The 57,553-nt window shown below is 71.9% G+C and carries 44 protein-coding genes (2 of these 44 only partly in view); 18 read left to right on the top strand and 26 right to left on the bottom strand.

The features are described 5' to 3' along the window. The 4 genes from CAP_RS06440 to CAP_RS06425 all read right to left on the bottom strand — a co-directional run. Positions 1 to 129, bottom strand: partial view of a vWA domain-containing protein gene (locus CAP_RS06440; protein WP_044237298.1) — the 5' portion only. Its footprint begins 3,048 nt before the window's first position; the window shows 129 of its 3,177 coding nt (coding positions 1-129); it begins with the start codon at positions 127 to 129; its stop codon lies off the left edge, out of view. Between the two features lie 264 nt (positions 130 to 393). Next, entirely contained in the window at positions 394 to 2,916 is a 2,523-nt protein-coding gene (locus CAP_RS06435; protein WP_044237295.1) for a cyclic nucleotide-binding domain-containing protein, read from the bottom strand. After that, positions 2,916 to 6,251 carry a serine/threonine-protein kinase gene (locus tag CAP_RS06430; protein WP_044237292.1) on the bottom strand — a complete coding sequence of 1,112 codons (3,336 nt, stop codon included), beginning with the start codon at positions 6,249 to 6,251 and terminating at the stop codon, positions 2,916 to 2,918. The genes CAP_RS06435 and CAP_RS06430 overlap by 1 nt, the downstream gene beginning before the upstream one ends. Beyond that, positions 6,248 to 7,627, bottom strand: coding sequence for a serine/threonine protein kinase (locus tag CAP_RS06425; RefSeq protein ID WP_044237289.1), 1,380 nt, complete (start codon positions 7,625 to 7,627; stop codon positions 6,248 to 6,250). The genes CAP_RS06430 and CAP_RS06425 overlap by 4 nt, the downstream gene beginning before the upstream one ends. A gap of 154 nt (positions 7,628 to 7,781) precedes the next feature. On the opposite strand from CAP_RS06425, the gene CAP_RS06420 reads away from it, so the two are divergent. Beyond that, the gene (locus tag CAP_RS06420; RefSeq protein WP_044237286.1) at positions 7,782 to 7,976 is read left to right on the top strand and encodes a hypothetical protein; all 195 of its coding nucleotides are present in this window, start codon (positions 7,782 to 7,784) and stop codon (positions 7,974 to 7,976) included. Between the two features lie 3 nt (positions 7,977 to 7,979). On the opposite strand, the gene CAP_RS06415 is transcribed toward CAP_RS06420, so the two are convergent. Beyond that, positions 7,980 to 9,251 carry a S41 family peptidase gene (locus CAP_RS06415; protein ID WP_197041036.1) on the bottom strand — a complete coding sequence of 424 codons (1,272 nt, stop codon included), beginning with the start codon at positions 9,249 to 9,251 and terminating at the stop codon, positions 7,980 to 7,982. A gap of 333 nt (positions 9,252 to 9,584) precedes the next feature. After that, positions 9,585 to 11,009, bottom strand: coding sequence for a DUF6688 family protein (locus CAP_RS06410; RefSeq protein WP_044237284.1), 1,425 nt, complete (start codon positions 11,007 to 11,009; stop codon positions 9,585 to 9,587). 139 nt (positions 11,010 to 11,148) lie between these two features. Between CAP_RS06410 and CAP_RS06405 the strand changes: the two genes are divergently transcribed. After that, a complete protein-coding gene (locus CAP_RS06405) occupies positions 11,149 to 12,009 on the top strand; it encodes an NAD-dependent protein deacetylase (protein WP_044237418.1) in 861 nt (286 codons plus the stop codon). 281 nt (positions 12,010 to 12,290) lie between these two features. Beyond that, positions 12,291 to 13,913, top strand: coding sequence for a serine hydrolase (locus tag CAP_RS06400; RefSeq protein ID WP_044237281.1), 1,623 nt, complete (start codon positions 12,291 to 12,293; stop codon positions 13,911 to 13,913). 9 nt (positions 13,914 to 13,922) lie between these two features. Here CAP_RS06400 and CAP_RS43855 read toward each other — a convergent pair whose 3' ends face one another. The 3 genes from CAP_RS43855 to CAP_RS06385 all read right to left on the bottom strand — a co-directional run bounded on the left by CAP_RS43855 (position 13,923) and on the right by CAP_RS06385 (position 19,061). Continuing rightward, on the bottom strand, positions 13,923 to 15,677 hold the full coding sequence (locus CAP_RS43855) for a sigma 54-interacting transcriptional regulator (protein ID WP_052374320.1): 1,755 nt from the start codon (positions 15,675 to 15,677) through the stop codon (positions 13,923 to 13,925). A 131-nt stretch (positions 15,678 to 15,808) separates the two neighbouring features. Next, complete coding sequence (locus CAP_RS06390) at positions 15,809 to 17,692, bottom strand: protein kinase domain-containing protein (protein WP_197041035.1); 1,884 nt, start codon at positions 17,690 to 17,692, stop codon at positions 15,809 to 15,811. A 934-nt stretch (positions 17,693 to 18,626) separates the two neighbouring features. Continuing rightward, on the bottom strand, positions 18,627 to 19,061 hold the full coding sequence (locus tag CAP_RS06385) for a hypothetical protein (RefSeq protein WP_044237279.1): 435 nt from the start codon (positions 19,059 to 19,061) through the stop codon (positions 18,627 to 18,629). 203 nt (positions 19,062 to 19,264) lie between these two features. Here CAP_RS06385 and CAP_RS43850 point away from each other — a divergent pair, with 203 nt between their 5' ends. Continuing rightward, positions 19,265 to 22,252 carry a protein kinase domain-containing protein gene (locus CAP_RS43850; RefSeq protein WP_052374316.1) on the top strand — a complete coding sequence of 996 codons (2,988 nt, stop codon included), beginning with the start codon at positions 19,265 to 19,267 and terminating at the stop codon, positions 22,250 to 22,252. A gap of 39 nt (positions 22,253 to 22,291) precedes the next feature. Here the strand turns inward: CAP_RS43850 and CAP_RS06375 are convergent, their stop codons facing one another. The 4 genes from CAP_RS06375 to CAP_RS06360 are packed head-to-tail and all read right to left on the bottom strand — an operon-like array spanning position 22,292 to position 25,722. After that, positions 22,292 to 22,771: a hypothetical protein gene (locus tag CAP_RS06375; RefSeq protein WP_044237277.1), complete on the bottom strand. Its 480-nt coding sequence runs from the start codon at positions 22,769 to 22,771 to the stop codon at positions 22,292 to 22,294. Positions 22,772 to 22,822: 51 nt separating this feature from the next. Continuing rightward, positions 22,823 to 23,977, bottom strand: a complete 1,155-nt coding sequence (locus CAP_RS06370) for a hypothetical protein (RefSeq protein WP_044237275.1) — start codon at positions 23,975 to 23,977, stop codon at positions 22,823 to 22,825. A 25-nt stretch (positions 23,978 to 24,002) separates the two neighbouring features. After that, on the bottom strand, positions 24,003 to 25,067 hold the full coding sequence (locus CAP_RS06365; RefSeq protein ID WP_156040542.1) for a DUF2167 domain-containing protein: 1,065 nt from the start codon (positions 25,065 to 25,067) through the stop codon (positions 24,003 to 24,005). A gap of 31 nt (positions 25,068 to 25,098) precedes the next feature. Further along, the gene (locus CAP_RS06360; RefSeq protein WP_231511164.1) at positions 25,099 to 25,722 is read right to left on the bottom strand and encodes a hypothetical protein; all 624 of its coding nucleotides are present in this window, start codon (positions 25,720 to 25,722) and stop codon (positions 25,099 to 25,101) included. 168 nt (positions 25,723 to 25,890) lie between these two features. Here CAP_RS06360 and CAP_RS06355 point away from each other — a divergent pair, with 168 nt between their 5' ends. The 4 genes from CAP_RS06355 to CAP_RS06340 all read left to right on the top strand — a co-directional run bounded on the left by CAP_RS06355 (position 25,891) and on the right by CAP_RS06340 (position 31,394). Beyond that, a complete protein-coding gene (locus tag CAP_RS06355; RefSeq protein WP_156040541.1) occupies positions 25,891 to 26,673 on the top strand; it encodes a hypothetical protein in 783 nt (260 codons plus the stop codon). Between the two features lie 179 nt (positions 26,674 to 26,852). Further along, on the top strand, positions 26,853 to 29,036 hold the full coding sequence (locus tag CAP_RS06350; protein ID WP_156040540.1) for an alpha-amylase family glycosyl hydrolase: 2,184 nt from the start codon (positions 26,853 to 26,855) through the stop codon (positions 29,034 to 29,036). Continuing rightward, positions 29,033 to 31,090, top strand: a complete 2,058-nt coding sequence (locus CAP_RS43845; RefSeq protein ID WP_052374313.1) for an alpha-amylase family glycosyl hydrolase — start codon at positions 29,033 to 29,035, stop codon at positions 31,088 to 31,090. Before CAP_RS06350 ends, CAP_RS43845 begins: the two co-directional genes overlap by 4 nt. 100 nt (positions 31,091 to 31,190) lie before the next feature. Next, complete coding sequence (locus CAP_RS06340; RefSeq protein WP_044237263.1) at positions 31,191 to 31,394, top strand: cold-shock protein; 204 nt, start codon at positions 31,191 to 31,193, stop codon at positions 31,392 to 31,394. Positions 31,395 to 31,400: 6 nt separating this feature from the next. On the opposite strand, the gene CAP_RS06335 is transcribed toward CAP_RS06340, so the two are convergent. Beyond that, entirely contained in the window at positions 31,401 to 34,730 is a 3,330-nt protein-coding gene (locus tag CAP_RS06335) for a UvrD-helicase domain-containing protein (RefSeq protein ID WP_044237261.1), read from the bottom strand. Positions 34,731 to 35,158: 428 nt separating this feature from the next. On the opposite strand from CAP_RS06335, the gene CAP_RS06330 reads away from it, so the two are divergent. The 3 genes from CAP_RS06330 to CAP_RS06320 all read left to right on the top strand — a co-directional run bounded on the left by CAP_RS06330 (position 35,159) and on the right by CAP_RS06320 (position 38,383). Then, the gene (locus CAP_RS06330) at positions 35,159 to 37,279 is read left to right on the top strand and encodes an outer membrane protein assembly factor BamB family protein (RefSeq protein ID WP_044237259.1); all 2,121 of its coding nucleotides are present in this window, start codon (positions 35,159 to 35,161) and stop codon (positions 37,277 to 37,279) included. Between the two features lie 167 nt (positions 37,280 to 37,446). Further along, complete coding sequence (locus CAP_RS06325) at positions 37,447 to 37,971, top strand: hypothetical protein (RefSeq protein ID WP_044237257.1); 525 nt, start codon at positions 37,447 to 37,449, stop codon at positions 37,969 to 37,971. After that, positions 37,961 to 38,383, top strand: a complete 423-nt coding sequence (locus CAP_RS06320; protein WP_044237255.1) for a DoxX family protein — start codon at positions 37,961 to 37,963, stop codon at positions 38,381 to 38,383. The genes CAP_RS06325 and CAP_RS06320 overlap by 11 nt, the downstream gene beginning before the upstream one ends. On the opposite strand, the gene CAP_RS06315 is transcribed toward CAP_RS06320, so the two are convergent. The 4 genes from CAP_RS06315 to CAP_RS06295 form a co-directional block, all read right to left on the bottom strand. After that, positions 38,373 to 39,308, bottom strand: a complete 936-nt coding sequence (locus CAP_RS06315) for an FG-GAP-like repeat-containing protein (RefSeq protein WP_197041034.1) — start codon at positions 39,306 to 39,308, stop codon at positions 38,373 to 38,375. The two genes, CAP_RS06320 and CAP_RS06315, sit on opposite strands and share 11 nt — an antisense overlap. A 226-nt stretch (positions 39,309 to 39,534) precedes the next feature. Further along, a complete protein-coding gene (locus CAP_RS53355; protein WP_231511163.1) occupies positions 39,535 to 40,422 on the bottom strand; it encodes an STAS domain-containing protein in 888 nt (295 codons plus the stop codon). 360 nt (positions 40,423 to 40,782) lie between these two features. Then, the gene (locus CAP_RS06305) at positions 40,783 to 41,565 is read right to left on the bottom strand and encodes a class I SAM-dependent methyltransferase (protein ID WP_044237253.1); all 783 of its coding nucleotides are present in this window, start codon (positions 41,563 to 41,565) and stop codon (positions 40,783 to 40,785) included. Between the two features lie 239 nt (positions 41,566 to 41,804). Beyond that, positions 41,805 to 42,125 (bottom strand): hypothetical protein, encoded by a 321-nt coding sequence (locus CAP_RS06295; protein WP_044237248.1) that lies wholly within the window; start codon positions 42,123 to 42,125, stop codon positions 41,805 to 41,807. Between the two features lie 273 nt (positions 42,126 to 42,398). Here CAP_RS06295 and CAP_RS06290 point away from each other — a divergent pair, with 273 nt between their 5' ends. Next, the gene (locus CAP_RS06290; RefSeq protein ID WP_052374305.1) at positions 42,399 to 43,352 is read left to right on the top strand and encodes an STAS domain-containing protein; all 954 of its coding nucleotides are present in this window, start codon (positions 42,399 to 42,401) and stop codon (positions 43,350 to 43,352) included. Here the strand turns inward: CAP_RS06290 and CAP_RS06285 are convergent, their stop codons facing one another. Continuing rightward, positions 43,353 to 44,645: an RCC1 domain-containing protein gene (locus tag CAP_RS06285; protein ID WP_197041033.1), complete on the bottom strand. Its 1,293-nt coding sequence runs from the start codon at positions 44,643 to 44,645 to the stop codon at positions 43,353 to 43,355. It lies immediately after the preceding gene. After that, positions 44,642 to 44,950: a hypothetical protein gene (locus CAP_RS54870; protein ID WP_044237246.1), complete on the bottom strand. Its 309-nt coding sequence runs from the start codon at positions 44,948 to 44,950 to the stop codon at positions 44,642 to 44,644. Before CAP_RS54870 ends, CAP_RS06285 begins: the two co-directional genes overlap by 4 nt. Positions 44,951 to 45,312: 362 nt before the next feature. Here CAP_RS54870 and CAP_RS53345 point away from each other — a divergent pair, with 362 nt between their 5' ends. Further along, a complete protein-coding gene (locus tag CAP_RS53345; protein WP_052374300.1) occupies positions 45,313 to 46,278 on the top strand; it encodes a PAS domain-containing protein in 966 nt (321 codons plus the stop codon). A gap of 24 nt (positions 46,279 to 46,302) precedes the next feature. Here CAP_RS53345 and CAP_RS43835 read toward each other — a convergent pair whose 3' ends face one another. Continuing rightward, positions 46,303 to 46,722, bottom strand: a complete 420-nt coding sequence (locus tag CAP_RS43835) for a hypothetical protein (protein ID WP_052374298.1) — start codon at positions 46,720 to 46,722, stop codon at positions 46,303 to 46,305. Positions 46,723 to 46,858: 136 nt separating this feature from the next. On the opposite strand from CAP_RS43835, the gene CAP_RS06265 reads away from it, so the two are divergent. Then, on the top strand, positions 46,859 to 47,803 hold the full coding sequence (locus CAP_RS06265; RefSeq protein WP_197041032.1) for a hypothetical protein: 945 nt from the start codon (positions 46,859 to 46,861) through the stop codon (positions 47,801 to 47,803). 3 nt (positions 47,804 to 47,806) lie between these two features. Here the strand turns inward: CAP_RS06265 and CAP_RS06260 are convergent, their stop codons facing one another. Continuing rightward, a complete protein-coding gene (locus tag CAP_RS06260) occupies positions 47,807 to 48,226 on the bottom strand; it encodes a hypothetical protein (protein WP_052374297.1) in 420 nt (139 codons plus the stop codon). 322 nt (positions 48,227 to 48,548) lie between these two features. Between CAP_RS06260 and CAP_RS43830 the strand changes: the two genes are divergently transcribed. Then, on the top strand, positions 48,549 to 50,015 hold the full coding sequence (locus CAP_RS43830; protein WP_197041031.1) for a hypothetical protein: 1,467 nt from the start codon (positions 48,549 to 48,551) through the stop codon (positions 50,013 to 50,015). Positions 50,016 to 50,033: 18 nt separating this feature from the next. On the opposite strand, the gene CAP_RS06245 is transcribed toward CAP_RS43830, so the two are convergent. Beyond that, positions 50,034 to 50,996, bottom strand: a complete 963-nt coding sequence (locus tag CAP_RS06245; RefSeq protein ID WP_052374292.1) for a hypothetical protein — start codon at positions 50,994 to 50,996, stop codon at positions 50,034 to 50,036. 223 nt (positions 50,997 to 51,219) lie between these two features. Continuing rightward, entirely contained in the window at positions 51,220 to 52,902 is a 1,683-nt protein-coding gene (locus CAP_RS06240; protein ID WP_156040536.1) for a metallophosphoesterase, read from the bottom strand. 248 nt (positions 52,903 to 53,150) lie between these two features. Here CAP_RS06240 and CAP_RS06235 point away from each other — a divergent pair, with 248 nt between their 5' ends. Beyond that, positions 53,151 to 53,543, top strand: a complete 393-nt coding sequence (locus tag CAP_RS06235) for a hypothetical protein (protein WP_044237232.1) — start codon at positions 53,151 to 53,153, stop codon at positions 53,541 to 53,543. A 94-nt stretch (positions 53,544 to 53,637) separates the two neighbouring features. On the opposite strand, the gene CAP_RS06230 is transcribed toward CAP_RS06235, so the two are convergent. Next, positions 53,638 to 54,060, bottom strand: coding sequence for a hypothetical protein (locus CAP_RS06230; RefSeq protein ID WP_231511161.1), 423 nt, complete (start codon positions 54,058 to 54,060; stop codon positions 53,638 to 53,640). A gap of 504 nt (positions 54,061 to 54,564) precedes the next feature. Then, positions 54,565 to 55,545, bottom strand: a complete 981-nt coding sequence (locus CAP_RS06225; protein WP_044237229.1) for a dioxygenase family protein — start codon at positions 55,543 to 55,545, stop codon at positions 54,565 to 54,567. A 549-nt stretch (positions 55,546 to 56,094) separates the two neighbouring features. On the opposite strand from CAP_RS06225, the gene CAP_RS06220 reads away from it, so the two are divergent. Both CAP_RS06220 and CAP_RS06215 read left to right on the top strand, forming a co-directional pair. Beyond that, positions 56,095 to 57,156 carry a M35 family metalloendopeptidase gene (locus CAP_RS06220; RefSeq protein ID WP_231511159.1) on the top strand — a complete coding sequence of 354 codons (1,062 nt, stop codon included), beginning with the start codon at positions 56,095 to 56,097 and terminating at the stop codon, positions 57,154 to 57,156. 146 nt (positions 57,157 to 57,302) lie between these two features. Beyond that, positions 57,303 to 57,553, top strand: the 5' end (the start) of a protein-coding gene (locus CAP_RS06215; protein ID WP_156040535.1) for a protease. Its footprint extends 400 nt past the window's final position; 251 of the gene's 651 nt are visible here — the first part of the coding sequence; the start codon lies at positions 57,303 to 57,305; the stop codon falls past the right edge of the window.

Genomic DNA, 57,553 nt, shown 5'->3' with positions numbered 1-57,553 from the left:
GCTGCACGCGCCACCGAGCACGATCCCGCCGACCGTGATCGCCACCATCGTGAAGACGTTCCGGAGCCAGCCCGGAGCCGAGCCCTCCCGGGAGCGCGTGCCCGTCCAACTGGTCGAGTGACCGCTCATGTTCTTTCTGACCTCCCGCAAGGCTTCTCGCGAAAAAGTGTACCGTCGCGCTGAATGCAAAGTCCAGGCCCCACGGCCGGACCAGGCCCTGCAGCGACGTCATGTGGCGGCCGCGGCGCATGGCATCTCTCGCCTCCCTGCCAGACGCGCGCCCAGACGTGCGCCTGTTTCCAGTGTTGGTCAGCAGGAAGTTGCGCGCTCTGCAACCGTTGCATAGCCGCTCCGCCACGTTTCCCGGTACGACCTGCGCGCACCCACGCAGCCTCAGCGGCCCGCGCGGCCTGCGGTCGCCGCGTGGAGCACGAGCAGCGCGAGCGCCACGCCGAACGTCACGATGTGCAGCGGCAAGCCCGCGCGCAGGAGCCGCGACAACCACCGCTGCGCCGGCAGCGCGCGCAGCTCCACCACGATGCGGATCAGCGTGGCGAGCCCCCCGAGCCGCTCGGCGCCGCGACCTTCCAGCAGCGCGTCGATGCGCCCTCGCAGCGCGCGCTCCTCCGCGCGCAGGCTCCTGCCGGAGACCACCAGCGCGAGCGGCCCGAGCGCGCTCTGCGCGTAGGGGAGGAGAACCTTCTCCACCACCTTCTTCACCAGATCGCTCTTGCCGCTCAGCTCCCGGTACAGCCGATCGAGCAGCTCTCGCCGCGCGCCGTCGAGATCCTCGGGCAGCGCCGCGGTCCGCTCGAGGCGCGACAGCCGCCTCGGAATCACCCGGTACGCCACGGCGGTGAGACCCCCCGCGAGCGCGCTCACCCAGAACAGGAGGAGCAGCGCTGCGCCCAGCGTCGCCCGTCCCGATCGCGGCCATGGCGCGTGCGCGATCACCAGCCCTGCCGTGACCAGCCCCAGGCAGAGGTGCACCGCGAGCTGTGGCCGCACCCGGCTCTTCGTCGCCGTCCGCGCAGCCGTTCTCTCCGCACCTCGCTCCGCACCTCGCTCCGCACCTCGCCGCGCGAAGAGCCGCACGCCTCGTTTCGGCACCGCGTAAACCAGCAGCAGCCCGAACCCCACCGCCGCGAGCACTCCCGCCCCCCATCCAACCCCGTACGCCGGCCTCCACAGCCCTCGCCCGTGCATCACCACCGCCGCGATCGCCATCCCCGCCGCCGCGAGAGCGCTTCCTCCGAGCGCCGCCGCAGACGACACCCCGCCCTGATGTGCCGCCACCGCTGCCGTCGTCGCTCCCGCCCCGTCCCCCAGCGCGTTCCCCAGCGCGTCCCGAGGCCCTCCGAGCAACACGCGCACCTCGGCAATCTCCTCCGCCGGGTTCACCCGCGCGATCGCGCTCACCGGGCACGCCTGCACGCACGCAGGCCCCTCGCGACCGCTGCACAGATCGCACTTCACTGCCACCTCGGCGCTCCGCCCCGGGGTCACCGTCCCTGCGCTCCGCCCCGCCTCTGCAACCGCCCCCGCGCCGTGTGCCCCCGTCCCCGCGCCGTGTGCCCAAGGCAGCGTCATCAGGCGCAGCCCCACCCGCGCCGCCTCCTCTCGCCGCGGCGCCATCTGGATGTTGTCCCACGGGCACGCCTTCGCGCACGCCCCGCACCCCGTGCACAGCTCTTCCCGGATGAACACCTCGCCCGCGGGATCCTTGCCGATCGCCCCCGTCGGGCACTCCAGCATGCAGGACGGGTTCTCGCAGTGCTGGCACGAGCTCGGCAGCAGCAAGCTCCGCCGCGCCACCTCATGGCGTGCCTCCTGCGCCCCGTCGTGACGCGCCTCCTGCGCCCCATCGCCGCGCTCCTCCCGCGCCACCACCTTGTCTCCGCGGCGCGTGATCCGCGCGACCCCATCGTGGGTTTCCGCGCAAGCCCACGCGCAGTGCCCGCAGCGCACGCACGTATCCAGGTCGATCACGAGCAGCGACCGCGCCACCTGCAGCCGGTACAGATCCCGGAACAGGTGCGCGGTGTGGTGCTGCGCGCTCCCCCCGACCACCTCCCGCTGCGCTGACTGCTGCGCGCGCGCCCGCGCCTGCAGCCGCTCCAGCAGCTCCGGCCGCCGCCCTGTGAGCGCCCGGAAGGCCCGCGCCGGCACCGAGAGCAGCGTCGACGCCCCGCTCGCCACCGCGCCCGTCTCCCGGGGCACCCCGTCCGAGAGCTCCTCGTGACCGAAGAAATCTCCCCGCGTCAGGTACGCGCGCACGTGCAGCCGATCGCCTTCCTCCGTCTGGAGCTGGATCATCCCGTCCGCCACCAGGTACAGCGCGTCGGCCGGATCTCCCTCCCGGTACACCGCCTGCCCCCGCGCCACCTGCCGGTACGTCACCGCGTCGAGCAGCGCGTCCAGATCCTCCGGCCCGAGGTCCCGGGTGAACGACAGCGTCCCCAGCAGGTCCCGCGTCGCGCTCCGGCGCATCGTCCGCTCGATCTTCTCCGCGAACTCCGCCTTCCCCGAGCGCCCAGCCGCCCGCCGGAAGATGGGCACCGGGATCTCCGCGACCCTCCCGGCCTCCACCACCACGGCCGTCGCCCGCCGCGCCGACCCCACCGTCGCCTCCTCGCCGAACGCGCTCCCCGCGTCCGCCTCGCGCAGCTCCGAGGCGTGCTCGTCCCCCCGCCGCACGGCGCGCAGGCTCACCCGCCCGGATGCCACCACGAAGAACGACTCGCCCCCGTCTCCGGCCTGGTACAGCACCTCGCCTTCCCCGACGGACCGCAGCTTCCCGGCCTCCGCGATCTCCCGCAGCGCCCGCGCATCCAGCCCGTGCAGCACCGGCGCCCCGAGCACCGCCTGCGGCCACGCGCCCCCGCTCCCTGCCTGCGCCTCGGTGCTCGCCCCCATCAGCGGATCTCCGCCTCCGCGCGTTCGAGCTCCACGATCTCCAGCCGCCCGAGCATCTCCCGCGTCACCAGCGGCCCGCCTGGCCGGAGCCCGCGCCGCGCCTGCTCCTGCTCGTAGTCCGCGAACCCCCGGATCAGGAACGGCGGAAACGCCCGGAAGAGCAGCCGCGCCTCCACCCGGAACGGCCCCGACCTTCCCCCGGTCGGCAGCGTGTACGTGTACCGCAGCGGCACCCCTGGCGGCGCCGAGCGCGTATCGATGATCGCGTCCGGCGCCTTCGGCTCTCCCCGGCTCGCGTCGAGCGCGCCCACCGGGAAGTAGGTCTCGAAGAGCGCGTTCATCCCCGTGAGGTTCGACCGGCACTCCCCCGTGTCCAGATCGTAGTCCCCGTCCGCGTAGCGGTCTGCCCGGTGCGTCCCCTGACCCGGCCCCGGCGTGCACGACCCGTCCGGTGCGACGACGCCGATGCACCGCACGCAGCGCAGGAACCCGTTCTGGAAGTTGATCAGCCCCCGACCCCGAAACGATGTCCCCCCCTCGATGGTCGGCGGGCTCCACTCCGGCACGTCTGGCCCATCGCGCACATCGGCTCCGAACAGCCCCTCGGGCCTCCCTTGCGCATCCACCCGATCGGGCCGCGTCCCCACCCGCAGGAACTCCTTGTCGTGCAGATCCTCGTCGGCCCGATCCACCCGCCCCACCTCGTAGACCACCCGCCCGCCGCCATCGCGCACCACGAGGTGCACCCAGGTCTCCCGCTCCTGGCTGAACCCCGCAGGGACCCGGTGCCCCGCCCCCACGTTCTCGATCGTCACCGGGATCTCCAGCCGTCCCCGCTCCGCCCGCCCCTCGACCCCGAGCCGGAACGTGTGCCGCAGCAGCAGATCCCGCCGCCCCCGCACCCCTACCGGCATCCCGTGTGCGTCCACGCCCTCTTCCTCGACCAGCGCCTCCAGGAACTCCTCTCCGAGCGGCAGATCGACGCCCGAGAAGTAGTGGTTCGTCACCTCCTTCAGCGCCGACGACCCGTCCGCGACCCGCCCCTTCGCGTAGATCCCGGGCGCCCGCGCCTCGAACCGCGTGCCCGGCGGACACCCCTCGGGCGCGGCTCCTGCCTTTGCCGCGCTCCCATCCGGCACGCACACCCCCGGGAACGTGCTCATGTGGCATCCCTGGCAGCTCGCCGGCTCCCGCCCCGCCCGCTCCTCCTGCCGTGACCACGCCACCCACTCCGAGTAGGCGTTGCGCAGCCGCTTGAAGTGCTCCCCCCGCTGCGCCCCCACCGTGTCGCTCCCGAACAGCCGCACGTCGTGGCAAGACCCACAGAACTCGCTGGAGCGCAGGTACGCCTTCGCGCTCGCCGATGGCCTCCGGTGCACCACCGGATCGTCCACGTCCACGCCCTTTCCGGGCGCCCCACCCGACGTGTCGCGCGCTTCGCGTGCGCCGGGAGCGCCGAGCGTTCCCGCCGGGAGCAGCAGCGTGTCCTCCCGCATCGAGAACCCGCTGTTCGCGATCCCGAACAGCCCCCGCCCATCCTCCGGACGGCTCGGGAACACCGCCCCCGTCACGAACGACGTCCAGCTCGGGTTCCCCTGGTATCCCCCGCTCCCCCGCGGCCCCACCGGCCCGTGCACCTCGTGGCAGAACCCGCACGAGATCCCCTCGAGCCCCCGCGGCCCCACCAGATCCCGCACCGGCAGCCGTCCCCGCGCGTCACCGCCTGCCCGTCCATCCCACGCGGGCATCGCCCCCTCCAGCGTCTCCGCCGGGCTGTGGCAGTTCACGCACCAGTGCTCGCCCCCCGTCCCCGCCTTCACCAGCCCGCTCCGGCGATCCCTGCACGCCCGCGACGGGTCGGCGCGCCGCAGGAACCCTGGCCCGTTGGGGCAGTCCGCGTCCCGCCCGTTCTGCTCCTCGATCAGGATCTCCAGCGCGTTGAACAGCGGGCTCTTCACCGCGTGCGCCATCACCGACCGCCGCCACTCCGCGGCCTGGCGCCCGTGGCACGCTGCGCAGTCCTGCGCCAGCGTCTCTCCGGATCCCAGCGGCCGCTCCGCCAGCACCGTCGCCACCGGCCTCGTCGGCGCCGGTGCCGCCCCCTCGATCAGCGCGAGCGCCCCGATCCCCACCACTGCCCCCACCGCGAGCGGCACCGCCCGCCGCAGCACCTGCTGCGATCGGCCTCCCTCCGTGACGCGCCGCGCGCGGGCGTCTCCCGCTTCTGCACCTCGCCCCGCGCGCGCCGCGCCGTCGCGTGCCTGCCGCGCGCTGCCAGTGTCCCCTCGTTCTTCCCGCGCGCTGCCAGTGTCCCCTCGTTCTTCCCGCGCGCCGCCAGCGCTCTCGCGGGTCGCCCGCGCCCCCCGCGCCGCCTGCACCACCTGCGCCCCGCGCGTCTCGCCAGCGCTGCGCCCGACCGCGCTCCCGCGCTCTCCGCGCTCTCCACGCTCCCGGCGCTCCCCGCGCGCGTCTCCCTCTCCCTCACCACGCACGAACCCCTGCAGCGCCTCCACGATCTCCTGCGCGCGCTGCGGCCTCCTCTCCGCGTCCGGATCCAGCAGCCGCAGCACCCGGCTCTGCAACCCTGGCGGAAGCGCCTCTGCCACGACCTCCGGGAACGGCGGCGGCTCGCGGTGCGCTGCCTCGCCCATCGCGTGCCTGAGCCCTGCCCCCGAGAACGGGTGCTCCCCCGCGAGCAGGTGGTAGAGCAAGAGCCCCAGCGCGTAACGGTTCGCCGCGCTGTCCCACAGCGCGCCATCCGCCTGCTCCGGCGGCGTCCACAGCGGTGACAGCCCCTCCGTACCCCGCGCTGCGCCCCCGGGCACCCCCACCATCCCCTCGACCAGCGCCGTCGCATGCAGCCACGCCGCCTGCTCCGGCGCCCGCTCGGGGGATTGCATCCTTTCGCGGACCTGCCCCGGCGCCTCTCTCTGGCTCCCCAGCAGCACCGCCTGCGGCGTGAGCGGTCCCGGGAACAGGCTCGCCTTCTCGCAGAACGCCAGCACCCGCGCCAGCGACAGCCCCACCGCGAGGGCCTCTTCCCACGCCCATGGCCCCCGCCGCTCGCGCAGGCGCGCCGCGAGCGACGCTCCCCCGAGCATCCGCCGCAGCCACACCCCCTCGGCGTCGACCCCGCCTTCCACGAAGCCGCCGATCCCCGCCTCTCCTAGCGTGAGCAGCCGCCGCGCCAGCCCCTCCTCCGTGGCCGCGAGCCGCCAGATCTCCCCGTCCTCCGAGCGCCACCGCGAGGCCCTGCCGAGCGCCTCCGGCACCTTGCCCTCCGGCACCCAGGCCGGATCCGGTGCGCGCCGCGGCAGGTCCCCGGCGCCGCTCACGGCCCTCTCCCGGCGCCTGTCGTCCCGGTCACCGTCGCCGTCGCCGAGGGCAGCGGCCCTGTCGGCGGCTCGTTCGAGCGCATCACGTACGCGCCCCCGCCCGCCAGCGCCGAGAGCGCCACGATGATCCCCACCGCGAACGCCGTCGACACCTCGCGCGGCCTGTCCACCTTGTCGAGCAAGGCGATGGTGTCCGCGCGCGGGGCGGGCGTCTTCCCCGGAGGCGCCGACATCTCGCGCGTCTCTCGCCCCCGCCCGCGTCCTCCCTCGGCCGCCGAGCCACGGTCCTCGCCATCGTCGCGCAGCGTCGCCCCGGCCCCGGAGCGCGCCTTCGCAGAGGCCTCCCCGCCCTCGCCGCGCGCGCCGCTGCCCGAGTCCCGCGCGGTGCTTTCCCCATCGCCCACGACCGTCTCGCCCGCGCCGCTGCCGCTACCCGCCCGCGCCGCGCTGCCGGCACCGCTCCCACTGCCCGCGCCGCTGCTCCTGCCTGCCCCGCTCCCTGAGGCCCCCGAGGTGCGCGCCCCTGGCGTGGGCAACGTCGACCGACCACCCCGCGCGGGTGACGCAGGCTGGAACGGTTCGAGCCTCTCGACCACGTCCTCGGCCATGTACGGCCGGTCCTCCGGCGCCTTCTCCAGGAGCTGGTAGAGGAGCTGCTCGACCCCGCGCGGCAGCCCCGTCCGCACCTCGTCCCCGAGCGGCGGCGCCTCGGCGGTGCACTGCAGGTTGAGGAGCTGGCGCGGCGACGCCGACTGGAAGGGCGGCGCCCCCGCGAGCATCTCGTAGAGCACGAGCCCCAGGCAGTAGAGATCGGCCCGGTGATCGATGCTGCGCGCGTCGATCTGCTCGGGGCTCATGTACTGCAGCGTGCCCACGCTCTGGGTGTTCGTCTGGTGCAGCGCCTCGATGACCTTGGCGATGCCGAAGTCCATCACCTTCACCGAGCCATCCTGGAGGATCATGATGTTCTCGGGCTTGAGGTCCCGGTGGATGACCGGGGGCTCCTGCCCGTGCGCTGCCGCGAGCGCCGCCGCCACCGCCGAGGCGATGCGCACCGCCTCGGTCCAGGGCAGCCTGCCGTCGGCCCCCAGGAGGTCGCGCAGGGTCCGGCCATCGAGGTACTCCAGGACCATCACCAGCTCGCCGTTCACCTCGATGCTGGCCAGGCTGCGGACCACGTTGGGGTGCTCGAGATGCGCCAGGATCTGCATCTCGTTGAGGAACAGGCGCCGCCCCTGCTCGCTCCGGGCCAGCTCCGGCCGGAGGACCTTCAGGGCCACCCGGCGGCGGGAGAGGCGCTCCTCCCCCTCGTAGACCTTGCCCATGCCCCCCTCGCCGATGAGCCTGCGAACGAGGTACTCGCCAATCTGATCCATGCGCCTCTCCTCCCCGGGGGTCGGGGACGGTCTACATACGTACGACCTGCCCCCAGGGCTTACACCCTTGACGATCCAGGCTACTCCCGATCCCGATCGGCCGGGTCGCAGATGGTAGGTGGACGTCCCCCACCCGGTCGGGCAGGCTACCCCCATGAGCCACAAGACACGCACCGAAGTGCTCGAAGACTCCCAGCGCAAGGGCGTGGTCGCTGGAGCTGCCGCGGCCGCCACCGTGGTCGCCGGGTTCGCCGTGAGCCTCCCCGCCGCCGCCGTCCTCGCCGTGCCCACCGCCATCTTCGGCTACCGCTGGTGGAAGCATCGCGCCGAGAACGGCATCCGGTTCTGAGGCTCAGGGGCTGGCGAGGGCCTGCAGGCGCTCTTCCAGCTCACCCCGTCGCTCGGGCGACGACTCCCTGGCGAGCAGCTTCTTGAGGGCCTCCACCTGCGCGACGCGCAGCGCATCGTCGGCCGCGACGGCGATGTCCGGCTTGACCCCGGTCCCTTCCCAGTTCGTCTTGCTGACCGGGTTGATGGGGCGACCCGTCGGCACGAAGGCGAGGAGGTGCTCGCTGAGCCGGACCCTCTCGCCCGGATTCGCCGCGCCTCCGGTCGTCTCGCCCACCAGCGTCGCCCGCTTCAGTTGCTGGAGATCGTAGGCGAACTCCTCCGCCGCCGAGTAACTCTGCCGGCTGGTGAGCACGTACACGTCCCGGTTCAGGTAACGCCGGCCCGTCACGCCAGCGCTGGTCCAGTACTGGCGCGTCTCGTTCTTCGTCCGGTCGTAGATGTCGTTGAGGTGCACCGGCTCCGCGAAGAAGTAGCTGCACAGCGCCGCCACCGTGTCCGGGTCCCCGCCGCGGTTGCCCCGGATGTCGAGGATCAGGGCCTCCGTCTCGGCGACCAGCTCCATCGCCGCGGCGACGGCCTGCGCGCCGCGCCCCGGGAAGGCGAAGCTGCGCACCGCGATGTACCCGATGTTGCCCGGCAACCGCTCCACCCGCTCGAACCCGCCGTTGAGGTGCTTTCCCTCCTCCTCGTGGCGCGCGCGCTCCGCCGCCGTCGGCTCGCCTCGATGCTCGTCCTCCCGGGTGCCCTCGGCCCGGTAGACGACGCGAAAATGCCCGTCGTGCAGCACCTCGTCGACGTGCGCCGTCACCGCATCCGCGAAGGCGTGCCCCGTGTCGAGCGTGTCGTAGGCGTGACCCGCGCGTCGGGTGCGCAGCGCCGTGGCGACCTTCTGCGCGCGGTCGGGGAAGACGTACTTCTCCTTCAGCACCGCGCTCAGACGTTCGAGCGCCTTCCCGCGCTCCTCGGTGGTGATCGGTCCATCCGGTGGCCTGCGCCGCGGAGCCTCCGTGGGCGCTTCTCTCTTCACCTGCGGCTCCATCACGGGGGGCGCGTTCGCAGCCGCTTCCTCCACCTGCGCCCGCGGCATCGGACCGCGCGGATCCAGCGCGCGCTGCAGTGCCATGAAGGACGACACGTTCTCCGGAGGCTCCTGCGTGCCTGCGTGGCAGGCAGAGAGGACACCGAGAGAGAACAGCACGACTGCGTGGCAAGCTCGCTTCATCACCTTGTTCCTCACCCCTCGGCCCGAGCCGTAGCCCGTTCTTCGAGCCATGGCTCCACCGTGACGGTTTCAACCATCGTCCTCGGTAGTTGCCGCAGCCTCGGGATGTGACTGACGCACCGCCTTCACACCCTACCTCCGAAGCGTGGTCGTTGCACCACAACCGATCCCCGGACGGACCCGAATCCCGAGCGCCGGCTTCGCACCGCGGTGTGCTCATTACGCAGGTCGAATCGTCACCGTGGTCTTCTGGCGACAGCCCTCGTTCTCGCGCGAATGCAGCATGAAATCGCCGCCCCTGCTGGAGAGCGAACGAGAGGCCCTGGAGGCATTCCGGGATGAAATCGATCGGCGCATTGCAAGCAGGCCCTGATGCGGTAGCGGCTACCGGTACATCCGGTCGATCCGCGCCTCGGGCGCGTCCGGATCGAGCAGCAAGAGCGCCACGTAGAAGCACCACTCCGCGGGCTTCATCGCCAGGTACACCAGATCCGACGCCCAGCGGGGCCGGAGGTAGCGGCTCACCGGCAGCCCCACCCGGTCGTACACCCGGCGCGCCAGCCGCCCGAAGCGTGGCCAGCGGGTGTGCAGCAGGTCCTCGAAGGCGTTCGCCACCGCGAGCTGGCGGTTGACGAGGATTGGCTTGCCCCCGCGCCGCCCCACCCGCAGCGGCTGCACCAGCCAGGTGTGTCCGCGCGCCGCCACCGTGCACAGATAGTGGCAGTCCTGCGGGATGATCTCGAGCGGCACCTGCGACAGCGTGTACTTGCAGGTGCGGGTGAAGACTCTGAGCGCCCCATCCGCGCGGCCGAGCCACGCCGCGTGCACCACCGCGTAGATGCCGAGCAGCACCGGTGAGGACAGGAGCGCCTTCGCGAAGAGCGGCCAGTGAACCTCGGGGACCACCGGCAAGAGTTCCTGGTCGGGGGCCTCCCGGAACACCGACTCCGGTGCGCGCCGGAGCACCCGCATCTTCGCTTCTCCACCGCGCCGGAGGAGACGCTGGATCCCCTCGGCCGCGTAGAGGATCACCGTGAGCACGGGCGCGAGCGTGGGCAGGAACAGGGGAGGGAACATCACCCCGAACAGCGCCCAGTGCCCGAACTGCACGGCCAGGAGCGTCTGCATCACCATCCCCACGAGGAGCATCGCGTGCACCAGGACCTCCCCGGCGCCGTGCAGCGCCGCGGGCCGCCGCCGCGACACGGCATAGGCGAGCACGACGAGGAGGTGCAGCCCGAGCAGGCTCCACACCTCGGGCTCTGCGAGGGGGCGGAACGCCTCCGTCTCCGCGTCGCACGTGGTGACCACGCAGCTCGCGTTGGCGGTGTGGTTGTAGACGAGCCCCCACGCCGGCAGGATGCCGAGCACCAGCACCTCCGCCGCGATCGGCAGCATCCGCCGCCCTCTGCGCCGGATGTCGCGGTAGAGCCACACCACGACGGCGAGCACCCCGAATGGCGCGGCCCACATCAGTGCCTGGAACAGCGTGAAGCGCCCCAGCAGGCCGTTCGCCGCCGCGTACATGGCGAGCACCAGGGGCGAGACGTACCCCATCACCAGGAGCAGGGCGAGGGCCGCATCCACGAGGCAGTTGTGCTGCGACCCCTTCGGTGTCTCGTCCTGCGTGCGGTCCGGGAGCGGCTCGCTGGGGCTTTCGACCTCGCTGCGTTCGACGGGCTCGCTGGGGCTTTCGACCTCGCTGCGGCTTTCGGGCTCGCTGCTGCGCTCAACCTCGCTGCGGCTTTCGGGCTCGCTGCTGGCGGTGCCCGGTTCCTGCGATCCGTCGTTCGGTTCCTTCGGTTCCATGCGGCCTCTTGAGCTGACGGACCGAGCATAGACACCGGGCGGGCATCCAGGCGTGGCCATTTGGAGGATGTTTCGAGGAGGCACGCATGGATGCATGGGCCGACCCCGTGGTTAAACTCTGGGCGTGCCGCCCGAAGCCATGACCTCCGCCACGGCCACCGTCGACGATCTCATCCGCCTGCTCGCCAACCGCCGCGTCGTCGCGCTGACGGGCGCCGGGTGCAGCACCGACTCGGGCATCCCCGATTACCGCGGTCCCACCTCGGCCCAGCGGGTCCGCGCGCCCATCCAGTACCAGGACTTCGTGCGCAACGCCGCGATGCGCAGCCGCTACTGGGCCCGCAGCTTCGCCGGCTGGCCGCGCTTCTCCTCGGCCGCGCCGAACCCCACCCACCACGCCTTCGGCGCCCTGGAGCGCGCGGGGCTCCTCGACGGGCTGATCACCCAGAATGTCGACCGCCTGCACCACCGCGCCGGCAACCAGAAGGTCATCGAGCTGCACGGCGCCCTCGCCGAGGTGCGCTGCCTCGACTGCGGCTGCCTGGAGTCCCGCGACGCCCTGCAGGCGCGGCTCCTCGACCTGAACCCCGGGTGGTCGCCCGCGTCCTTCGAGGAGCGCCCCGATGGCGACGCCGAGCTCGTTGCCGCTGCCATCGAGAGCTTCGTGGTGCCCACCTGCGTCGCCTGTGGCGGCGTCCTCAAGCCCCACGTCGTGTTCTTCGGCGAGAACGTCCCGCGTCCCACCGTCGACGCGGCGTTCAGGTGGGTCGACGCCGCCGACGTGCTGCTCGTGGCGGGCTCGTCACTGACGGTGTTCTCCGGGTTCCGCTTCGTGCGCCGCGCCGCCGAGCGAGGCATCCCCGTCGCCATCGTCAACCTCGGCCCCACCCGCGGCGACCCGCTCGCGCACCTCCGCCTCGACGCGCGCCTCGGCGAGGTGCTCCCCGCCCTGGTCACGGCGCTCACCTCGGGCGATGGCGGCGGCCTCGGTCGCGCCTGAAGGGCCCCAGGTCCATCCGCAAGCGAACCGTGGTCGAGGCGCGCTCTCGTGTCCCCCGGGGGGGAGACACGATCTGTCTCCCGGGAGACAGCGCTGTCCGGAGGGGCATGAGGAAACAGGCCGAGAACCGCGCCGTTCGCGCTGGCATGCGCGATGCGATGGGCCCCGGCGCGGCCGCCTCCGCGATGCGTGGCGACCCGGCCCGCACCGGCGCCCCCTGAGGGCGCCCTTTCTCCCGGCGCCCCCTGTGAGGGCACCTCTTCTTCACACGAGGATCGACCATGAACCGCACTTCGATCGAGAGCCACTCTTCCCACCGCGCCCTGGCCGCAGCCAGCGCGGCCGCCGTCTGCCTCCTCGCCGCGTCGCCAGGCCGCGCGGAGAGCCCGGTCATTCACCACAACGACGCGGCCATGGCCTCGCTGCTCGAGGACGCGCGCATCAACTTCCCGGAGATCCCTGGCATCGCCGCGGCGGTGATCGTCGACAACCACGTCTACCTCGCCGCGCGCGGCGTCCGGAACCAGTTCAACCAGACCCCCATCCAGGAGACGGACGCCTTCCAGGTCGGCTCGGTGTCCAAGGCGCTGACCGGCGCCCTGCTCGCGAAGGAGGTCGACCTCGGCAACCTCTCCTGGAGCACGACGCTCTTCGCCTCGCTGCCGGACATCTTCATCGGCGTGCCGTGGAGCCCCTACCTCAACGTGACCGCGGCCCAGCTCACGGCGCACACGAGCGGCACGCCGTACGACACCGGGGCCCACACGAGCGGCGCCTCCGGAGCCGCCAACGACTATGCTTCAGTGTCGAGCTACATCGGTCGTCGCCTCAACTACTCCCGCGACGCGATCATGGACACCCCGCTCTTTCCCGCCGGGACCGGGGTCAGCTACGACGGCAGCCACATCCTCGCCGTCGCGATGATGGAGCGGGCGACGGGCATCCAGTACGAGGGCCTGATGCAGGCGCTGCTCTTCACGCCCCTCGGCATGACCCACGCCAAGTGGACGCCCGACGCCTCGCAGCATAGCTGGAGCGGGGTGGGCATGGCCATCCCGCAGTCACCATCGAGCTCGCAGCTCCGCAACCCCGTGGGCGGCATCTCCGCCTCCATCGAGGACGTCGCGCGCTTCGCCCACATGACCCTGTGGCGCCCGGAGGACGCGACGCACTTCTACTCGGCGAGCGCGCGGGACGCGCTCCGCACAGCGGTGAAGGGGAGCAACTTCAGCCCCGGCTTCGCCGTCAACGTGAACAACAGGGCAGGTGGGCTCGAGCTCTGGCACAACGGCTCGAACGGGTACAACTGGTCCATGGTCGCCGTCTGGCCGAACCGCAGGATGGCCATCGTGGTGCTCACCAACTACGCCCTCGACTACAACGCGGAAGGGGCAGGGTGGGTGTACGACCAGATCGCGGACTACGCCGCCCTCACCTGGCCCAGCGTGATTGCGGCGACGTTCCCCAGCGCCGGCGCGCCCACCTACCAGGCCACGCAGGCGACTGCGGTGGACGGGAACGGGAACGGTGCCGTCTACGGCGCGGGCTACGAGGCGAGGAAGGCCTTCGACGGCAACTACAACACCCGCTGGGCGGCGCCAGCAGGGGTCACCGACGCGACGCTCACCGTCACCTTGCCCGCCGCGAGCACGGTGTCGCGCGCGGTGATCAACGAGGCAGGTCCGTTCGCCAAGGCGGGCACCTCCGCGCAGGAGTTCCGGGTCCAGCACTTCGACCTGTTCGTGTCCAACGGCAGCTCGACCGTCCTCGCGGCGTCCGGTGACCATATCGGCCCCAACCTCCAGATTCCGCTCAACCACACCCACCACGGCATCACGTCGGCGTCGCTCCACATGCAGAGCACCGACGGCCCGACCATCACCGAGCTGCATCTCCTCCCCTGAACCCGCCCCTCATCCGGGAGGAGCCCCCAGCTTGCCCTCCCGCAGCGCCGCGACCACCTCCAGCACCGCGTCGGCGCCCCCCTTCCATTCCTCTGCGAGCGACCGTTCGAGCTGCTTCTCGGTCGCCCCCTCCTCGATGCGCGCGCGCAGGTTCGACACGAACGCCGCGATCCGGGCGCGGACCTTCTCCTCGAGGGCGCGCGCGTCGCCTCCTGCGAGCAGCGCCGCAGCGCCGTCGATGTTCCACGCGGCGATCCGCAGCGCCCGGCAGATGAGCTGCCGGAAGTGCAGATCCGCGCGCTGCCGGTTGCCGTGGTACGCCGGATCGCGGCCGCACGCCGTGGGGCTGAAGCGGTGCTTGCGCAGGAGCGCGAGGCGCGCCCGCTCCTCCTGCGTCAGCGCGTCGGGCGCATCAGGCGCGTCATGCGCGTCACGCGCGTTGCGCGCGCCGGACGTCGCGGCCTCGTCGCCATGGCCCTTGAGCGCGGGAGGCAGCTCGACGTAGCGCCCGCGGCCCTCGAGCACCGCGCGGAGCAGCAGCGCGTCCAGCTCACGCACATGGGTCGTATAATGGCGCTGCACGAACGCTTCCATCAGAACGGGCGAGATGCGCGGCGCCGCGCGCGGATCGCCGTCGGGGAAGAACCGCTCGGCGATCGCCGGATCGACCGTCGCGTGCCGCCTGAGGAGCTGCGTCACCAGGAGGGGGATGTCCTCGCGCCGGGCGTTGAGGCTGGGCAGCGTGATGCGGATCTTCAGCCGCGCGAGCACGTCAGGCTTGATGTCGCGCTCGGGGCGGTTCGAGGCGGCGATGACGCGCAGATCGGAGCGGCGCATCGTCGACTCGCCGAGGCGCTGGTACTCGCCCTCATCGAGGACCCGCAGCAGGTGCGCCTGGAGGCCCTGCGGCAGCTCGGCGAACTCGTCGAGGAACAGCGTCGAGCCGTGCGCCTCGCCCACCAGACCAGGGCGCTCGGGCATGCCAGCGTTCGGATAGTTGCGCAGGTTGCCGAAAAGCTCGGCGTCGGCCAGCCCCTCCGGGATGGTGGCTGCGTTGCGCGAGACAAGGGGGCGACGGCCCCGCGCCGACCGCGCGTGGAGAGCGCGGGCCACGAGTTCCTTGCCGGAGCCGCTCTCGCCCAGGATGAGCACATGCGCGCGGTGACGCGCCACCGCCGCGATGCGGTGGCGCAGCTCCCACAGGATCGGGCTCTCGCCGACCATGCCGGAGGCGTCCGCCTCGCCGAAGGGGTGGAGCGGCGCGTCGTTCTCCTCGGTCGGCGTCAGCGGCAGCGTCAGCGCGGGGGGAATGGGCACCCGATGAACGCAGAGCAGGAGCAGCTCGTTGCGCAGCGCGACGACCTCCCCCGGGGCGACCGCGGCGTAGGTCACCTCGCGCCCGCCGTACACCAGCGGGCACGAGCCCACGTTCTCGATCGCGAGCCCGCCGCCCGCGATCGACCCCAGGCGGAGCTGCGCCCGGGAGATCCGCGGACACACGAGCGGCCCTGTCGGCACGAGCGCGCCAGGGCGCTGACGCACGGGGAGGACGCGCCGCTCCGCGTCCCCGGTCCGCGTGTCGCCTCGCCCGAAGGTCCACGGACCGGGATCGCCCGCCGCGATCAGCAGCGCCTCGCCGATCCGGTCAGGTTCGTGCCGTGACCACAGGATGGCCAGCCCATCCATCTCTGTCCCGGCGCGGGACGCTCCAGGATCCGACAGGCTCGTGGGCGGCAGGGTGGAGTGATCGAGGGGAGCGACCATCGTAAGTGCAGGGGCTGAAGGCCTGATTTCATCCCTGGTCGTCGCGCAACGATCTGCGCAGAAACCAGGGGTAGCGACCATCGGGAGCGTAGGGGCCGAGAGGCCCCTGATCCAGGGTACGCAGTACGTACCTAGGGGCGGAGTTCGACCTCGTAGAGGCTCGGGCCTTCGGTGCTCTCGAGCTCGAGCCACACGGTCTGGATGCCGTGGTAGCGCTTGTCGAGCTGGACTTCCCGCCGCGGACCGATGCCCTCGCCGGAGGCGACGGGCCATTCGTTCCTACCGTCGGAGACCCACAGCTCCCAGTGGTGCACGCGGAACTCGAGGTCCTCCCAGAAGAGCTGCACCGTCACATCGGAGATCTCCCGCTTCGGCAGCGGACCGCGCTCGAAGAGCACAGCGGCCGACAGCGTGCTCGGTGTGCCCAGCGAGATGGCGAGCGTCGCGCTGGTCACCCCGTAGGGCGCGGCCCAGAACGTCACGGGATCGCCATCGAATGCTGCTGCGGTGGGGAAGTCCTCGGCGTACCGGCAGTCGTCGGCCGCGATCTCTGCGCATGTCGCCCGCACGGCCGCGATGGGCAGCGCGGATCGGAAGGCCACCGCCGCGCTCGCGGCAGCGGCGGACTCGGCGCGGCCACTCGGGGCTGGCGCCGAGGGGGCCTCCATCGCTGGCGCGGAGGGGTGACCTGCCGCGAACTTCGCTTGCACCGTGGCACCGCCCACCGCGGCCGCGACCACGGCGGCGACCATCAGCGCGCGCCCCCCGCGCGCCCCGCGCGCCCCGACCGAGCGCCGCGGCGTCACCAACGGCGTGCCCCCGGCCGGCGCGCTTGCAGCCTCCCTCGCGACGGCAGGCAGCGCGGCGTTGACGCGCTCCTGCCGGGGCGCGTCGGCCCATGACGGCTCGGCGGAGGGGGCGGTCTCTCGCCCGGTGTCGGCGGAGTCCGCCATGCCATCGAAGGTCGAGGGAGAGGGATCGGCGGTGCCTTCCGCGCCCTCGCTGTCCTCGCTGTCCTCGCTGTCCTCGCTGTCCTCGCCCACCGCGCCCGCGCCTTCCGCGTCTGCGCTTTCGACGCGCGGTGCATCGCGCCTCGAAGGCGCTGGGGTGGCGAGGATGCGCGCGATGCGCTGCGCGGAGGTGCGCGCATGCTCCGGCGCCACCTCGGCCAGCGCCGCGGCGAGCGCTGCCACGTCGGCGTAGCGGTCCGCGGGATCGGGCTGCAAGCAACGCTGCACGATCGCCTCGAGCGCGGGCGGCGCCTCGGGGAGCGCCTCCCGGAGGGGCGGCGCCCCGCGCAGGATGAGCTCGTGGATCTCGAGGATGGACCTCGCCGGGAAGGGTGGCGCCCCGGTGAGCAGCGCGTACAGCGTCGCGCCGAGGGCCCAGAGATCGGCGCGCGCATCGATCGCACGGGCCGCGCGCATCTGCTCAGGGGCCATGTACAGAGGTGACCCTACCACCGCGTCCGATCCGGTGAGGTGCAGGTCCGCGCCATCGGCCGCCCCGGTGAAATGCGTGGAGATGCCGAAGTCGATGACCTTCACCAGGGGCGAGCCGTCGGCGCGGCGCACGAGGACCAGGTTGCCGGGCTTGATGTCGCGGTGCACGAGGCCGAGCCAGTGCGCCTCGGCGAGCGCCTCCGCGGCCTGCAGGACGTACTCGACGGCGGCGGCGATCGGCAGCGGCCCGTCCCTGGCGAGCGCTGCGCCGAGGTCCTGGCCGTCGAGGTACTCCATGACCAGGTAGGGCTCGCCGGTCGCGAGCGCGCCGACGTCGAAGACCCGGGCCACGTGCTCGCTGCGGATCCGCATCGCGGCGCGCCCCTCGCGCACGAGGCGCGCCGCCACGTCGCTGCGCAGGATCATCCGCGCGACGGGGAACTTGATGGCGACGCGCTCACCGAGGTGGAGGTGCCTCGCCGCGACGACCACGCCCATGCCGCCGCGCCCGAGGACGCGTTCGATGCGGTACTTGCCGGAGACAATGTTTCCGACGTGAGCTACCGCGTCCATCATCCCCTGGTATAGCCCGGAGCGTCGTTGAAGTGACGCGAAGAGAAGACCTTCCCAGCAGACCGCGCCACGCAGGCCTGACCCTCCCGCGAACCACCTCACTTCCCCGCGAACCCGGGCATTCCGGGCGCGTTTTGCGTGGTCTTTGTGCCGACGACCGGTCTTCCTGGGTCAGGTCACGGTGGTCTTTGTGCCGACGGCCGGTCTTCCTGGGTCAGGTCACGGTGGTCTTTGTGCCGACGACCGGTCTTCCTGGGTCAGGTCACCGTCGCCTGCCACCCGACGACCGGTCGTCGCGGGTGGGACACGCCCGTCGGCGCCGGGACGACCGGAGAACGCGTGGGGCGACACCCAGGGGCAGGGCCCCGAGAGGGCGGCACGCGGCGCGGCGCACAGACGCAGGGGGTCTGGGCGGTGGTCAGGAGGGCAGAGATGGGGGAGAGAGGGCAGGGGGCGCGGGGTGGAGGTGCCCGGCGCTCCCTCGAACGGCGAGGATTTCGGCAGGAAGCGTGCGCAGGAAGGGGAGGGCTACTGGCCGGCCCGCCGCGCGGTGGCGGCGGTGGGGAGCCTCAGCCCTGGCCTTCCTGCTCCTCGGTCAACTCGACGCCAGGCCCCAGGAAAACGACAGCCAACGTCACGCCCATGAACTTCCAAAGCTGGTTGACGCGCTTGCGCATAGGGAGCCTCCAGGTGTCGAGTACGAACATTCAATGTGACATCTCTGTGTCAGCACCGCAAGCGTTTGTGTCGGTTGTGTGGCAGGGGTTGACCGGGGATGTTGCCGTCCTCACGCAGTGCGCAAGAGCGCACGTGGTGCTCAAGAGAGCGCGTCATGCAGGACGGGGGGCATGAGCTTCCGAGGTGGCGCTGCTGCTGCCGGTCGGTGACCCGCACCCGCCGCTCCGGGAGCGGGCGAGGTCCGTGGCTGCGGGGGTTACGCGGCCTGCTCGGCCCCGTAACGGATGACGATCTGGCTGTAGCCGCCGAGGGGATCGTGCTCCGAGCGGATGGAGCCCCAGGCGTAGGCGTAGGGCGGGGGGCCGAGGAGCGCGTCGAGCCAGGTGTCGTGGTCGGCTTTGCGGGCGTTCTCCTCCTGGTGGGACCAGTCGTCCCACGACATCTTGGAGACGGCGCCGACCTGGTACAGCTCGACGGCGACAAGCCAGCCCTGATGGAAGCGGAGGGTGACGCGGAAGCTGCGCCCGAACAGGTTGAGGCGATCGAGGCGGTAGGCGCTCCAGCCGGGGCTCAGGGTGAGGGCCTTGGCCCGGGCCGCGAGATGCGAGCGGAGGAAGGTGCCCTCGGCCGTCCTGGCGCCGACGCGGAGATGGGGGGCGAGATCAATCTCGCCACTGTCCGCGTGGATCATGTGGGCCATTGAACCATGCAGGGCGGACGACGACAACGCCCAGGAACCCGCGCCCATCCCGACACAGGGGCTTTGTGCCCCTCGGCGCGTGACCCTCGGGAGCCACCCGGCGACACCGCGCTCTGTTCTTCGTCCACCGAAGACCGCCCTCGTCCCACCGAAGACCGGGACGAACCAGGGGGGCACCGTACTAGACTGGCGCCGTGACGCTCTCCCCGGGCACGATGATCGATCGGTACGTCGTCGAGGACGTGATCGGGAAAGGTGCGACCGGGTGCGTGTACCGCGCCCGCGATACGCGGCTCGGACGGCGGGTGGCGCTGAAGGTGCTGTCGGCGGAGCTGAGCCAGAGCGCGCAGGGGGCGGAGGCGGCGGCGCGGTTGCGGCGAGAGGCGTACGCGATCGCGGCGTTCGAGCACCCCAACGCGGTGCAGGTGTTCGACACGGGCGAGGCGCAAGCGGGGCCCTACATCGCCATGGAGCTGGTCGTGGGGCGCACGCTGAAGGCGTGGCTCGGGGCGCCCGAGGTGTCCACGCCGCTCAAGCTGCGCTGGCTGGCGGACGCGGCGCGCGCGCTGGGGGCCGCGCACCGGGCGGGGATCGTCCACCGCGACGTGAAGCCCGACAACATCCTGGTGCGGCACGACGGGGTGGTGAAGGTGCTCGACTTCGGGATCGCCCAGGCCCGGGGCGACGGGCAAGCGCTGCGCCGGCTCACGGTGGAGGGGCGCATCGTGGGCACGCCGGCGTACATGTCGCCCGAGCAGCTCTTCGACAAGCCGCTCGACGGGCGGAGCGACCAGTTCTCCTGGGGGATCACCGCGTACGAGCTGCTCACCGGCGCGCTGCCGTGGGTGGCCGTGAAGAGCGTGCCGGATCTGATGGTGCAGATCGTCAGCCAGGAGATCCGCGACATCCCCGAGCGCCAGGGGGACCTGCCCGCGCCGGTGAAGCAAGCCTTGCTGCGCACGCTGCGCAAGACACCCACGGAGCGGTTCGCGTCGATGGAGGACCTGGTCCAGGTGCTGGACCCGTACACGGCGCAGGCCGCGCCCACCGCATCCGCCGCGCCCGCCGCGCCCTTGCCCCCGCCCGCTGGAGGAGCACGGATACCCTCGACGCCCCCTGGCGCGCCTGCGCGATCGGCGGGGTCCACGCCGCCCATGTCGCCAGCGCCGCGAGCGCCGTCAGCGCCGTCAGCGCCGTCAGCGCCGGCCGCGTCGCCAGCACCGGCCGCGTCGCCAGCACCGGCCGCGTCACCAGCACCGGCCGCGTCGCCAGCGCTCGGTAGAGGAGCAGGACGAGGCGGTGGGCGCGAGGGGCCATCCCCCGCGTTCACCGCGCCGCTGCCAGCCGGGTATCCGCCAGCGCCCGCAGGGTACGCGGCGGGGTCTTCCCGGCAGTCGGCATCGTCACCACCGCCGGCGGCGGTCTTGTCGGAGGCGTCTCCCGCCGAGAAGCGCTCGCTGCGCAGGCTGGCGATCGGGTTCGGGTTCGGCGCGATCGTGACCGTGGCGGCGGCGATCCTGGTGATCAGCAAGCTTGAGGGGCGCGCGGAGGGCCCCGGTCCCTCGGCGTCCGCGTCAGTGTCGGCGTCGACGTCCTCGTCGGCCTCGGCGCCGACGCAGCCCACGGCGATCACCGCGCTGCCGCGCCCGACCTCGGGGCGGCAGGAGGCGATCACCGCGTTCATGGCCGGCCTGCAGGCGATGCGCGACGGGGCGGGCGCCGAGGCGACGGCGCGGTTCGAGGACGCGGTGGGCAAGGACCCGGACCTCGCCGTGGCCCACCTGCGCCTCGCCTTCTCGAAGCTCGGCCCGCGGCCGCGGGCCGAGGAGGCGCGGGTGCATTACCGCCGCGCGTCCGAGCAGCGCGCCTCGCTCGACGGGCGCGATCAGGCGCTGCTCGACGCCATCGCGCCGCTCCTCCTGGCCGAGCCTGCGGACTTCGCGGAGGCGTCGCGGCGGCTCGGGGCGGCGTCGGCGCGGTATCCGGGCGACGCGGAGATCGCGTTCTACGAGGCGATGACCCAGGTGGACCTGGAGGCCGCGATCGCGGTGCTCGATCGCGCGCTCGGGCTCGATCCTCACTTCGCGCTGGCGCTGTGGATGAAGGCGCAGCGCCTGGCCTATCTCGGCAAGCTCCCGGCCGCGCAGTCGGCCCTCGGGCGCTGCCTGGAGATCTCGCCGCGCGCGAACGAGTGCCGCGAGCTGCGGGTGTGGATGGATCAGGAGCAGGGGACGTGCCGCCGGGTGGCGGACGACGCGCGGGCGATGGCGGCGTCGAGCCCGGAGAGCGCGGGGCCGTGGGGCTACCTGGCTGGCGCGCTCGCTGCGACGGGGGGAACGAAGGAGGCCGTGGAGGAGGCGCTCCGCAAGCGCCGCGACAGGCTGCCCGAGGCCGAGGCGCACGAAACGGAGATGTGGGACAGCGCGCGGATGGCGGTGCTCGGTGGCGACTTCCAGGCGGCGGAGCAGTCGGCGCAGGCGCTGATGGCGCTGGTCGAGCCGAAGACGCAGGCGGAGGTGCACGCGCGGCCGGCGCGGCTGCTCGTGGAGATCTACCTGGAGACGAACCGGCCCCGGGAGGCGGCGGAGGTGGCCGACCGCTACCTGAAGCGGCGCGACGCCTGGCAGTCCGACAGCCGCGCCGAGGACTTCGCGATGGCCAAGGATCCCACGACGTTCCTCTTGCGGGCGCTCCTGCGCGGGGGCCGGATCTCGCCGGCGGAGTTCGAGGACCGGCGGGGGGCGTGGCTGCGCACGTGGGAGGCGCGGGTCGCGCCTGCCGCGCGCAATTACCTGTGGCTCCACCATTACGCGGCGGTGGTGGAGACGGCGGGGGACGCCCAGGCGGCGCTGCTCTCGCTGTCGCGGTTCTCGCCGGTGCCGAGCTTCCATCCGTTCACGCTCGCCGACGCATGGGTGGGCGCGACGTACCTGCTCGGCGGGCAGCCCGAGGAGGCGATGCCTGCCCTGCAACGGGCGACGCGCTCCTGCCTCGCGGTGGAGCATCCGGTGGCCCACACCCGCGCGCACCTGCACCTCGGGCTCGCGCTGGAGGCGCAGGGCGACATCGACGCGGCGTGCGAGGCCTTCGTCGCGGTGCGCAGGCGCTGGGGTCAGGCCGTCCCGCGCTCGGCGTCCGCGACGACCGCCGAGGCGAAGCTCAAGGCGCTGCGCTGTCGCTGAAGGCGCTGCGCTGTCGCTGCAGGCGCTGCGCGCGCTGGCTCAGGCGCTCTGCTTCTCGCCGAGCCGTTTCGCGGCGATGGCGCCTGCGCTGACGGCGAGCAACGCCACGATCACGAGCGCGCCCGTGCGCAGGGGGCTGGACGGGTCTGCCTCGGGCACGACCACCGTGGCGTCTCGGGGCTCCGCGGCGACGGCTCCCGGAGCGTCCATCACGGGGGCAGCCGTCGAGGCGGCGGGGATGGCGGCAGGAGCCGAGGCGGAAGCGGGCGTGGCGATGGGAGCCGCGGCGGAAGAAGAGGGGAGCGCCTCGGGCGTCGCCGAGGGAGCGGCGCTGCCGGCCGGGTGCGCCTTCGCCATCTCCTTCAGCCAGTCCGGCGTGGCGATGACGATGGGCTTCTGGTCGGGGCTGAGCTTGCCGGGAGCGAGGTCGGCGCGCGCGGCGCCGGCGCCGATCGCGGTGACGAGGAGGGCGGCGGCCACGGAGGGAGGGAGCCGCGCGGCGGGGCGAGACAGTGGCATCGCTCGATGGGAGCGGACGCTGCGCAGACCGTCAAGCTGCGGCTGCCTCGCTCACGCCCTGACCAGGGGGATGCCGCCGCAGTCCTCGCAGGTGGCGGCGCCCGCGCCGTAGCAGGCGTGGCAGCGCGGGCAGCAGCGCTCGTCATCGATCTCGCCCGAGGGCGGGGGCACGGCGGCGAGCGCGTCGGGGTCAAGGCCGAGGGCGCGCACCAGCGTGTCGAGGTGGCGGCCGAGGGCCTGTCGGTAGGCGGCCTCCACGGCCTGAGCCTCGGGATCGTCGCCAGGGCACGCGGGGCGGAGGGGCCAGCGGGCGTCGCGCAGCAGGTGGGCGACGAAGGGGGTGAGGTCGTCGCGGGGGACGAGGGCGGCGGCGGCCGCGAGGGGGTGCACGCCGGTCAGCGCCACGCGCGCGAGCGCGTCGACGGCGCGCATCGCGCTCACGGGGAGGAGGGCGAGCATGAAGGCGCTCGACCAGCGGCCGAGGCGGCTCTCGGGGGCCACGCGAGGATAGGCGCGGAGCCAGAGCGCGGTGATGGCGAAGGTGCCGAGGTAAAGGGCGAGGAGCACCGGGAGCCAGGCGCGCTCGGGGCCGAAGTGCACGAAGAGGGCCGGGGCGACGACGAGCGCGACGAGGGCGAGGGCGAGGCCGGCGCCGCGGAGCCACGCCGTCTCGCGGTAGAACGAGGTGACGCGGGCGCGGGCGGCGTCGAGGTCGAGCTGGGCGGCGAGGTGGGCGTCGATGGCGGCGGCGCGGGCGTCCTCCGGGAGCTTGCGGAGCTGGTCGAGGAAAGCGGCCACCTGCGCCGCGAGGGCGGGGGTGGCGGCCTGCACGAGCAGCTCGCCGTCGAGGCGCACCTCGTTCCCGAGAACGGTGACCCGGGTGATGGCGTCGAAGCGCCGGAAGAGGCCCGTGTGCGGGGGGCGCTCGGCAGGCTCCAGGCACTCGGCCACGGCGCCCAGCACGCCTTGCGGGGCGAGGGAGACGGGCCACTGGGGCACGAGGAAGGTCGCAGCCGAGGGGAGGAGGGGGACGCCGAGCACGGCGCCGCCGCGGGCGTTGCCGAGGGTGCGGTGGGGGAGCGCCACGTGGGCGCGGGTCCGCGCGCCACGCGCGACAAGCGCGACCGCACCGCGGGGGACCCACGCCACGGCCTCCAGCACGATGAGCACGAGCAGGGTGAGGTAGAGCGCCTGGCCGTCGGTCATGAGCCGTCAGGGTGCCGTCGACCGATCAGCCGTCCTTCTTGCGGCCGAAGAGCTTGGCGCCGGCGGCGGCGAGGCCGGCCACGACGATGGCCCCGAGCTTGACCACGCCCTTGCCGAGCTTGCCGAGGATGCCGGTCTTGGCGGCGACCGCGAGCGCGCCGCCGGTCATGAGGCCGACGAGGCCCACCTCGGCGATCTTGTCGCCCGGCTTGAACTCCGCGTAGCGCTCGCCGTCGCTGAAGGAGAAGCCGCCGAGCAGCTTGCGGGCCGCGGGGAGGGCCTCGCCGTACTGCTCGGGCGACACGAGCAGGTTCACCTCCATCACCCCGCGCCTGCCGAGGACGCGGATGTTGTGGTTGATGGTCTCACTTCCGCTGGTGTCGTCCTTGCCCTTGGTGGCCCACTCCAGGTTGTTGGTGGAGGTCTCGTAGCGCGGCGGCGCGGCCCAGCCGACGAGGCTCACCGTGCCCCAGCCGCGCGCGCGGCGGGCGGTGTTGCTGTGGTCGTTGCCCTCGCGCAGGGAGGTGAGGATGGCGTCGGCGTCGATGTCGCTCTGGTCCTCGTCCTTCACGTAGCCGATGTCCGAGAACTCGAAGATCATCGACCACGAGAAGTCGGGCGCGGAGACCATGCCGAGTTCGCTGCCGTTCGTGGGGTTCTGGTTGAGCTCCAGGAAGCGCTTGGTGCCCGCGGCGTCGGCGAAGACGAGGCCCTCCGGGACCACGACGTGCCCGACGTTGCCGAGGACGCCATCGAGGGGGCCCTGCTTCCAGTCGATGGCGAGGAGCTGGCGCACCGCTTCGGGGACCTGCGCATCCTCGCCGGGCATGGCCGGATCGATCGCGGTGGGCGCGGCGGTGGTGTCGGGCGCGGCGGTGGTGTCGGGCGCGGGCTTCGCGGTGGGCCTGGCAGGTCCGACGGGCAGGCTCGCGGGCTTGGTGGTGGACCGGGCCGGGTTCTGCGGCGGGACCTGGATCTGCGGCTGCGGGATCGCGATGTCCGCGCGGGCTGCGGGCCCTGTGAGCGCAACGGCGGGGAGGGCGGCGGCGAGCAGCAAGGCAAGGCGCGGAGCGCGGCGGAGAAGCGGCATGACGCCATCGAAACCGAGGCCCAGGGCCGGGTCAAGGGCGCGCGGATTCGAGGAGCGCTTGCAGGGCCGAGCGGGTCGACTGCACGGTCTCGTCAGGGCCGGTGACCTTGAAGAACCAGTTGCCGCGATCGCCGGTGCGGACGGCGGCGCCGAGCAGGCGGTAGCCCTTCTTGACCATCTCCACGGCGGCCTTCTTCTTCGGTCCCATGGGAGGTCCGAGCGCCACCTTGTAGGTGCCCGTGACCTCGACCATGTCGACCTGCATGCCGCGCACGGTGAACGTGGAGCGCCTGGCGGTGGAGGCGACGTCGCCATCGAACTGGTCGAGCCACGCCTTGAAATTCTTCTCCACGTCGCCCTGGCTGCCCGTGCCGTGGAAGAGGGCGAGCACCTCGACGTCCTCCTTGTCGTTCGCTGCGCGCGGGACCTTGTAGGAGGCCTTCTGGGGGCCGCCTCGGGGGGCATCGACCACGGTCCAGCCCGCGGGGACGTCCCACTGGAGCGGCGGCACCGCGGGGGCGCTCGCGGCCGACGCTGTCGGGCCTGCCTCCGGCTCCGCAGGGGTGCTGCGCGAGCAGGCCGGGAGCAAGGCGAGGAGGGCGGCGGCGGCGGCGGCAGCGGCGAGGGGAGCGGAAAGGGTACGCAGAGGGGGCAAGGAGATCATCGTGCGGCGCGGAGGCTACCACGTGGGGCGGCGGTGAGCGTGCACCCGGCCAGGAGTCCCTGGGTGTCGGCCGCCATGGCGCCGCCAGGCGCGAGCGCGCGAGATCCCGCGCAAATCCCGGGGTTCTGGGCTGGCACGAAGATCGTACGGGGCGGGGCCATGGCAACGACGAATGGACACGGCGAGACGAGCAGCGCGAATGGCGCAGGCAGCGTGAACGGCACGAGCAGTGCGAATGGCGCAGGCAGCGCGACCCGGCCCGACACGCTGACGGCGGAGCAGGAGGCGCAGCTCCTCGGGGAACTCGAACGGATCAGGAGCTACGAGGAAGCGCGCGGGTGCCTCAAGGTCCGGCTGCACCCGAGCAGCACCCTGAAGCGGCAGGACGCGGCGCAGCTCGTGATGCGCGAGGTGGCGGACGGGATCGCGGGGCTCCTGGTCTGCGATCTCGGGTTCGTGAACATCTCGGTGCCGGCGCAGATCGCGAACGAGTGGCAGCGGCCCGCGGAGGAGCTGTGGGCCGTGGCCACGGAGAACGTGAAGGCCGAGGGGAGGCTCGACGAGGTGCTCGGCCTGGAGGTGGGAGTGCCGCTGGATCTGCTGGCCTCGTCGAGCCACTTCGCGGCGAGCCACCTGCTCTTCTTCGAGGAGTACATGCCGCGCGAGGCGGGATATGGCGCGCTCCTCGCGGTGCCGCAGCGTCACCTCCTGGTGAGGCACGTCATCCGCGATCGCGAGGTGCTCACGGCAGCGCACCTGATGGCGTGCGTGATCGACGACTGGGCAGGCAAGGAGGCGGGGGAGATCTCGCGCGATCTCTACTGGTGGAAGGACGGCCACCTGACGCGGCTGCCCCTGAAACGGGCCGGGAGCGGGCTCATCCTGGCAGCGAACGAGGTCTTCTCCCGTGAGGTGCTCGCGCGCGTGCTCGGCGGTGATTGAGGGCGCGCGCCGCGGGATTGAAGCACATGCCGCGGCGCGTCGTGGGCGGCCGAAACCCCCGCGCGGCGATGACGAATGGTCGACGTCGCGGGGGGGTTGGTTTACGGTACTGGCATCCTTCACGAAGACTCGGCACGCCATCTCCGGCCTGATTCCGGGGTTTTCTCAGCATGACCGTCGTGCCCTTCCGTCGTCTCCGGTCCGCCCTCGCCGCGCTCGCCGCGCTCGCTGCGGCGTCCGGGCTTTCCTGCAACGACGAGGGGCACCCCACGCGGGACTGCGCGACGGTGGTCTGGGCGCGGTTGGAGGGCGGTGGTGGCGGCGGCGCGCTGTTCGTGGAGGGGAGCTGGGATGGCTGGGCGAAGCCAGGGATGCCGCTCACGAGCCACGGGGACGGCTGGTACATCGCCGCGCTGTCCTTGCCGCCCGGCGAGTACGGCTACCAGGTGGTCGAGGGCGGGGAGGCGCGGAACGACCGCTACAACCCGCTGACCACCTTCCGGGTGGGGGCCGACGGCGAGGACGAGGAGGTCTCGCTGGCGCGCGCGCCCGATTGCTCCGTGCCCGAGGTGCGGGTCGACGCGGTGGAGGTGAGCGGGGGCGAGGTGACCGTGCGGGGGACCTTCCTCGGCGTGCCGGAGGGGCCGCGGCTGGACCCGGCGCGGCTCGTGGGCGTCTTGCCGAGCGGGGAGCCGCTGACGGTGGCGGAGGTGAACGCTGCGGAGGGGACGTTCGCGCTGCGCGCGACGGGGCTGCGCCGGGGCAAGCACACCATCACCGTGGAGGCGGCGGACACCGAGGCGAAGGCGGCGGCGTCGGTGAAGGCGGTGGGGTGGGTCGAGCCGGCGAGCGCCTCGTGGGACGAGGGGCTGCTCTACCAGATCGTGACCGACAGGTTCCGCGGGGATGGAGGCGCGCCGCTCGGGGCGCCCACCACGCCCGGGGCACGCGCGGGCGGGACGCTCGACGGGATCCGGGCGGAGATCGAGAAGGGGACCTTCGAGGCGCTCGGCGTCACCGGGCTGTGGATCTCGCCGGTGTACACGAACCCCATCGAGGTGCGCTCCGGCAACGACGGGCGGCTCTACGAGGGCTACCACCAGTACTGGCCCCAGGAGCCGCGCTCGGTGGAGCCGCGGATCGGCGGGGAAGAGGCGCTGCGCGCGCTCATCGACGCGGCGCACCGGCGGGGGATCCGGGTGCTGTTCGATCTGGTGCCGAACCACGTGTACGAGTCGAGCGAGCGTTACGTGGAGAACCGCAACCGGGGGTGGTTCAACGAGGGCCCGAGCGCCTGCGTATGCGGGACGCCCGGCTGCGGCTGGGGGCAGTTCATCCAGACCTGCTGGTTCACGCCGTACCTGGCCGACATCCGCTGGCAGAACCCGGACGCGATGCAGATGGCGGTGGACGACGCGCTGTTCTGGATGGACAGCTTCGACGCCGACGGGGTGCGCATCGACGCGGTGCCGATGATGCCGAGAGCCACCACGCGGCGGATCACGGCGGCGCTCCGGGCCCACGCCGAGCCGCGGCAAGCGCTGTTCTCGGTCGGGGAGATCTTCACGGGGCCGGGGCTCGGGGCCATCAACGAGATCCGCTACTTCCTCGGGCCCAACGGGCTCGACGGGGCCTTCGATTTCCCGCTGATGTGGGCGATCCGCGACGCGATCGGCAACGGCCACGGCAGCTTCGAGACCGTGGAGAAGACGATCGTGGAGACGGGCGCGGCGCTCGCCGGATCGGGGGCGGTGCTCGGGCGGATGATCAACAACCACGACGTGTCGCGGTTCATCTCCGACGCGGTGGGGGAGGGCTGGAACGACGCCTGGACGGCGCCGCCGCCCCAGCCGGAGGACGCCGAGGCCTACCAGCGGACGCGCATGGCCCTCGCGCTGGTGCTCACCCTGCCGGGGCTGCCGGTGCTGTACTACGGCGACGAGGTGGCGCTGGCAGGCGCGGGTGATCCGGACAACCGGCGGGTGATGCCGGATCCGGGCGCGCTGTCGGCCGAGCAGGAGGCCACGCGGGCGCTGACGCAGCGGCTCGGGAGGCTGCGGCGCTGCTCGGCGGCGCTGCGCCGGGGCGAGCGCCAGCTCCTCGTGGCGGGGAGGGAGCTCTACGCCTTCCGGCGGGATGCGGGCGACGATGACCCGGTGCTCGCGCTCTTCTCGACGGCCGACGCGCCCGTCGATCTCCCGCTGCCGGTCGGATCTCTGCCGGGCGGGACCTACGTGGACGTCGTGAGCGGCGACCGCGTGGAGCTTGCTCCCGGGACCCCGCTCGCGATGGGCCCGCTCAGTGTCCGCATCCTCGTGCCCCAGGACAGCCCCTGCCTCGAAGCCTCCGGAGACCTGCCATGAGAACCTCGCTTTCCCCGCTCACCGCGCTCGCCCTCGTGGGCGGCTTGCTCGGGATGTCCCTCGCCGCCGCATGCAACGACGACACGCTGCTGGATCGCTACCCGCCGGGCACGGGCGCCTTCGATCCGGGGACGATCCCGCCCGGGTCCGGGAGCGGCTCGGGCTACGGGGCGGGGGGGCCGGGCACGGGTGCCGGGGAGCCAGGGACGGGCGGGGGAGGCGGGATCATCGATCCGGGGCCGCCGCAGTGCGACGACGAGTTCAAGCGCTGCACGCACGAGTTCACCTACCAGGGGACGGGGAACGAGACGAGCGTGGAGGTGCGCGGCAGCTACACGCCGGGCGGCTGGGACGTGGGCGTGCCGATGACCAACCAGGGCGGCGTGTGGACCGCGACGGTCACCGTGCCGTACGAGCAGCAGGTCCAGTACAAGCTGGTCATCGATGGCTCGAACTGGATCGCCGATCCGGACAACCCGGAGCAGGTGAGCGATGGCTTCGGCGGGTACAACTCGCTGCTTTTGCCGGTCACGTGCGACCCGTGGACCTGCCAGGAGCTGCCGGGGACCTTCAACTGGCGCGACGCGGTCCTCTACTTCGTGTTCGTGGATCGCTTCCTCGACGGCAACCCGGCGAACAACGGCTCGAACCCCTCGAACGTGCAGGACGCGGCGCGGTATCAGGGCGGCGACTGGGCGGGCGTGCGGCAGAAGATCGCCGACGGATACTTCACGGAGCTCGGAGTGAACGTCCTCTGGCTGACCGTGCCCATGGACAACACGGAGCTGGCCGGGCAGGGCAACAGCGAGCCTTACTTCTACACCGCCTACCACGGCTACTGGCCCAAGGACCTGACCAAGACCGAGGAGCGCTTCGGGACGTTGCAGGAGTTCCAGCAGCTCGTGGAGGAGGCGCACGCGGCGGGGCTCAAGGTCATCGTCGACTACGCGATGAACCACGTGCATTCGAGCTCTCCCGTCTATCAGCAGAACCCCGGCTGGTTCTGGGCGAACGCCAACGACAACGGCGGCAACTGCATCTGCGGCGACGGCTGCTCGTGGGACGGCGATCCGGGCAAGAAGTGCTGGTTCACGAGCTACCTGCCGGACTTCAACTTCACGGTGCAGGCGGCGCGCGACTGGTCGGTGGAGAACGCCGTGGGGTGGATCCAGCAGACCGGCATCGACGGCTACCGCCTCGACGCGGTGAAGCACATCGAGGATCAGTGGATCCTCGATCTGCGCGCGCGGGTGACGAGCGAGATCGAGTCGGCGACCGGCGAGCACTTCTACATGGTGGGCGAGACGTTCACCGGCGACCGCGGGGTCATCGGCCACTACGTGGACTCGTACAGCATGCTCGACGGGCAGTTCGACTTCCCGCTGCGGGCGAGCATCGTCCGCACCATCCTGATGCGGCAGGGCTCGATGAACGAGCTGGTGAACGAGATGAACATCAGCGACGGCGCGTTCTCGAACGGGATCATGAGCACGTTCATCGGCAACCACGACGTGCCCCGCTCGATCCACTTCGCGCAGGACACGCCGCTCTGGAACGACAACTGGGCCGGCGGCAGGGAGCGGGGCTGGGAGAACCAGCCAGGGCTCCCCGGCGGGCTCTCCGCCTTCGAGCGGCTCGCGAACGGGTTCACGCTCATCTACACGACGAAGGGCGTGCCGCTCATGTACTACGGCGACGAGGTGGGCCTCGCGGGCGCGGGCGATCCGGACAACCGGCGCTTCATGCAGTGGAGCGGCTACTCGGCGGGGCAGACCAAGCTCCTGAACCACGTGAAGAAGCTCGGGTCGATCCGGGCGGCGCACCCGGCGCTGCGCCGCGGGACGCGCCAGACGCTCACGGTCACGGCCGACACGCTGGCCTACGCCATGACGGGCGGGGGCGAGACGGTGTACGTGGCCATCAACCGCAGCGACGCGGCGACGCAGGTGGGCGGGTTGCCCTCGGGGGCATTCACCGACCTCCTGACCAGCGCCACGGTCAACGGGCCGAGCGTCTCGGTGCCGGCGCGGTCGGCGCTGATCCTGGCTCCCTGACGTCGAGGCTCCGCGCGCGAGGCGCCCTGCACGCGAGCTTCACGCGGGCAGGGCAGCGCCAGCCCAGAGGCAGGGCGGAGGCACAAGAAAGAGGGGTTCGATGGCGACGGGCATCGTCTTCTATTTCAGCAAGGACCGGGGCTATGGGGTCATCAAGCAGGACGGCGACGACGCGCAGGTGCGTGTGAACGTGGCCGACATCGAGGTGCCCGAGACGAAGCACCTGATCACGGGGCAGCAGGTGGAGTTCGAGGTGAGCGCCGGAGGGGGAGGGCTGCTCGCGCGCAAGGTCCGGGTGATCTGAAGCCCCTCAGAAGAGCTTGAGCTGGCGCTTGTCGGGGGCGGGAGCCTCGACCTTCTTCGGCTTGGGCTCGTTGCGGTGGCGTTCGAGGAGGGCCTCCTCCACCTCGCGGAGGAAGGGGGAGGGCTCGCTCTTCGTCACCTGGCCACGGCGCAGGCGCTCGCGCGCCCAGCTCAGGTAGAGGCGCTCGCGGGCGCGGGTCATGCCGACGTAGAAGAGGCGGCGCTCCTCGGAGACGTCGGGGTCCTCGTCGCGGGCGATGCGCAGCGGCAAGAGGCCGTCCTCGCAGCCCACCAGGAACACCACCCGGAACTCCAGGCCCTTCGAGGCGTGCAGGGTGAGGAGGGAGACGCGCTCGGCGCGGGGGTCCCAGGCGTCGACCTCGAGTTCGGTGCCGAGCTCCAGGAGGAAGCGGCGGAGGTCGTCGCCGCACGCGCGCGCGAGGGGCACGAGGATCTCGGCGGCGCCGTCGAGATCGAGGGTGGGGGGCAAGGAAGGCGGCGAGGTCGCGGCGTCGGGATCGGGGACCGCGGCGGTGGGCGGTGGGGCCTCGGCGCGGAGCTGGGCTGTCGCCGCGCGGAGCTGGTCGAGCACGGGGCCCTCGGCGCCTTCGGTTTGGGCCGCCTGGCGCATGGCGCGCGCGATGGCCTCGGCGGCGGGGCGCTCGACGAGACCGCGGTGCGAGCGGCGCTGGAAGGGCATGCCGGAGCGGGCGAAGGCCTCGCGGAGGGCTTCGGCCTGGGCCTCGGTGCGGTAGAGGACGGCCACGTCCGAGAAGGAGAGGTCGGTGTCCTCCTCGCCCGCGGCGACGCGGCGGCTGTCGCGGGAGAAGAAGGTGGAGCCGCCGAGGAGGCGCTCGACAGTATGGACCACGAACTCGGCCTCGGCGCGCTCGGTGGGAGCTTCGTGGAGGGTGAGGCGGCGGGCGTCCTCGAAGGTGGCCACGAGCGCGCGGACGCCGAGGGTGGGGGAGGGGGCGATCACCTGCAGGGCGGCGTCGACGATGGCGCGGGTGGAGCGGTAGTTCCGGATCAGGCGCACCACGCGCGCTTCGGGGAAGTCCTGCTGGAAGCGGAAGAAGAAGCCGACGTCGGCGCCGCGGAAGCTGTAGATGGCCTGGTCCGGGTCGCCGATGGCGCACACGTTGCCGGTCTCCGGGACGAGGGCCTGCACGAGGCGGTACTGCTGGGCGTCGATGTCCTGGTACTCGTCGATGGACACGTAGCGGTGGCGGCTGCGCCAGGCTTCCTGCACCTCGGGGTAGGCTTCCAGCACGGCGACGGCGAGGCCCACGAGGTCGTCGAGATCGACGAGCCCGCGCGCGGCGAGGGCGGCGTCGTGGGCACGCCAGGCGCGCGCGATCTCCTCGGAGGGCTGCGGTCCGGCGGCAGAGAGGGCGGCGGGGCCGAGGGGGCTGCGGCGCTTCCAGCTAGAGATGGCCTGGAGGAGCCGCGGGATGCGCCGCGCGCCGGGGGAGGAGGCGCCGAGGGCCTCGGCGAGCAGGGCGGCGCGTTCGTCGTCGCCGGCGATGGACACCAGCGCGGTGCTCGGCGGGGGAGCGCCCGTGGGGCCGCTGCGCAGGGCGGCGACGAGGTCGGGGTGGGCGCGGAGGATGGAGAGCCCCAGGCCGTGGAAGGTCGTCGCGGGGACGCGGGCGCCGCTGGGGCCGAGGAGGGCGCCGAGCCGTTCGCGCAGCTCCTCGGCGGCGCGGCGGGTGAAGGTGATGGTGAGGCACGCTTCGGGCGGGACGCCCTGCTCCTCGACGAGGTGGGCGATGCGGTGGGTGAGCGTGCGGGTCTTGCCGGTGCCAGGACCGGCGAGGAGGAGGAGGGGGCCCTCGGTGATCTCCGCGGCGGCGCGCTGATCGGGGTCGAGGCCTCCGAGCACGCCGGCAGGGGGGGCGGGCGGCGTTGAAGGGGGCGGCGCAGAGGCTCCGGCTCCGCTGGGGGCGCCGGGGGGAGGGGCGCTGCCTGGGAGAGGGGCCAGGGCGCCCGGCGGGGCAGGAGGGGTGGAGGGAGGAGGCGATGCCGGGGAGGGCGGGCGGACCGGGGGCGGCTCCGCGAACAGCAGCCCCGCCACGCGGCCGCGCTGCAGCTCCTCGGGCTGGAAGAGCCGGATCACGCCGTACTCGCCGTCGTAGCCGGCCTGGCGGATGACCTGCCCGGCGCGCATCCGCGTCAGGGCCTCGTCGAGCCGGGGAGGGCCCACGCGCGCGATCTGCTCCACGGGCGCCTCCTCCAGCAGGTGAAGCTCGGGGCCGATGGCGGAGAGCAGCGCTTCGTAGCTGCGCTGCACGGCCTTGCTGGTGGGGCCCACGCCGTGCAGCTCCGCGAGGATCTCGGGCAAGGGGACCAGGTTGCGGAAGCCGCGCGCGCCTTCGAGCTGGAAGCCTTCGGGACGATCGGCGAGGGCCTCCACGCGGTGCAGCACGCCCACGGTCACCGGCTTGCCGCATACCGGGCAGCGGGATTTGCAGGCCCGGGTCTCGGCGGGATCCATCACCACCTGACAGGCGCGGTGACCGTCGAGGTGGTACTTGCCTTCCTCGGGGAAGAACTCGAGCGTGCCTCCGAATCCCTCGCCGGTCTCCAGGGCGCGCCGGAGGGCGAAGTAATCGAGGGGGGTCTCGAACGCGGTCGCCTCGCGACCGAGCTTGCCGGGCGAGTGCGCGTCGGAGCTGGAGACCAGCCGGTAGCGGTCGAGGGACGAGACGCGCCAGTTCATGGCCGGGTCCGAGCTGAGCCCCGTCTCCAGGGCGAAGATGTGGCCCGCGAGATCGCCGTAGCACTCGTCCACGGCGTCGAAGCCTGCCTTGGAGCCCAGCACCGAGAACCAGGGCGTCCAGATGTGCGCCGGCACGAGGTACGCGCCCTCGCTCGAGGCGAGCACCATCTCCAGGAGGTGGCGCGAGTCGAGGCCCAGGATGGGGCGGCCGTCCGCGCCGAGGTTGCCCACGCGTGAGAGGGCCGCGACGAGCCGATCGGCAGCGTCGAAGTCGGGGGCATAGATGAGGTGGTGAATCTTGCGGGTGCGCTCGCCGCGCTTGTAGATGGTCGAGATCTCCACGGAGAGCATGAAGCGGGTGACGCCCTGGCAGGCTTGCGGGAGGCGCTCCTGGACGGTGCGCTCCATGTCGTCGCGCAGGCGGAAGAGGCCAGGTTCGGCGGGGACGAGCTGCGTCTTCAGCTCCTCCAGCCAGGCGGGGTGGGTGAAATCGCCGGTGCCGATGACGGTGATTCCCTTGCGCCTGGCCCAGTAAGCGAGGTGCAGCAGATCGCAGTCGCTGCTCGTCGCGCGTGAATAATGAGAATGGATGTGGAGATCGGCGTAATACCGCATGCTCTGCCCTCGACGCCCTGCGGACGCACCACGGCACTCGTGCGGCTGCACGCGCCGTGGAAGTACGACGGGAGCTGCACGCACGTGCGACGCTCGTAATGCTCCTGCTCCCCGGTGATCAACGGGAGAAATCCCGCGAGAGAACGATTTCACCTGGATCGAAGTCCGCGGTAAACCGGTGGATCCATGGGCAATGCATGCTGGGTTCGTGAATGCATTGGTCATGGTCGTTCGAGGTTGCCGCTGGCAACGCCGATGACAGCGCGATTCGTGAACGCAGGCAGGGAGTCCGCAGGGCCCGGAGGGGGGCAGGCATTGACCTGCACGATGCCGTGTTGCCAGGGGATGGGGCGGAAACCGTGTTTCCGAGGGGCGACTGCCGCTCGGGACGCGTGGACTGCGTCCCCCAAAGGGAATACACATCACCCATGCGACGCTCACCCTGGCTTTCTCTTGCTCTCGTCTCTTCTCTCGCGGCGCTCGTCGGCTGCGGGCCGGACGCGCGTCCGGCGGCGTCACCCCAGCAGGGCCAGGGAGCGGGCGACCCTGCCGGTGCTGCGATCGCAGGCCCTCGTTCCGCGGTCGCGGCCACCCTTGCCGCCTGTCCGGACACGCCGGCGCCGGCAGGGGATCCGCGCGCGTCGGGCATCGAGGCCCTTCTCGGTGGGGAGCCCGGGGCGGCGGAGAGGATCTTCGCCGAGGTGGCGCGCACCCGTCCGGGGGACGCGGCGGCCGAGGCTTTCCTCGCCGCGAGCAAGGCGAGCCTGGCGGCGGCAGGCGCGCGCGCGGCAGCGAAGGCCGAGGCCGTGCCCGTGGTGCACCTCGGGAGGCTGCCGCTCACGCCCGTCGCGGGGAGCGGGTCGGTGAAGGGGGCCAAGGTACGGCTCACCAAGGCCTCCGAGCAGCGCAACTCCATCACGGATGAGGAGGCGTGGCTGAGCGGGCAAGGGCTGACGATGCGCACGAACCGGGACACGGCGCGGGCGCATGCCCACGTGGGCCGCACCTTGCGCGGGGAGCGTGCGTTCGTGGTCTTCGAGGGCCCGGACCACGACGTCACGCTCTATGGCAGGCCCCCGAACCTCCTCGTGGTGACGGCACCGGGGAAGGCGCCGCGGGTCTTCGATGCTTCCGCGGCCACGACGTCACTCGGCAGCCAGTGGTTCGACATCGACTTCGCGCAGCTCGTGGGCCGCGTGCTCGTGGTGCAGCTCGCGTACAACGGCTACTCCAGCAACTCGAATGGCAAGAACGGCTACGTGGCCGCGTTCGACGCCGAGAGCGGGAAGCTCCTGTGGTCGAGCGCGCCGCTCACGGGGAACCTCGGCAACTTCCACATCGCGGGCGGCTCTGTCATCGCGGGGTACGGGTTCACGGACGAGCCCGATTTTCTGTACGTGCTCGATCTGGCGACGGGAGCCGTGGACCAGAAGATCCCGCTGAAGAGTGGCCCACGAGCGATCCTCGCCAAGGGCGACCGTATCCACGTGCGCACGTACGACACGGACTACGTGTTCCGCCCCGAGGGCGCCCTGCCGCCGTCGCCGGCCGCGGAGCTCACGGCTGCGGTGGAGACGCGACCCGGAGCGCCCGTGGGGCCCGAGGCGCGGTGCTGGGCGCGGGCCGCGGTCGCTGCTCTCGATCGGCGCGACGGTCGGGCCCTCGCCGAGGCGGTGCAGGGGCTCGCGCAGCAAGGGGTCGAGCAGGCCACGGTGGCTTCGCTCGACCAGGCGCGCGCCGGGCTCGACGCGCGTCAGGGCGGCAGGGGCAGCATCGATCTCGGCACCGCGGCGCCCATCGTGCTCGCGGCGCCGCCGTGGGGGTATGCGGCGCCTGCGCCTTCCGCGCTGCCGCCCGGCAAGCCTCCGAAGCTCGTCAAGCTGGGGGCCGCGCAGGCCGATCCGGTGCGCTCGACAGGCGGCGCGGGGGATCCCGCGCGGAGGGACTGGTTCCTCGCGTCCGTCGACAGGGGCAACCTCCCCTCGGGGGCGCCGACCGATGTCCCTTCCACTTACGGCGAGGAGTCCCTCCACGCCCTCATCCACTCCGGAGACCGCCGCTTGCTCGTGTACGGCGGCCGCTACCTCGCCATCACCCGGGGAAGCCGCGCGGAGCGGGTCTTCGACTTCGAGGCGTACCGCCATGCGCCCGAGACCAACCCCGAGATGGCGGAGTTCTCGGTGGAGGATGTGACGTACGCCCAGCTCGAGGGGGGGACCCTGTACGTGTGCAACGGGGGGGGCACCTACGCGCGCGAGGTGAAGGGCAAGAAGGGGTTCGTCTCGGCGCTCGACGCCTCCACGGGGCGGCTGCTCTGGCGGAGCGAGCCGCTCGTGTGCAATGCGACCTTCGTGATGGCGGGCGATTACCTGGTCACCGGCTACGGCTTCACCGCCGAGCCCGACCATGTGTTCCTGCTGCGCCGGGCCGACGGCAAGGTGATGCAGAAGGTCGCCATCGAGAGCGGGCCCAGCCTCATCTGCTGGGAGAATGGTCGGATCCTGGTGGAGGCCTACTCCAATCGGTACCTCTTCGACCTGAAGCCCTGAGGGCGCACGCCTGATCGTGGCCATGCGCGTGGTGCGCATGGGAACGACTGGCCCAACGCGTCAACGCGCTTCCGTGAGGACCGTCTGCCTCCGGCGCGCGTTCTGGGATACAGATGGGTCCCATGCGCGCCGTGTGGGGTGCGCCGCATGTCTGCCAGGAGCCCCCCGTGACGCAGTCCATCTTCGTTCGCTTCTGCCACCCTTCGCGCGCGATGGCTGTCGCCTTCGCCGGGGCCCTCGCCGCCGGGGCGCTTTCCTGCGGAGGTGCGGGCGAGGCGCCCACCACGCCTCCACCTCCGCCCGCCGCTCCTCCGATCCCAGCCCTCGACGCGCCCGTCGCCGAGGCACCCGCGGCGAAGCCCGCGCGCGAGGAGGTGGTCATCCACCAGGCTGACATTCACGGCAAGATCAAGGCGCGCGCGGGCAAGCGGATCGTGGTCGAGCCCCTCGTGCTCACCAGCCCGACCTTGCCGGTGAAGGGCAACAAGGCGGGCCTCTACCGGGTGTTGGAGCCGGAGGGCGGGAAGGCGGAGATGCTGCTCATCGCGGACGTGAACGTGGCGACGAGCATGGAGCTCGGCGACAGCGTCGCGCTCGACCTCGTCGACGAGAAGAAGGACGTGCTCATCGCGGGGAAGAAGACGAACCACTACGTCCCCGGGACGAAGGTGCTCGTCCGTTATGAGTGGTGAGGGGCCCGCGGGGAGGGAGTCGCGGCTCAAGATCGGGCTGCGGTGGGTGCTCGCTGTCGCGATGGTCTGGGTGGGCATCACCCACTTCACCGCGCCCGACGGTTTCGTCGCCATCGTGCCGCCCTTCCTGCCGGCGCCGCTCGCGCTCGTGTACGTGAGTGGCGTCGCGGAGATTGCAGGAGGGGTGGGCATCCTCGTGCCGCGGATGCGCCGCGCGGCTGGCTGGGGGCTGATCGCGCTCTATGTCGCCGTCTTTCCCGCCAACATTCACATGGCCCTGCACCAGATTCCGCTCGGAGGCGATCCGGTGCCGGCGTGGGCGCTGTGGGCCCGGCTGCCGTTCCAGGCGGTGTTCATCGCGTGGGCGTGGTGGGTCGCGGCTGCGCGGCCGCGGGGCCACGTCAGGGGGTGATGGCGATGCCGGCGCCCTGGTTCTCGGAGCCGAACCAGCCGGCGACCAGCTTGGGAGAGGTCCAGCCGCGCGTCAGATCGCCCGCAGTGTTCAGCCCGTAGCCGACCCGGTAGTAGCCGTGGTTCTCGCCGCCAGGGTTGTCGATGTGGAAGGCCAGGAGATCGAGCCACCCGTCGCGGTTGACGTCGCCGAGGGCCACGCCGGCGCCCTGGTTCTCGGAGCCGAACCAGCCGGGCACCGTCTTCACGTTCGACCAGCGAGAGGCGTTGCCGTGAGCGTTGAGGTTCCAGCCGATGCGGTAATAACCGCGGTTCTCGCCCTGAGGGTTGTCGATGTGGAAGACCAGGAGGTCCAGCCTCTGGTTGCGATCGATGTCGCCCACCGCGATGGCGCCGCCCTGGTTCTCGGAGCCGAACCAGCCGGGGATCATGATGGGCTCGGACCAGCTCAGGGCCTCGCCGGAGGCGTCGAGGTCCCAGCCGACGCGGTAGTAGCCGTGGTTCTCGCCCCCAGGGTTGTCGATGTGAAAGACCAGGAGATCCGGGCTGCCATTGCGGTCGAGATCGGCCACGGCCAGACCAGCGCCCTGGTCTTCGGCGCCGAACCAGCCGGGGATTGCCAGGAGATCCGACCAGCCCCACCGCAGGTTGCCGGATGCGGTCAGTCCGTAGCCGACGCGGTAGTAGCCGTGGTTCTCGCCCCCAGGGTTGTCGATGTGGAGCGCCACGAGATCGTCGAGCCCGTCGTCGTCGATGTCGGCAATGGCGATATCGGCTCCCTGGTTCGCGGAGCCGAACCAGCCGGGAATGGTCTTCACCGCAGTGAAGCTCCGGGCGTCGCCATTGCGATCCAGATCGCGGCCGACGCGGTAATAGCCGTGGTTCTCGCCCACGGGGTTGTCGACGTGGAAGACGAACAGATTCATGGCGCTCGCGCTCGCGCCCAGGAGCAGCGTGCTGAGCGCTGCGGGAAGGGCGAAGACGGAGACGCGCGAGAGTCGAGGTATCCGAGAGTGATGCGCGGACATGGGTCCTCCTCACCCGGACGAGCGTGTCCGGACAGGGCAGTCGCCCCCGGTAAGCGTGGTGCAGGTACCAGGAACCGCCAGGGGGGCGCGCCGATCGTGCCAATCGTGCCAGTCGTGCCAATCGTCAGAGGCGGCCGCGGTGGCGTCGCGGGTGGGGCGCCGGATCGTCCGTGGTCTCCGGGGTCTTGCGCAGGGCGTAGGCGAGGCCCATCTGCAGCGAGCGCAGGGTGGTGATCGTCGAGAAGTCGACGCCCAGCGACACCAGCGTTCTCGACACGACCGGGCTCAATCCAGTGAGCACCACCTCGGCCCCGAGGAGCTGCGCGGCCCGTGCCGTGCGGATCAGCGCCCCGGCGACCTGCGTGTCCACCGTGCGCACGCCTGTCACGTCGAGCAGCGCCACCCGTGCGCTCTGCGCGGTCACGCCATCGAGGAGCGTCTCCATGATCTGGGCTGCGCGCTCGGTGTCGATCGCGCCGACGAGCGGCATCGCGATCACCCCGTCGGCCAGCGGGACGAGCGGCGTCGCCAGCTCGCGGAGCGCCGCCTGCTGGGTGCGGATCAGCTCCTGTTGCAGCGCGGTGCGCTCGGCATTGAGCTGCTCGACTTTCCGCCGCTCCAGCATCTTCTCGGTCACCTCCACGACCAGGACCAGGATGCCCTCCACGTTGCCGGCAGGGGAGCACATGGGCTGGTACACGAAGTCCAGCCACTTCTCCCGGAGCGGCCCGTTTTCCCCTTCCTGGAGCAAGACCAGCACGTCGGCGGCGGAGTACACGGTCGCGCTCCGGTAGACCTCGTCGAGGATGTCGACGAACCCCTGTGCGGTGATCTCCGGCAAGGCCTCCCGCAAGGGTTTGCCGAGGAGCGGGCGGCTGCCGGTGAGGGCGAGGTAGCGGCTGTTCGCGAGCTCGTAGACCATGCCGGGTCCGCGCAGGTAGCAGACGCCCGCGGGTATCCCCATGAGCAAGTGGAGCGCGTGCCGTTGCTCTGCCTGAACGGTTTCCCTCACCCGCGCGAGCTCTTCGCGGAGGTGATCCCGCTCCGAGCGCAGTGAAGCAACGAGATGGTCGTGCGTGTCCGCCTCTAACGCGAGTTCAACGTCCATCGAGTCCCCTCCCAGCAAGGCTGCGTTCAGGCGGTGGCGGCCATACTCCGCACCACGACCGGACGCTCCTGAGCATATTTCACGCCCCTCCGAGCATGATGTCCAGCGCGCAATGAGGTGGCGGGAGGGAGTCAGCTCCGCGGGGATCGGCGCAGGCACGGCGCCACTGAAGATGTGAACGGAGGCTCGGGTGCAAGGATCCGGAATCACTCACCGCAACCGTGTCTCGGTCGCAGGGCTCCCGATCGATCCGCCGTCAGTGACTCAATGCGGCACCGCGTAGAGGTGGAGGTGTGTGCCGGCGCCGGCGGTGAGGGGGGCGCGCGGGCGGTGCGCGTGCAGGTGGTGCGACCCGGCGAAGGCCTCGCGCAAGGCGTGCGGAGGGGTCCTGGCGCTGGTCTTCAGCACCACGAGGAAGGGCGCTCCTCGGCGTGAACGACGGATGCCGTCCACGATGGCGCCGAGGGGAGGGGAGGTGTCGCCTGGGGTGCCGTCATCAGGGAGGGAAGCGGCGCCCGAGGGAGGCGCCACGACGTAGGTGTCGTGAGGCCCGCGCGGCGCGAGCTGGCCGAGGAGATCGCGGTAGTCTGCCCGGTGCAGCGCGACAGGGCCTCCCGTCGCGCTCAGGTTGTGCTGGGTGGCGGCATGGACGCGGGCGTCCAGCTCCGAGGCCTGAACGAGCACGCCGAGGCGGCGCCCGAGGTGGAAGCCGACGTTGCCCGAGCCGCAGAACAGATCGGCCACCAGCAGGTCCGGTGTGCGGCGGGGCCTGCCGAGGAGCGTGTAGAGGGCCTCCGCGATCGCCACGCAGTGCATGTCGACGGTGCATTCGAGGGCGGTGCGCCCCAGGACGCGCAGCCCGGCCGCGGCCATCCGGGGTGCAGGGACTCCGTAGAGGGCCATGTCCTCGGCGCGGCCGTGGACGAGGCGTCCCACCTCCCCGAGCTCTGCGGGCGCAAGCTCGCGGAATCCGGCAGCGCTGAGCAGGTCGTCGCGCCACTGGCGGTAGCTCGCGTGGCCGCCGTGGGTAGCCTCCTGGGTCTCCATTCATCCCTCCCCCCTCGTGAGCGCCGCCATGCCGCGCGCGCCTTCCGCGGTGTGCACGTGGGGCGCTCGCCGGCGCTGGCTCCGACGCATGTCTCGGCGGCTCACCGGAGCGCCAGCGAGCCAGTACATGGCAGAACCATGCGGCGCGGTCCTCTGCAACCGCGATTTCATCGTCGGCTCGGCGAATGGCGCGCGGCTCCCGTCCTGCGCGATGGCCGGCATCGCTCTCCGGAGGAAGCTCATGTCCGGGGCGACGAAGGCGGGGCGGCAGGCGCCCTGATCGCAGGTCTGCATCCTTCGCCGTCGGGACAGGAGACGCCGCCGCGCGTCCCCGGGAGCTGCAGCTCGGTGCCGGGAGAGGGGTACTCCGCCGCGAGCTCCACGCGCTCGTCGGTCTCGATCTCCAGGCGGGTGCGGTCGACGTCCTTGGGGACGGCGAGGTCGGTCGAGAGCGCGCTCACGATCGCGCCCTGCTCTGCGCCGCAGCCCACGAGCAACGGGGCGCCGAGCGCAGGGAGCACGGTGGACAGGAAGCGGCAGAGGCGGCGCGTCGAGGGCATGAAGCGGGGAGTCACTGGAGCGGCACCTGCCGGGGTCGAGCGGGAGGAGGACGCCGGGCCGCGGAGGGCATCTTCCTCGTCCGGGGAAGGATCTCGGCCGGGCCAGAGGGAACGGCGAGCCGCGGACGGTCAGGGGACAGGCAAACCAAGCCCGGATCCACTGTCAACAAGGGAGTTCGTGGCGCTCCCTCCGGCGGTAGGAGAGGCGCCCGACAGAAGACGCAGAGAGTCCCGGATGGTCATTGCTCCTGTGGTAGACACGTCGGTTGACCCATGACCCAGGAAGAGACCGAGACGCTGCGCGAGCAGGTGGTCGCGCTGCAGGCGCAGGTGGCCCGGCTCCACGGAGAGCTCGCGGCGGTCAGGAGCGTCCAGGAGGAGCGGCGGGGCCTCACGGCGGCGCTGGAGAACATCCTCCGCGCCGTGCCGGACTTCTTCTTCCAGGTGCGCCGCGACGGCACCGTCGTGCGTTTCCTCGCGAAGCGCACCGAGGAGCTTTACGTGCCGCCCGAGGTGTTCCTGGGCAAGCGGATGCAGGACGTGCTGACGCCCGAGGTGGGCGCGCTCTTCGCGCAGGCGTTCGCGCAGGTGAAAGCGTCGGAGGGCTCCGCAGAGGTCGAGTACGAGCTGGAGACGCTGGGCCACCCGGCGTGGTTCGAGGCGCGGATCCTCCCCCTCGACGACGAACACCTGATCGTGGTGGTCCGGGACGTGACAGCGCAGCGGCGCGACCGGGAGGCTCTCCACGCGCTGAACGCGCAGCTCGAAGCGCGGGTGCGTGAGCGCACCGAGGCGCTGGAGGTGGCGGCCGCGGAGCGTCTGGGGCTTCAGCAGCAGGTCATCGAGGCCCAGCGGGCGTCGCTGCGGGCGCTCTCCGCGCCTCTCGTGCCCATCGCGCGGGGCGTGGTCGCGGTGCCCCTCATCGGCGAGCTCGACGCGGAGCGGGCGGCGCAGATGCTGGAGACGCTCCTCGAAGGGGTGCAGGCGCGCGGTGCCGCGGTGGTCCTGCTGGACGTCACCGGGGTGCCGCACGTGGACGCCGAGGCGGCCGCGGCCGTGGTGCGGGTGGCACGGGCGGTGGGGCTGCTCGGCGCGGAGCTGGTCCTGACCGGCATCGGGCCGCAGGTGGCGCAGGCGCTGGTGGGGATGGATGCGGAGCTGAGCGACATCCGCACGGTCCGCGGGCTGGAGCAAGGCATCGCGTACGCGCTGCGGCGCGCGCTGTGATCAGGGGCAGGTGAACAGCGAGGGGATCGGCGTGGTGTGGTCCCCGAGCGCGTTGCTGCCGAGCTGGTAGAAGGCGTTCGCGCCCCAGCCCTGGAGGACACCGTCGCCGTCGAGGGCGAGGGCGTGGGTGTCGCCGGCGGTGAACATCACCACGCCCGTCAGGCCCTGTGCCTGCACGGGCAGGAGGCGGTTGACCGTGCTGCCGTCGCCGAGCGCCCCGTACTGGTTCTTGCCCCAGGACCAGACGGTGCCGTCTCCCTTGAGGGCCGCGCTGCGGAGGCTGCCGACGTCAACGGCCACGACGTCGGCGAGGTTCAGCACCTGGGCGGGGGCGCTCCGGTTCGTGGTGGTGCCGTCGCCGAGCGCGCCGTTCGCGTTGTTGCCCCAGGCCCAGACGGTGCCGTCGTCCCGGAGGGCCAGGGCGTGGGCGTAGTGCGCCCGGATCGCGGTGACCCCCGAGAGGGCCGGGATCTGCGCAGGCGTGAGGCGGCTGGTCAGGGTGCCGTCGCCGAGCTGGCCGTCGCTGTTGATGCCCCAGGACCAGACGGTGCCGTCGCTCCTGAGCGCCACGCTGAAGCGATGGCCGGCGGCGATGGCGGTGACGCCGGTGAGGCCCTGGACCTGCACCGGCGTCGGGCGGTTGGTGGTGGTGCCGTCGCCGAGCTGGCCATCGTTGTTCCAGCCCCAGGCCCAGACGGTGCCGTCGTTCCGCAGCGCCATGCTGTGCGAGAAGCCAGCGGCGATGGCCACCATGCCGGGGGGCGTCGCTGCCTGGCGGGGCACGGTCTCGAACGCGCTGGCCGTGCCGGTACCGAGCTGCTCGTAGTTGTTCGTGCCCCACCCCCAGACGGTGCCGTCGCTCTTGAGCGCCAGGGTGTAGAGGTCCCAGGCGTCGATGGCCACGACGCTGGCGAGGTTCGGGACCGGCATGGGGGTGGAGCGGGTGGTCATGGTGCCGTCGCCGAGCTCGCCGTAGGCGTTGTTGCCCCAGGCCCAGACTGTGCCGTCCGTCCCGAGGACCGCGCTGTGGACGCGGCCGCCCTCGAGGCCGACGAGGCAGGTGGCGACCTCGCAGGTGGCGCCGACGTAGCCGGGCGCGCAGGTGCAGGTGACGCCGTTCGCGCCCTGGCTGCAGGTGCCGCCGTTCAGGCAGGGGTTCACGGGGCAGGCGTCGTCGCTGGTGCAGGTGCTCGGCATGCCCTGGCAGGTGAAGCCTGGCTCGACGACGCAGGTGGCGGCGCAGCCGTCGCCATCGACCATGTTCCCGTCGTCGCACACTTCACCGCCGCTCACGACGCCATCGCCGCACACCGCGGGCGCGCCGCCACCCTGGCCACCTTGCCCACCCTGGCCACCCTGGCCGTCGCCACCCTGACCACCGTCGCCGCCATGTCCGCTGTGACCACCGCCATCGCCGCTGCTGCCGCCGTGTGCCCCGTGGCCTCCGTGCCCGCCGTGGCCGCCGCCATGTCCGCCGTCGCCGCTGCTGCCGCCCTCGCCGCCGTGTCCACCGCCGTGTCCACCGTGGCCGCTGCCACCGTGCCCGCCGTGCCCGCCGTGCCCTTGCGCGCCTGCGCCGCCCTGACCGCCCTCGCCACCCGGCGGCGTGCTCCCGTCACCACCACACGCGGCGGTCAGCGAAAGGCTCCCCAGCAGCGTACATGCGCCAAGGAGCGCCGATGCCGTGGCATGTCCCCGCACCGCCCGTCGATCCTGCCGCCCGTGTCCCTCGTGCATCTTCGTGATCCTCGGTGTGAAGGTCGCTCGTGCTCGCTGTGCGCCGAGGCCCTCGGGCGCTCGCGCAGGCGAGGTGGAGCGAGACCTGCTGTCCTAGGGCGGGTTCTCTCCGGGATCCACGTCGAAGCGTGTCACGCGCAGGGGTCGGCTACCCTCCAGCCTGGACAGTGAAGGGCGGTTCGGGGCACATCTACGCGACGGACTGCTACCAGCGGGGAGAGTTATGAGCGAGCGCAACGAGCCGCAGAACGCTTTGGAGGCGGAGAACCAGGCGCTCCGGGGGCAGCTCGCCGAGGTGCAGGCGGAGCGGGATCGGGTGCAGGCGGAGCTGGAAAGCGCGCGCGACAGGCTGCGCGCGGGGAAGCAGGAGGGGGTCCACCTGCTCATGAACCTGTCAACGGCCATCTGCTACCTGCGCGGTCCGGACCTGGTCTTCGAGTACGCGAACGGTCACTACCTCGACCTCGTCGGCAGGCGCGACATCCTCGGCAAGCCGCTCGCCGAGGTGCTCCAGGAGGTCGCGGGGTTCGGCCTGCGCGACCTGCTCCTGCACGTCTACGAGACTGGCGAGGCGTACGAGGGCATCGAGGAGCTTGGCCAGAAGCTGCGGAAGGATGGCGCGGAGCCGGAGCCGCGGTGGTTCGATCGGGTGTACCAGCCCCTGCATGGGCCCGGTGGGCAGATCGAGGGCGTGCTGGCGCAGGTGACGGACGTCACCGACAAGGTGCTGGCGCGCCGGAAGCTCGAGCAGCTCGGCGCGGAGCGGGAGGCGCTGCAGGAGGAGCTGATCCGCGCCCAGCAGGAGGCGCTGCGGGAGCTGGCGACGCCGCTCGTGCCGCTCGCGGAAGGGGTGATCGCCATGCCACTCATCGGCTCCATCGACGCCGAGCGTGCGGGCCAGATCCTGGAGGTGCTGCTCGAGGGGGTGAGCGCGCAGCGGGCCCGCATGGCGCTGCTCGACGTGACCGGGGTGCGGACCATGGACGAGACGGTGGCCGAGGCGCTCCTCCGCGCGGCGCGGGCGGCGCAGCTCCTCGGCGCCGAGGTGGTGCTGACCGGGCTCGGGCCGGGCATCGCCCAGGCGCTGGTGGCGCTCGGCGTGGACTTCGGGGGGATCACCACGCTGCGCTCGCTCCAGGAGGGGATCCGCCACGCGCTGGGCCAGGGCAGGCGCGCGGGCTTCCGCTGAGGGGCCTCACTGGTGAGGCGCGCCTCAGCGAAGGGGGCGCGGGAGGGTGGAGTGGCTCAGGAGCCAGCCCACGGCGAGCGCCTCGTCCATGTACACCTGGACCTCGTGCAGGCCGGTATCGCCCAGGTTGCGCGTGACCTGCAGGCGCCCGGCGTGGGTCCTGACGAGCAAGGCCGAGCGGCGAAACCCCGTGAAGAGGGGGCGCGCGTACGCGGCGACGTACTCCTCGAAGGCAGGGTCGTTGCGCGGAGGGGCGAGGCGCACGTCGGCAAGCTGGGCGTAGCGTGTGCGGTCCAGGGTCGCGAGGGCCTGCAAGGACGCCTCGGAGGAGGTGCGCAGCTCGGCGATGGAGGGGAACGGGACGGAGGTACGCACCCGGCGGATGAGGCCACGGGCGTCGTCGACGGTGATGAAGCTGTAGTCGCTCCGGTGAATCTCGCGCACCGGGTCGACCTTACCCGAGCCGCTGCCACGCGTGGAGCTGTGACCTTGCGCTGCGGCGCAGCACCGGGCGAGCCCGCCCAGTGACCCCGGACGGTAGGCGTGACGCATGGCGCGTGCTGCGCTACCAGCGCCCGTCATGAACCCGTCGATGCGCTCCACCCCCGTGCGCGATGCGCTCCTGGCCCTGCGCCCCGCGGAGGACGTGGCGGAGGACGTGGCGGAGGACGTACATGCGCGCGCGTTCCAGGCCGTCGCCGAGCTTCTCCTGAACCGGGCGACGCTGTTCATCGCGGGGGTCCCGCACCGGCTCACCGAGATCGAGGTCTACTGGGATGGCCCCGGGCACCGCGATCCCTTCACCCACGGCGACGTGCTCCAGAAGCGGGCCGGGACCTGGTACTTCCACCGCCAGAGCGGCGGCGCGTACAAGGGGGGGACTTACAAGGGGGTCGACGTCGCCTTCGGCAGCGAGGTCGCGTTCGGCGGCATCCTGGTGCGGGGAGCACGGGAGATCGGCGGGGCCGCGGGCGGGGCCGCGGAGACTGCGGGGGCTGCGGGGACTGCGGGGGCTGGCGCGATCCTCGACGGCTCCTGCGTGTTCGTGGATCACGTCCTGGCCCGTGCCGGCGCGGCTTCCATCGCCGACCTCCTGGCGACGTTCGATGCCTCCGTCGATGCGCCGGGGGAGGGGGCCTCGTCTCCGCTGTACCTGGCGCTCGACGAGGCGGCGGAGGAGCGCCTGCCCGTGTACGCCTCGTCCCGGGTGGGGCTCACCCTCAAGAAGGGGCCGACGGAGGCGCGTCAGCGTTTCCTGGCAAAGCGTTACCGTTTCCTGACGGCGCCGCAGGACACCCGGAAGGGCCGCGCGCAGATCGTGGTGGCGCTGCACGAGCAGGGCCTGGACGAGGGGGAGATCGCGGCGGTGACCGGCGTGTCGCGGGTGAACGTCGGCAAGTACGTGCGGGCGTACGAGGGGGGCAAGCTGCGGGACCCGGCGGCGTTTGCGGGGGAGCTGTCGACCGAGGATCTCTGCGCGCTGCTCGGAGCGTGCGCGCAGCGGTTCGGAGGTGGCGGGTCCTGATCGTCAGCGCGGGGGGCGGGGAGGGATGGAGGGGCTCAGGAGCCAGGCCATCGCGGTCACCTCGTCGAGGTGGACCTGCACGTGCTCGTAGCCTCCATGGTTGAGGATGCGGGTGAACTGCAGGCGTCCGGCGTGCGTCTTGACCAGGATGGCGCAGCGGCGGAACCCTCGGTAGAGCTGCTGGGTGAACGGGGCGATGAACTGCTCGAACGCAGCATCGTTGCGGGGAGGGCCGAGGCGCACGTCGGCGAGCTGCACGTGGCGGGCGCGGTCGAGGGTCCCGAGGGCGCGCATCATCTCCTCCATGATGTCGCCGATCTCGGCGAAGGACGGATAGGGGAGGGCGGTGCGCGTCCTGCGGACGAGGCGGCGCTCGTCGTCGACGGCGATGACATTGTAGTCGCTCCGGTAGATCTCGCGCACGGCCGAGAGGTTACACCAGTCGCGCGCGCTGTTGGTCTGGAGGGGACTCTCGGGTAGGGCGTGCGGCGTGCGGCGTGCGGCGTGCGGCGTGACCAGAGGAGCAGCTCATGAACGGTACGGTTCGGCGGATCCTGCGCGGCGGCGGATCCAGGGTGCATCGCGGGGCGCAGCGCGGGGGGGGGAGCGCGTGAGGCGTGGGGCCCTGCGGAGTGCGTGACGCATGGCGCGCGCTGCGCTACCAGCGCTCGCCATGCCTCTGCGGATGCGATCCTGGGTGTCTCCGGCACGGTCGTCGCTGGGGGGGGCGGGCCCGTGTGCGGCGATGTTGTTCGCGGGGCTGCTGCTCGGGGCTGCGGCGTGCGCGCCGACGCCTTCCACGTTCCCGGTCTACCCGGCGGCCCCCGGGGCTACGGGGCCGTGGCAGGCGGGGGGAGCGCCTTCCACGTTCCCGGTCTACCCGGCGGCCCCCGGGGCTACGGGGCCGTGGCAGGCCGGAGGTGTGCCCTACGGGGCGCCTGGTATGGGGGGGGCGCCCGCTGCCGCGCCCGGGACCGGTCCGCAGCAACCGCGGGTGCGCGAGAAGGTCGCGGTCCTACCCCTCGACGAGCCGCGCCTGTTCCGTGCCGAGCGCGCGGAGCTGCGGCACATCCTGGCGTGGCGGCTGGCGACGGCGGCGCCCGAGATGGAGGTGCTGCCCCTCGCCGAGGTCGACGCGAAGCTCCGCCCGGTCTCGGCGACCACGGGGGCGCGCTGCGCGTTCCAGGATGCGCCGATCGCGCGGCGCGTGGCGTGGCAGGGGTGGCTGACCACGGAGCTGATCCACGTCTCCGGGACCCATGACGATCCCGAGGCGCTGTGGGTGCAGCTCACGGAGAGGGATGAGCGCCCGAGGGTCACCTGGGTGGCGCCGTGGAACGCGAAGCTCGCGCTCGCCGACCGCTACCGGGCCTCGTTTGCAGCGCTCGCGCGGCAGCCCGAGGGGAGCTTCGGGCTGCTCGGGATGCTCATGGGGAGGGGCGACGACCACGGGGCGCTACGCGAGGGCACCGTCACCCTGTGCGAGGAGAAGCTGTACGGGGCGTGCGAGCCCCACTCGACGGCGTGGAAGGACCGGGGCGCGGAGCTGCCGGCGTGCTTCGCAGGCGCGGACGAGGTGGAGACCGAGGTGCTGGTCTCTGGGGACGCGCCGACGCCCCGCTGCGAGATCGCGGGGCTCGATGCGTGGAACGGGCTGGATGGACGGGGCGGGCAAGAGGAAGCGTGCCTCTGCCGCGCGCTCACGGCGTCGTCCGCGATGCGCATCAAGGCAGGGCGCCGGACGCTGAAGATCCGCTTCGAGGCGGCGGACCTCGCGGGCAAGCCGCGCCCCGAGCTGCGCGTGGTCGAGGTGAGCGGCAGCCTCCGCGGCGAGGCGGACTGGCGCTCGGTGCGCGTCGAGGGCGAAGGCAAAGCGAAGTACCGCTCCGTGCGGCGCCTCGCGGTCGATCACCTCGACGCGCTCGCTGCGCCGCTTGCGCGCTGCGCGGTGCCCGCCGGGAGCGTGGCGGTGGCCGAGGTGGAGGTGCGCGAGGACGGGACGGTGGGCGGGGCGCGCCTCTTGACGGCCCTGCCGAAGAAGCAGGACGCCGCGTGCGTGGAGGCGGCGCTCCAGCGCGGCAGCTTCACCTGCACGGGCGACGGCAAGGCGGCGCAGGTGAGGGTGGCCATCACCTGGCCAGGCGCGGCGGGGAATGCAGGCGCGGCGGGGAACGCAGGCGCGGCGGGAGATCCGCTGGGCACGAGGTACTGAGCCCCGCGGGCGGGGGAGTCAGCGGATCGCGACGGAGGTCGGGGTCTCGGGGACCTCGGGCTTCGGCCACCACTTCAGCTTACCGACGCCTTCCTGGGTGCGGTAGCGCGTGCTGAGGAGCGGGCCTTCGTCGCTGAGGAGCGGCGCCAGCTCGGGGTCGGTGAGGGCGTCGGCGACCTGCATGGGCTTGCCGTCGAGGAGCATCTGCGCGCTGATCAGGCGGATGCCGTGGCTGTAGTCGGAGTACCAGTCGCCGTGCAGGGTGCTGAGCGGCTGGATGGGGTGGCTGTCCTGCTCGTGCCAGCCGTAGATGGCGACGCGGTGAGGGCGCTGGGAGAGCTTGTTGGAGAGCACGACGTCCTTCTTGTGGCCGGCGAGGAGCTGGTCGCGGGGGACTGCGCCGAGCTGCTCCTCGATGAGGCGGTCGTGGTGCGCGAACTCGTCCGGGTGGACCATGCGGGCGCTGGGCGCGAGGGGGCGGGGGGTGAGCCTCGTCGCGGCGTGGGCGTAGAGGGTGTCGACGATCTTCGCGGTCGGGAGCAGGAAGCCGAAGGTGTCGGCGATGATCTGCGCCGTCACGGGGCTCATGGGCATGCGGAGGTGATCCGCGTCGCTGCCGATGGCGAGGTAATCGGGCATGGCCCACAGGGTCACCGTGTGCGTCGCGCCGGACTGCGCGGTGGCCTGGAACTCGACGCGCGCCAGGTGGCGGAGGGCGTCGGGGAGGTTGCCGCGGCTGATCTCGCGCAGGATGGCGCGCTCGCGGCCCGCCTCGTCTTCCTCGGCGATGGTGCGCACGAAGAGGCTGCCCGTGAGGGGGCGCTGGGGGCTGGGCGGGATCTTCGAGACGTCGGGGGAGGGCTCGTCGAGGGCCGCGTCCGGGTGCTGCACGGAAGGCAGGATCGGCGCGACAGGAGAGCACGCCACCGTCGTGAGGGCGCAGGCGGCGAGGAGGCAGGAGGCGAGGGCAGTGGATCGCACAGGCTCGGCATCTCTCCGACGGGGGGAAGGCCGCAGCCTAGGGCAGGACCCTGGGCAGTCCAAGCCGCGAACGGCACGACGCGCGATCAAAAATGGGTGTTCATAAGAGTTTTGTTTGGCCTCGGTGTAACGATCTTTTGAGAGCACACCGATCCACGGGGCAGGTGATCCGTGGTGAACGCGTGGCTCGGACGAGCTGCGCCGTGGGGACGGGGGGCGGGGATCAGCGCAGGTCGTAGACGTGCGTGTAGTGGGGCGTGCAGTCGTTGCAGACGTCGAAGAGGCCGTTCAGGCTGGCGACGGGCTCGAAGCCGCTGCCGCGGTCGACCTGCAGGGCGCCGCTTCCGAGCTGATCGACGGCCATCACCCAGACGTACATCTGGTCGCCGAGGAAGCGGCTGACGAGGAACGTGCCGTGGTTGGCAGAGCCGCTGAGGAGCACCGGGATCGCCTTGCCGTCGGGGGTGGCCCGCCGGGTGACCTGGCCGACGGTGTCGTGCCAGTGGCCCGCGTAGACGGCGCTGACGGGGTACTGGTCGAGCAGCGCGGTGAAGGCCGCGGTGCTGCCGGCGGCGCCCCAGTCGTGGAGGTTGACGACGATCTTCTTGCCAGCGCTCGCGGCGGCGGCGAGGTCGCTCTGGAGCCAGCCGAGGGCGGAGTAGATGTCGATGTAGTCGCGGCGTGCGGCGCTGAAGTTCCAGCCGTTCCAGCTCCTCGTGTAGCCCGGGTGGTTGTTGAGCTGCACATAGTGGACGTTGCCGATGTCCCACGAGTATCCGAGGCTGCCCACGTGGTCGCGGCGGTTGCTGGGGAAGCTGTAGTAGGTGCCGCTCTCCACGTAGTCGAACCGCGCCGGGTTGAGGGTGGAGACCTGCTCCTTGAGGTACCAGACCATGGAGGTGGCGCAGCCGTTCTCGGAGCAATCGCCGACGTTGTTCGCGTAGTCGTGGTTGCCGAGGCCGAGGTAGACGTTGGAGCGGAGGCCGTGCTCGTAGATGCGGATGTAGTCGTCGAGATCGGGGCCCTGGTTGCCGAACTCGGTGAGGTCGCCGTTGACGACGGTGCCGCCGTAGAGGGAGTCGCCGAGGTGGTCCTTGACGCTGTTGATGGCGCTGACGAGGCGCTCGTTGTAGAGGCGGCCGAGATCTTCCTGGGACCAGCCGGGGTAGCGGGCTTGCTCGGCGGCGCAGCGGGGGCTGCTGCTGCTGTCCTCGCAGTTCGTCCAGGAGAGCTGGGGGTCCGAGGCGAAGACCATGACGTAGTCGTCGACGGAGAAGTCAGACCACTGCACGCTGGAGATCTTGTCGTTGTAGAGGGCGCCGACGAAGGGCACGTCCTGGTAGTAGGTGCGGGCGATGCCGCCGAGGCCGCCGTGCTCGTAGGCGCGGACGCGCAGGCCCCTGGGGACGCGGAAGGAGGAGTAGGCGTCGTTCTGGAAGGCGCCGCCTCCCTCGCAGAAGGTGGTGCTGGAGCCGCCGTAGCTCGCGTCGGTGTAGGCGTGGAAGCAGGTGCGCACCGCTCCCTGGGTGGTGCGGATCGTGAAGTCGGCCCTCTTGCCGGGGTTGTAGGTGCCGGCGACGAGGAGGTACTTGCCGGCGGCGAGGGAGAGGGTGATGCGGCTGTTGAGGTTGCCGCCGCTGTCGTCGTCGGCGGCGAGCTGGGTGGAGCCGTCCTGGTTGAGGAGGTAGAGGTACGGGTCGGCCGAGGACTCGAGGTCGATCTGGAGGGTCTGGGGCTGCGCGAGATCGAGCCGGAAGCGGGGGTTCCGGTGGTCGCTCGCGCTGCGTCCGGCGGAGTCGAGCCAGGCGCTCTTCTTCTGGTCTGCCCGGGCGTCGCTCGCGGAGAGGACGAGGCCGAGGGCGATGGCGACAGCGACGGAGGTGGAGGCGCGAGAGGCAGAGGTCATGGAGTCGTGATCCTCGACGGGGGTGATCGCGGCGCTCATGCTCCCGCGCGCTCATGCAGCCGTGCATTCGCACGGGAAACCACCGCGGCCGCGGCGCACCCTTACGGTCAATCCGTGGACCGGGTCAACGGTGACGAGAGGGGGGTACGACAAGGGGAGATGGGCGCGCCACTCCTGGGACGCGCGGCCGGGATCGAGCACTTGCCAACACGGGCCTCGCGTACCAGAGGCGTCGGGAGGAGGACACCATGACCAAACCGCAAGCCGAGACGCCGCACAAGCACCCTGCCGAGTACGAGCAGGACCTGAACCCGGACGCGATGAAGGGCCAGAACATCGGCGCGGACTCGCCCGCCGACGACACGGTCTCTGCCTACGATCTCAAGGGAACCCACGTGGCGCTGCCGGAGTTCACCTCGGACGAACTGAGGGAGTTGCGGGTGATCATGCCGGGGAGGCGGCTCGAACGGAGCGCGACCTACATCGATCTGAACGACCGCGAGCGCGGGGAATTCAGCGGGGATTCGCACATGATGACCCAGGTCGGCGACCTGATCGTGGCGAAGAAGCACACGAACTACGAGCTGTGGAACCGGCTCCGCGGCCTGCAAGGGGCGAAGCGCACCGGCACCGAGGGGTGAGGGGGCCGCCGGGGCGGGACCTGGGTGTGCAGGGTAGGGGGCCCGCAGCCGTGCCTTCGGGGGGAGAGGGGGCGCTCTCGGGGGTGAGGACAGGTCAGGGGGCGACGCGCTGGGAGGCGACGATGGCCGTCGAGGGGACGTGGGGAGAGGCGGTCTTCTCCGCGGTGACCATGAGGTCGAAGGCGATGAGGGGGACGCTCGCCTGGGTGAGTTCGCCGGAGCGATCGTCGGCGTCGTAGCTGAGGGCGCCGACGCGCTGCCAGGTGCCGTCGCTCGGGCGGGTCCAGACGACGAAGGCCGTGCCGCTCTTTTCGAGGCGCTCGGGGGGCGGGAGGTGCTCGGCCTTGATGGTGAGGCGGGTAAAGGCAGTCTCCTCGTTCACGTCGGCGGCGACGTTCACGTCGGCACCCGTGGCCTGGCCGTTTCCCTGGAGGTCGTAGTGTAGCGTGCCGCCGCACCCGGAGAGCGCGCTGAAGGCGGCGAGGGCAAGGGTGATCAGAGTGGCGCGCGAGGTCATGGTCGTTCCGTTCATAAGCGTTCTGGCTCCTGCTCACGTGCTGGCCGGGGGCCCGCACAAGTGCGTGATGCGGGGTGAAGTTGCAGAACGTATGCCAGCAGGAATTCGCGGTGTTTCCCGGGTGAATGCGGCGCTTTGCGGGTGATCTGGCCTCAGGTCGAGGGCGGCATGCATCAGGGAGTGAGGTGTGGGGGCCTCACCCGGTGAGCTTCAGGTGCAGCGGTGCGAAGCGTGAGCGCCCTCCGGCCGACCACCCCCGTCCTCCCCGTCTCGCGATCCCCGATCTCCTCGGCCCTTTCCCCCGCAGCCAGGGCCGCCATCCCCCCTCGCCAGCCTCTCCGGGCCTGCGTCGGCCTGGAACAACGCCGGTCGGTCGCCCACCGGCGCTGTCCCGGGCCGGAACAAGACCGGTCGGCCTCGGACGGACCCCTGCCCTGAAGAGGACTCCAAGGTCCTCCCGAGGGTCGCTACCCCTGCGCGGGTGGATTCAGCCCCCGGGTGGATTCAGCCCCCGGGAGGAGGCGGAGGATCCCCGCCCCCAGGCCCACCGCCCCCGGGCTGCTGCGCCCCCTGGAGCTGGCAGAGCGCCTCGCCGGTCGACGTCCGCAGCACCAGCGTCTTCCACGCGAGCATCGCCCCGTCGGGCATCTGCTCCACCTGGAAGCTGTAGTCCGGCGCGTCCTCCGCGTTGATCACGTTGTCCGTCGCGTTCGTCGTGTCCCGCTCGCCGCGGTCGCTGTAGACCGGCTGCGTGTTGACGATCTCGTCGCACAGCGCATCGTCGAAGAAGAGCTGCGACGTCACGTACTCCACGCCGTTGATCCGCACCGTGAAGTGGATGTGGATCGTCCGGCTGCTGTACCAGCCCGGGAAGCAGGTGTCGAAGTCCACCCGCCCGTCCGCGTCCGTGGTCTGCACCCCGCGGAACCACCGGCTCGCCAGCGCCTCCGGGTCGTTCGCGTTGCAGAACGCGATCGAGTCGTCACCCGAGTAGATCCCCTCCGGTGAGCAGTGCCAGATGTCGAGCGCCGCGCCCTCGACGGGGTTGCAGTCCTCGTCCACCAGCAGGAACGCGAGCCGCACCGGCAGCCCCAGCACCCCTTCGCTGATGTCCTTCCGCTCGATCGTCTCCGCGTAGCAGGGCCCGAGCGTCGCCGCGCAGGTGAGCACGCAGCTCGTCCCGGCGCCATTCTCGAAGGGATCAGGATAATCGCCGGTCATCACCGCCGTCCCCCCGGTCGCCCAGGTCCCCGGATCGACGCTGGTCCCCCCGCCTTCACCGCCGCTCCCGCCCGCACCACCACCACCACCCGCGCCGCCGCTCCCGCCCGCGCCGCCCTCACCCCCTGCCCCATCGCCGCTCTCCCCCGAACAGGCCACGAGGTGCGTGAGCGGCACGGCGGCCATGGCCATGCCGAACGCCTGCACGAGCTTGCGGCGGCTCAGCCCGTTGTCTTCCTTCTTGTTCTTCGGGTCGTGGCTCATCGTCGTTCCTCCCACAGGCGCGGGGAAAGCCCCCGTCCGGCCGGTGTTTCGTGCCTCGACTCCTGTTGTAGGAAGCAGATCTTAAGAACCTCTTACGCCCCCTGCCGTGGAGCGCGCCGGCCCGATGCTCCCGCCCGAGTTCCTCCGGGGCCCACGCGCATGCATCCCGGCGTACGCGCGAGCAACGCGCGAGCAACGCGCGAGCAACGCGCGAGCAACGCCCGATGAACCCCCGCGCGAACTTTCGCCCGAGGACCATCACCATTCCACCGACGGCAGCAACGTGTGTGGGCGCCGCACGTCAGGGCGCCTCACCACGCGCAGCGCCCCCCGTGAAGCGCCCCTCTCTTCATCAATCGACACATCAGCAACTGCAGAAATCAGGGTATCGTCGCCGGCCGTGGGAGTACCGCGCTGACCGCCTGGATGCACACGCCCCGCGAACGCTCGGCGGACGACGCTCCCGGACACACAGCGCAACGAAGGAGATCGAGGCTCATGGACAAGGCTCTTCGTGGTCGTTTCATCGGGTTGCTGGGCGGAGTCGTCATGATGTCGCTCCTGGGCGGATGCGTCGCGCCCGGAGACGAAGAGGATCTCGACGAGGACGGCGACGTCGCCGCCTCCGAGCTGCAGATCACCCTCTCGGGCGGCGAGGCGGTGCTCACGGCCGACGACGAGGTGACCATCGACGTCACCTTCACCAACACCTCCTCCGCGCCCGTGCGCCTCCTCAAGTGGTATCTCGGCGGCGACAAGATCCAGGAGCGCCTCTTCGAGGTGACCCGCGACGGAGAGCCCGTCGCGTACGTCGGCCCCATGGTCAAGCGCGGCGTCCCCGGCGACGCCGACTACCTCTCCCTCGAACCCGGTGAGAGCCTCACCCGCACCGTGCTCCTCTCGGAGGACTACGACCTCACCGAGGACGGCGACTACGAGGTCCGCTACGACGTCGGCGCCCTGCACGAGGGCGCGGTCCTCTACACCAACGTCGGGCAGCTCCGCTCGAAGAGCATGACCATGTTCCTCGAGGGCCGCTGGAACGAGCGCATCCTCCCCGAGGAGACCCTGGGCAAGGCCGCCGGCCAGTCCAACGCCCTCGGCTACAGCGGCGCCTGCACCACCTCCGAGCAGTCGACCATCGCCTCCGCCGTCGCCGCCGCGCAGAGCTACGCCAACGAGTCGTACAACTACCTGAACACCACCACCCCCAGCGCCACGAACCGTTACAAAACCTGGTTCGGTGCCTACACGAGCAGCCGCTGGACCACCGCGAAGACGCACTTCAACGCCATCAAGAACGCCTTCGCCAACCAGAACGTCGTCGTGGATTGTAGCTGCAACGACAGCTACTTCGCGTACGTGTACCCGACCGCGCCCTACAAGATCTACGTGTGCAACGCCTTCTGGAGCGCCCCGCTCACGGGCACCGACTCCAAGGCCGGCACCCTCGTCCACGAGATGAGCCACTTCAACGCCGTCGCCGGCACCGACGACCACGCCTACGGCCATACCGCGGCCAAGAAGCTCGCCACGAACACCCCGACCAAGGCCCTGGACAACGCCGACAACCACGAGTACTTCGCCGAGAACACGCCTGCTCTTCCCTGACAGAATGCACACAGCGCACGCAGCGCACGCAGCGCACGTAGCGCACGCACGGCCGAGCCTTTGAAAGCAGAGACGGGAGCACGCGCTGCTCCCGTCTTTGCTTTGTGGCGCCCGAAGTCGCACCATCCGTGCGAGAGGATCTCGTCATGACACCTAGAACCGTTGCCTGGCTCATCCCCTGCTGCGTGGCCCTCGGCGCCCTCGGCTGTGGCGCCCCTGCGGAGCCCCCCGCGGAGACCGGAGCCCCCTCCGCGCCTGCCGCGAGCGAGCCGCCCCCGGCCCCCGCCGGGAGCGAAGCCCCGCCCGCGACCGGTGGCGACACGCCAGCGCAGGGAACGACCGAGGGAGGCAAGCCCGTGGAAAAGCTCCAGTGCTCGATGACCGTCCCGGCCACTGC

This window comes from Chondromyces apiculatus DSM 436 (assembly GCF_000601485.1).
In the GTDB taxonomy this organism is placed as follows: domain Bacteria; phylum Myxococcota_A; class Polyangia; order Polyangiales; family Polyangiaceae; genus Chondromyces; species Chondromyces apiculatus.
The sequence above is the reverse complement of the archived record's forward strand: the minus strand, read 5'-3'. Positions and strand labels throughout refer to the sequence as shown.

What these genes read in the sequence shown, in the direction of transcription:
- CAP_RS06435 (WP_044237295.1), bottom strand. Translation starts at nt 2,916, where the DNA reads ATGGGGGCGAGCACCGAGGCGCAGGCAGGGAGCGGGGGCGCGTGGCCG.
- CAP_RS06425 (WP_044237289.1), bottom strand. Translation starts at nt 7,627, where the DNA reads ATGGATCAGATTGGCGAGTACCTCGTTCGCAGGCTCATCGGCGAGGGG.
- CAP_RS06420 (WP_044237286.1), top strand. Translation starts at nt 7,782, where the DNA reads ATGAGCCACAAGACACGCACCGAAGTGCTCGAAGACTCCCAGCGCAAG.
- CAP_RS06415 (WP_197041036.1), bottom strand. Translation starts at nt 9,251, where the DNA reads ATGGCTCGAAGAACGGGCTACGGCTCGGGCCGAGGGGTGAGGAACAAG.
- CAP_RS06410 (WP_044237284.1), bottom strand. Translation starts at nt 11,009, where the DNA reads ATGGAACCGAAGGAACCGAACGACGGATCGCAGGAACCGGGCACCGCC.
- CAP_RS06405 (WP_044237418.1), top strand. Translation starts at nt 11,149, where the DNA reads ATGACCTCCGCCACGGCCACCGTCGACGATCTCATCCGCCTGCTCGCC.
- CAP_RS06400 (WP_044237281.1), top strand. Translation starts at nt 12,291, where the DNA reads ATGAACCGCACTTCGATCGAGAGCCACTCTTCCCACCGCGCCCTGGCC.
- CAP_RS43855 (WP_052374320.1), bottom strand. Translation starts at nt 15,677, where the DNA reads ATGGTCGCTCCCCTCGATCACTCCACCCTGCCGCCCACGAGCCTGTCG.
- CAP_RS06390 (WP_197041035.1), bottom strand. Translation starts at nt 17,692, where the DNA reads ATGGACGCGGTAGCTCACGTCGGAAACATTGTCTCCGGCAAGTACCGC.
- CAP_RS06385 (WP_044237279.1), bottom strand. Translation starts at nt 19,061, where the DNA reads ATGATCCACGCGGACAGTGGCGAGATTGATCTCGCCCCCCATCTCCGC.
- CAP_RS06375 (WP_044237277.1), bottom strand. Translation starts at nt 22,771, where the DNA reads ATGCCACTGTCTCGCCCCGCCGCGCGGCTCCCTCCCTCCGTGGCCGCC.
- CAP_RS06370 (WP_044237275.1), bottom strand. Translation starts at nt 23,977, where the DNA reads ATGACCGACGGCCAGGCGCTCTACCTCACCCTGCTCGTGCTCATCGTG.
- CAP_RS06365 (WP_156040542.1), bottom strand. Translation starts at nt 25,067, where the DNA reads ATGCCGCTTCTCCGCCGCGCTCCGCGCCTTGCCTTGCTGCTCGCCGCC.
- CAP_RS06355 (WP_156040541.1), top strand. Translation starts at nt 25,891, where the DNA reads ATGGCAACGACGAATGGACACGGCGAGACGAGCAGCGCGAATGGCGCA.
- CAP_RS43845 (WP_052374313.1), top strand. Translation starts at nt 29,033, where the DNA reads ATGAGAACCTCGCTTTCCCCGCTCACCGCGCTCGCCCTCGTGGGCGGC.
- CAP_RS06340 (WP_044237263.1), top strand. Translation starts at nt 31,191, where the DNA reads ATGGCGACGGGCATCGTCTTCTATTTCAGCAAGGACCGGGGCTATGGG.
- CAP_RS06335 (WP_044237261.1), bottom strand. Translation starts at nt 34,730, where the DNA reads ATGCGGTATTACGCCGATCTCCACATCCATTCTCATTATTCACGCGCG.
- CAP_RS06330 (WP_044237259.1), top strand. Translation starts at nt 35,159, where the DNA reads ATGCGACGCTCACCCTGGCTTTCTCTTGCTCTCGTCTCTTCTCTCGCG.
- CAP_RS06320 (WP_044237255.1), top strand. Translation starts at nt 37,961, where the DNA reads ATGAGTGGTGAGGGGCCCGCGGGGAGGGAGTCGCGGCTCAAGATCGGG.
- CAP_RS06315 (WP_197041034.1), bottom strand. Translation starts at nt 39,308, where the DNA reads ATGAATCTGTTCGTCTTCCACGTCGACAACCCCGTGGGCGAGAACCAC.
- CAP_RS06305 (WP_044237253.1), bottom strand. Translation starts at nt 41,565, where the DNA reads ATGGAGACCCAGGAGGCTACCCACGGCGGCCACGCGAGCTACCGCCAG.
- CAP_RS06295 (WP_044237248.1), bottom strand. Translation starts at nt 42,125, where the DNA reads ATGCCCTCGACGCGCCGCCTCTGCCGCTTCCTGTCCACCGTGCTCCCT.
- CAP_RS06290 (WP_052374305.1), top strand. Translation starts at nt 42,399, where the DNA reads ATGACCCAGGAAGAGACCGAGACGCTGCGCGAGCAGGTGGTCGCGCTG.
- CAP_RS53345 (WP_052374300.1), top strand. Translation starts at nt 45,313, where the DNA reads ATGAGCGAGCGCAACGAGCCGCAGAACGCTTTGGAGGCGGAGAACCAG.
- CAP_RS06265 (WP_197041032.1), top strand. Translation starts at nt 46,859, where the DNA reads ATGAACCCGTCGATGCGCTCCACCCCCGTGCGCGATGCGCTCCTGGCC.
- CAP_RS43830 (WP_197041031.1), top strand. Translation starts at nt 48,549, where the DNA reads ATGTTGTTCGCGGGGCTGCTGCTCGGGGCTGCGGCGTGCGCGCCGACG.
- CAP_RS06240 (WP_156040536.1), bottom strand. Translation starts at nt 52,902, where the DNA reads ATGACCTCTGCCTCTCGCGCCTCCACCTCCGTCGCTGTCGCCATCGCC.
- CAP_RS06235 (WP_044237232.1), top strand. Translation starts at nt 53,151, where the DNA reads ATGACCAAACCGCAAGCCGAGACGCCGCACAAGCACCCTGCCGAGTAC.
- CAP_RS06230 (WP_231511161.1), bottom strand. Translation starts at nt 54,060, where the DNA reads ATGACCTCGCGCGCCACTCTGATCACCCTTGCCCTCGCCGCCTTCAGC.
- CAP_RS06225 (WP_044237229.1), bottom strand. Translation starts at nt 55,545, where the DNA reads ATGAGCCACGACCCGAAGAACAAGAAGGAAGACAACGGGCTGAGCCGC.
- CAP_RS06220 (WP_231511159.1), top strand. Translation starts at nt 56,095, where the DNA reads ATGATGTCGCTCCTGGGCGGATGCGTCGCGCCCGGAGACGAAGAGGAT.